This window comes from Vreelandella salicampi (genome assembly GCF_013415105.1).
GTDB classification, from domain to species: domain Bacteria; phylum Pseudomonadota; class Gammaproteobacteria; order Pseudomonadales; family Halomonadaceae; genus Vreelandella; species Vreelandella salicampi.
In genome coordinates this window covers 339,738-395,610 of record NZ_JACCDF010000001.1, presented here as the reverse complement: position 1 = coordinate 395,610, position 55,873 = coordinate 339,738, and the positions used below count along the sequence as shown (strand labels likewise).

Below are 55,873 nucleotides of genomic sequence, written 5' to 3'. Positions count from 1 at the left end.
GGTGCTGATTCGGCGAGCCTATGAAATCGTTAAGGCCGATGATTTGGATAAGATGAAGGATACCGACACGTGAGGCCTGAAGTCGCTCTCCCTATTCTACTTCCTTTGCTTTCCGGGGCCATTTCACTGCTCTTTTGGCGCTCGCGTCCGATGCAGCGTTTTATTGCGGTCAGCGGCAATATCGGGCTGCTCGTGGTGAGTGTGTGGCTATTTATCGCGACGCTCTCAGATGACTACATTACGATGCAGATGGGCGGATGGCCGGCACCGTTTGGGATCACGCTTATCGCCGATATGCTCAGCGCCGTCATGGTACTGATGACGGCGATTATCGGGTTGGCGATTGGTATTTACTCGCTCGCTACGACCGGGCGAGGGCACGAGAAGTTTGGCTACTATCCGCTGATGCACTTGTTGTTGGCCGGTGTGGCTGGTGGCTTTTTGACTGGGGATATTTTTAACCTCTACGTGTGGTTTGAGGTGATGCTGGTCTCTTCATTTGCGCTTTTGATCCTCGGTGGCGAGCGCCCGCAGATGGAAGGGGCGATCAAATACGTCACCCTGAATCTGCTCGCCTCAGTGATTTTCCTCACCGCTATTGGCCTCACGTACGGCACCGTCGGCACGCTGAACATGGCAGATATTGCGCTGCGTTTCGATGAAGTCGAGCATCAGGGCATGCTGGAAGTGCTCGCCGTGATGTACATGATTGCCTTTGGCATCAAGGCGGCCGCGTTCCCGCTGTTTTTCTGGTTACCCGCCTCTTACCACACCCCGCCGGTGGCGGTGTCGGCGCTATTCGCCGGGCTTTTAACCAAAGTGGGTGTCTATGCCTTGTTTCGTGTCTTTACGTTGCTGTTCGATCAGTCCATGGGTTATGTACAAACGATCTTGCTGTGGGGGGCTGGTTTTACCATGGTGACCGGCGTGCTAGGGGCGGCGGCACAGTATGAGTTTCGGCGTATTTTGTCGTTTCATATCGTCAGCCAGATTGGCTACATGATCTTGGGGCTGGCGCTTTATACGCCGCTTGCGATCGCCGGTGGCGTGTTTGCCGTGGTGCACAACATCGTGGTTAAGACTAACCTATTCTTAATTAGCGGTATCACCCATCGGCTGCAAGGTACCTATCAGCTGAAAAAGATGGGCGGGCTTTATCGCGAGCGCCCTTGGCTTGCCGTCGCCTTTTTTATCTCAGCGTTTTCGCTGGCAGGCATTCCACCGCTGTCGGGGTTTTTTGCCAAGTTCGTTATTGTGCGTGCGGGTATCGAAGCCGGCGCCTATGTCATCACGGCCGTTGCTCTGGGGGTCAGCCTGATAACGCTCTACTCGATGGTTAAAATTTGGAACGAAGTCTTTTGGAAATCGTTACCCGATGACAATGAGGTGCCCGAAGAAACCACGCCCGCTGGCGACGACGGTCGCTTGGTTAAGCCAAGCCTATGGATGATGTACCTCCCGGTCGTGATTTTGGCACTGTTTTCGCTTCTCATCGGTGTGTTTGCAGAGCCCGTTATGCAGGTGATGAACCACATTGGTGAGCAGTTATTTCATCCGGCGGGCTACATTGAAGCCGTTTTGGGTGAAGTGGCGCAATCTGCCGCTGGGGAGGCAAGCCCATGACCGGTGCCATCTGGAATTTACTGCTGGGGCTCGCTTGGGTGTTGCTGAGCGGGGACTTTTCTGGCCTGAACCTGCTCGTCGGCATGGTGTTTGGCTATATCACGCTGGTACTGATTGAGCCGCACCTGGATTCGCTTAAAGGCTACCCGGCGCGCGTACCGCGTATGCTGGGGTTTCTTGGCTTCTTCATTAAAGAACTGGCTCAAGCGAACTTACGCGTTGCGTTCGATATTATTACCCCGCCTTGGCATATGCAGCCGGGGGTTATTGCCATGCCGCTGGCCGCGCGAACAGAAATGGAAATTACCCTAGTGGCCAACTTGATCTCGCTGACGCCGGGGACGCTGAGCCTGGATGTTTCTGATGACCGTAAAGTGCTGTATATCCATGCCATGTTTCTCGACGATGAAGAAGAGCTACGGCGCAACCTAAAAGAGATGGAGCACCGGGCCTTGGAGCTATTTCGCTAATGGATCACGTCATACTCATCAGCCAAGTGATCATGAGCTTGGCGCTTATCTTGGTGTTCGTCCGCATTGTGCGCGGCCCAAGTCTCCCTGATCGTGTGGTGGCACTGGAGCTTTTTTCCACCACCATTGTCGGTCTGGTGGCGGTTTATACGATCAAAACAGGTGTGGCGAGCTTTCTTGATGCGGCGATTGTGATTGCCCTGATGGGCTTTCTCGCTTCCATTGGCTTTGCGCGCTTTCTGGAACGAGGAGGGCCGCGGGATGATTGATTTTATCAAGGGTACGTTGATCATCGTTGGCGCGCTATTGATGCTGCTCGCTGCTGTCGGTTTGCTGCGCCTGCCCGATCTGCTCACGCGTATGCACGCGACCACAAAAGCGGCCGCTCTGGGCGTGATTTTGATGATGCTGGCGGTGGCCATGCACTTTGCCGAAGTGAGCGTGGCGGCCCGCGCGTTTGCCATCATCGTCTTCATTATTTTAACCGCGCCGGTTGCCGCGCATGTGATTGGTCGCGCCGGTTACTTTGTGGGCTCTAAACTCTGGAGCGGGACGGTAAAAGATGAGCTGCGCCCCAACTACGACCCACTAACGCACGAGCTTAAAAGCGGTATGGAGACACAGGAAAACGCCAAGCGCCAACCGCGTGATGCGGATCCAGACTAACCGCTCTTATTTGCCAACGCGGGCTTACCAACATGAACGATAAAAAAGCGGGATGCTAAATGCATCCCGCTTTATATTTTTTATGTTTGACTGGCGCGGTTGGTTGACGTGAGCACTAAAGCGATAGGACTTTCTCGATGGCCCGTTCGAGTGCATCTACGCTGCGCTTAGTGTGGTGCAGCTTATCGAGGCCGAAAAGCCCAATGCGGAAGGTTTGAAAATTATCGCCTTCGTCGCACATTAGCGGCACCCCGCCTGCTACTTGAACGCCTGCTTGGGCGAGTTTGCCCACCACGCCGCTGTCGTCGGTGTAGCACACCACCACACCGGGCGCTGCAAAGCCTTCCGCTGCAACGCTTTTAAATCCGTGGCGCTGGAGCATGGCCCTGACGTCATGGCCAATCGCTTTCTGTTCGTCTTTCACCTTGGTAAAACCGTAGTCGCGTGTTTCTTGCATGATATCGCGAAGGCGGCGCAGGCTATCCGTGGGCATGGTGGCGTGGTAAGCGTGACCGCCGTTTTCGTAGGCCTGCATAATGCTGTGCCATTTGCCTAAATCGCAGGCAAAGCTGTTGCTCTGGGTGTCTTTTAGACGCTCGGTGGCACGTTCAGAGAGCATCACCATGGCGCAGCAGGGCGAACCGCTCCAGCCTTTCTGCGGCGCGCTGACAACCACGTCGACGCCAAGCGCCTGCATATCCACCCACAGCGTGCCGGCGGCAATCGCATCAAGCACGAACAGGCCGCCCACGTCACGGGTCGCCTGGGCAACGGTGCGGATATAGTCGTCCGGCAGAAGCAGCCCGGCCGAGGTCTCCACCTGCGGAGCAAACACCACGGCGGGCTTTTCTTTACGAATACGCGCGGCGACATCGTCGGCGGGCACCGGCGCGAAGGGGGAGTGCGGATCGCTGGGGTCGAGTCGCCGTGCCTTTAACACTGTGTGCTGGTCGGTTAAACGGCCCATCTCAATGATTTGCGTCCAGCGGTAGCTAAACCACCCGTTGCGAATCACCAGCGTTTTTTGATCGGTGGCAAACTGGCGCGCGACCGCTTCCATGCCGAAAGTGCCGCTGCCGGGGACAATCACGGCGGAATGGGCGTTGTAGACCTCTTTCAGCGTGGCGGAAATATCTCGCATCACGCCTTGAAACTGCTGCGACATGTGGTTGAGTGAGCGGTCAGTATAAACAACGGAATACTCGAGTAAGCCGTCGGGGTCGACGTTGGGCAGCAGGCCAGCCATGGCGTTCTCCTAATGGGTGGTTAAATGCGCTAGACGCGCGTTTTTATCATAATCAAAAAACGTAACGTAGGAATACGAACAATAGGGCACCAAGGCCAAAGGGGGATAAATATTTCTATTTGCGCCGTGCTGGAACGAAGAACCCCCGAATCAAAGCGTGGCATGATTCGGGGGTGTACTCACCGGAAAACGGTTTAGTTCGTTAGCATTTTGTAGAGTTCGTCTTTTAGCGCAAGACGCTCTTTCTTTTTCTCCTCAAGCGTAGGATCGGAGACAGGCATTTCTTCCTTTTCGAGACGTTCAATGTCCTTAGTGACGGTATCGTAGCGTTCAAACTGTTTATGAAAATGAGCATCCTGAGTTTTCAATACGTGTATCCGTTCTTTCAACTCGGGGAACTCGTGGGCTAGATCGTGGTGCTCGATATTCATGTGCGTGCTCCTGATGTGGCATTAAATTGAGCCTAATAAAGTCTTTATAAAGAAAAGCGTAACCGGCCTGGCAGCCGCTCTGCAACGAAACCAAGCGGCTTTTTGCGTTCAGCGCGGCGGCAATTGCTCGGGTCCGAACGCATCGGGCAGCAGCGTTTCCATGGTGTAGGTTTTCAGCACTTCGCCTTCGCGAGAAAGCACCAGGATCTGCGTATTGGGCGTGGAAAACTCACGAATGCGCTGACGGCAATCGCCGCAAGGCGTGCAGAGGTGATCGCCAGGGCCTATGACGTAGACGGTCGCCAGCTGGCGCTGCCCGGCGGTTACCATGGCGGAAATGGCCGAGGCTTCGGCGCACAGGCCTTTGTAGTGCGCCACTTCCACGTTAGCGCCCGCAAACTGCTGGCCATCTGGGGTCACCATCACTGATGCCACCGGATGGTTCGAGTAGGGCGCATAGGCGTTAGCCCGCGCGCTTAACAGCTTTTGAACGATCTCTTCCGATACCTGATCCATCATTATTCCTTTTGGCAACGTTAACGCCTAGGCGCGGGCAGCGTCGTCGCGTAACACGGTATCCAATGCAATCAGCATCATATCGTCGAAAGTGGTTTGACGATCGGCGCTGGAGAGCGAGTCGCCTTTCAAAATATGATCCGACACGGTGCAGATGGTCATGGCGCGGGCGCCAAACTCAGCGGCGACCCCGTAAAGACCGGCGGCTTCCATCTCAACGCCGACAATGCCGTAGCGCTTGAGCATTTCGGCCATCTCGGTTTGCGGGTTGTAGAACAAGTCGGCTGAGAAGATGTTGCCCGCTTTGACCGGCACGCCCTTGGCCTTGGCGGCAGCCACCGCGTGCTGAGTCAGTTCAAAATCAGCAATCGCGGCGAAGTCGTGGTCGTTAAAGCGCATGCGATTGACCTTGGAGTCGGTGCTGGCGCCCATGCCGATCACCACATCGCGGACATTGACGTCGTCGCGCACCGCACCACAGGAACCTACGCGAATCAGCGACTTAACGCCGTAGTCGGTAATCAGCTCCTTGGCGTAGATAGAAACCGACGGAATGCCCATGCCGTGGCCCATCACGGAAATTTCGCGGCCTTTGTAAGTGCCGGTGTAGCCGAACATGTTGCGCACGTCGTTGACCTGGCGAACGTTTTCCAGGTAAGTGTCGACGATGTACTGGGCGCGCAGCGGGTCGCCGGGCATCAGCACGGTATCGGCAAAGTCGCCTTGGGCAGCGTTAATGTGCGGGGTTGCCATCAAGGGTCTCCTTTAAGAGGCGTTGGGCAAAAAGCTGTCGCCGTCGGCCATGGCCTCGAGCGCGAAAAAGTCTGCAAGCGTCTGGCCGATATCGGCAAAGGTGCCGCGTTCGCCCATGGGGCCTGGGGCAAAGCCAGCGCCGCGCACCATGACCGGCACGTATTCGCGGGTATGCTCGGTGCCTTCCCAACTGGGGTCGCAGCCGTGGTCGGCGGTGAGCAATAGCAGATCGTCGTCGCTGAGCGCGGCGAAAAGCTCGGGCAGGCGGGCGTCAAAATGCTCAAGCGCCGCGGCATAGCCTGGCACGTCGCGGCGGTGACCGTAAACCGAGTCAAAATCGACAAAGTTGGTCATGATCATGGTCGCGCGGTCGCTGGTTTCCCCGGCGGTGCGCTCGACCTCAGAAAGCGTCGCGTCCATTAGCGCATCGTGGCCGCTGGCCTTGACCTTGTGGGTAATCCCGCAGTGGGCGTAGATATCGGCAATTTTGCCGATCGACACCACTTCGCCGCCGGCCTCGGCGAGCTTTTGCAGCACCGTGGGCGTGGGCGGCTCGACGCTGTAGTCGCGACGGTTGCCGGTACGTGCAAAGTCGTCGCGGTCATTGCCGACAAAGGGGCGGGCGATCACCCGGCCAATGTTGTAAGGCTCGAGCAGCCCGCGCACGGTTTCGCACAGTTTATAGAGCCGTTCGAGGCCGAAGTATTCTTCGTGGGCGGCAATCTGGAACACGGAATCCGCCGAGGTGTAGACAATCGGCTTGCCCGTTTCGACGTGCTCTTCGCCCAGGCGGGCGATGATCTCTGTGCCGGAGGCGTGGCAGTTGCCGATCACGCCGGGCAGGTTGGCCGCATCGACAATCTTGTCGAGCAGCTCTGCCGGGAAGCTATCTGTTTTATCGAGAAAATAACCCCAGTCAAAGCGCACCGGCACGCCGGCAATTTCCCAGTGGCCCGACGGCGTATCCTTGCCGCTGGAAATCTCTTTGGCGTGGGCGTAGGCGCCGTTCAGTGTTTGAGGAAGGGTCACGCCTTCGGCCACGCTTCCCGTGGCATCGCGGTGAGCGTGAAACAAGCCCAGCGCGGCCATGTTGGGCAGCCTCAGCGCGCCTGAGCGTTCGGCGTTATCGGCCTCGCCGCGCGCGCAGGCAGCGGCGATGTGGCCCAGGGTGTCAGCCCCCTGGTCGCCGAATTTGTCGGCGTCCGGCGCGCTGCCGATACCGAAGGAATCGAGGACCACGACGATGGCACGGCGCATTAGGCCTCTCCTCGGAAGGTGTCTTGTAGCAGCGTATCGGCGGTGGCGGGCTGTTCACCCAGCGTGACCGCTGCACGGAGCTGATCGGCAGCGCGGGCGGCGGCGTCTTCGCTGCGCGCGTGCACCATGGCCAGTGGGCGCTGGCTATCGACACGCTCACCGATTTCGGCGATGTCGCTAAACCCAACGCTATGGTCGACGCTGGCGTCGTTGCGCAGGCGGCCACCGCCTAGCTCCACGACGCTCATGCCTACGGCGCGGGTATCGATGCGCTGCACGATGCCACTTTGCTCTGGGTAGACCGCTTGGATGACCGGGGCGGTGGCTAAATAGCTATCCGAGCGCTCCATAAAGTCGGCAGGGCCGCCGAGTTCGTGCACCATGCGGGCGAAAACTTCGGCCGCGGCACCCGATGTCATCGCTTTATCCAGTTGGGCAAGGGCGTCTTCGCGAGAACCTGCCAGCTTGCCCGCCATCAGCATTTCCACCGCGAGCTCGCGCGTGACCTGCATAACGCGGCTGTTGGATCGTTCACCGCGTAACAGTGCCAGGGTCTCGACGATCTCCACCGCGTTACCGGCGCAGGGCGCCAGCGGCTGGCTCATATCGGTGAGCAGGGCGGTAGTGGGCGTGCCGGCTTGGGTCGCCACGTTGGCAATACTCTTGGCCAGTTCGCGGGATTTTTCCGGCGTCGGCATGAAAGCACCGCTACCCACTTTGACGTCCATCACCAGGGCGTCCAGGCCGGAGGCCAGCTTTTTACCCAAAATCGAGGCGGTAATCAGCGGAATGGATTCCACCGTGGCGGTGACGTCGCGTACTCCGTAGATGCGCTTATCCGCCGGGGCAAGGTTGCCGGTCTGGCCGATAATCGCCACGCCGGTGGATTTGACGATTTTGCTAAAGCGTTCCGGCGCGGGGTAGGGGTTGTAGCCGGGGATCGACTCGAGTTTATCCAGCGTGCCGCCGGTGTGCCCTAGGCCACGACCGGAAATCATCGGCACGAAGGCGCCGCAGGCGGCGACCCAGGGGCCGAGAACCAGCGAGACAAGATCGCCTACGCCGCCTGTGGAATGCTTGTCGATGATCGGCCCCGGCAGGTTGAGCGAATCCCACTGCATCACATGGCCGGAATCGCGTGTTGCCGTGGTCAGCGCGACGACTTCTTCGCGGCTCATGCCGTTTAAAAACACCGCCATGGTGAAGGCGCCAATTTGCGCATCGCTGATGCGCTCATCGGCAATGCCCTGCACAAACGCCTTGATCTCTTCTAACGGCAGCGGCTCGCCGTCGCGCTTCAGGCGAATCAGCTCCTGGGGGAGCAGGGCATGGTGAGAAGCGTTTGACGCCATTAGTACCCTCCTTGCTCGGCGACGGAGGCGTTGCCGGTCAATGTTGCTATCACATCGGCTAAAAGGCTCGACGCGCCGAAACGGAAGTGCTTAGGCGTAACCCACTGGGCGCCCATGATCTCGGTGGCCAGGGCAAGGTAGCCAGCGGCCTCTTCAACCGTTTTGACGCCGCCAGCGGCTTTAAAGCCGACGTCTTTGCCGCTGTCTTTGATGGCTTTAAGCATAATCTCAGCAGCGTCGAGCGTGGCGTTGACCTCGACCTTGCCCGTGGAGGTTTTGATGAAGTCGGCGCCGCCCTCGATGGCGATTTCGCTGGCGCGTTTGATCAGCGCCGGCTCTTTGAGTTCGCCCGTCTCAAGAATGACTTTTAATAGCGCCTGGCCGCCGCATGCGGCGTGGCACATTTCCACCAGCTCAAGGCCGGTATCTTCGTCGCCCGCCATGAGCGTGCGGTAGGGAAATACCACGTCGACTTCATCGGCTCCTGAGGCGACGGCTTCACGGGTGGCGCGGGCGGCCGCCATGATGTCATCGTCGCCGTCGGGGAAGTTGGTGACGCTGGCGATTTTGACCTCACCGCTAAGCTTGTGGGCGATAAGCGCGCGGCGTGCCGTCACGATAAATTGCGGGTAGATACATACCGCTGCGGGGTGACCGAAGGGCGTTTTGGCCTGTTTGCACAGTGACTCAATGGTAGCGTCGGTATCGTCAGCGTTAAGGCTGGTTAAGTCCATCAGCAAAAGCGCCTGACGCGCGGCTTGGGTGAGGTTAATCGAAGCAGTCATGGGCATCTCTTGGGTTAAAAAATTAATAGTAAACGTTAGCTTGCGTTACACACTGGCACCGCTTAACGCCAGGAAAAAGCCGGCAATGGTCGCTGACATCAAGTTAGACAGCGTCCCGGCGAGCACCGCTTTCATACCGAAGTGGGCAATTTCATGGCGGCGCGAAGGCGCGATACTACCCAACCCCCCGAGCAAAATGGCAATCGAGGATAGGTTGGCAAAACCGCATAGCGCAAAGGACAAAATGGCCATGGTGTGGGGCGTCATGACTTGGCCGGTCGCGGCAACCACTTTCTCGCCATCCAGGTAAGGGGCCAAGTTGATATAGGCGACGAACTCGTTGACGACGAGCTTTTGGCCGATAAACGAACCGGCAAGGTTGGCCTCTTCCCATGGGACACCGAGCAAAAACGCCAGCGGCGAGAAGAGCCAGCCGAGGATCAGCTCCAGGCTTAGTGATTCCATGCCAAACCAGTCGCCAATGCCGCCGAGCATCCCATTGATTAGCGCGATCAGGCCGATGAACGCGAGCAGCATCGCCCCGACGTTGGCGGCCAGTTTCAGCCCGGAGGTGGCGCCTGAGGCCGCCGCGTCGAGAACGTTGCTGGGTTTGTCGTCGTTGTGTTCCTGCTCTTCCTCGATCTTTGAGACGCTATCTTCCGGCTCTTGGGTCTCCGGCATGATCAACTTGGCGAACAAAAGCCCGCCCGGGGCGGCCATAAACGACGCTGCGACCAAATACTCCATGGGAATACCCAGCGCTGCGTACCCGGCCAAAACGGAGCCTGCCACCGAGGCCAAGCCGCCACACATCACCGCGAACAGCTGCGATGGTGTCATGCGGGCGATAAACGGGCGCACCACCAGCGGTGCTTCGGTTTGGCCGACGAAGATATTCGCCGTGGCGGATAGCGACTCGGTACGCGAGGTGCCAAGCGCCTTTTGTAGCGCGCCACCAAGAATCCGGATCACCCATTGCATGATGCCAATGTAGTAAAGCACGGCGATCAGCGAGGAGAAGAAAATAATCACGGGCAGGACTTTGATCGCGAACACAAACCCGACGTTTTCCACATCGGCGAGCCCACCAAACAGGAACTCAATGCCGTCGTTGGCATACAGCACGACTTGGCTCACGCCGCTCGAGATGGTTTGCAGCACGGTTTGCCCAAAGGGCACGTAGAGCACGAAAGCGCCGATACTCGCTTGAATCGCGAAAGCACCGATCACCGTGCGTAGCCGGATGGCTTTACGGTCGTAAGAGAAGAGCAGGGCGATGGCAATCAGCGTCACCATACCGACCAAACTCATTAGCAGTGTCATAGAGGGAACCTTTTGTTCTGTGCGATTGCGTTGTCGTGGGTGTGCTGAAAGCGTAGCAAAAACGCTCAAACGCTAGGCGTTCGTCGTATGTTCGTCAAGCGTAAGCTAGCCGCGTCATCGAGTGGGCTGAGAAGGGAGGGTGGAAAAAGCCGGGACGGCGCCAAGTTTGTCCGTCCCGGTAGGGCATGTTTAAGCGCTCTGTTGCGCTGATTGAATGGCGGTAAGCGCAATGGTGTAGACAATGTCGTCTACCAGCGCGCCACGCGATAAATCGTTCACCGGCTTGTTCAAGCCTTGCAGCATGGGGCCGACGCTGACCACCCGCGCGCTACGCTGCACCGCTTTGTAGGTGGTGTTACCGGTGTTGAGATCGGGAAATACGAACACGGTAGCGCGACCTGCCACCGGCGAATCCGGTGCTTTTTGTTTGCCCACGCTTTCATTCGCGGCGGCGTCGTATTGCAGCGGGCCGTCAATGGCGAGATGTGGCGCGCGCTGTTTGGCGATGCGCGTTGCTTCGCGCACTTTTTCCACGTCGGCACCGCTGCCGGAGTCACCGGTAGAGTAGCTGATCATCGCCACCCGCGGTTCGATGCCAAACGCTTCGGCTGAGTGGGCGCTTTGCAGCGCGATTTCGGCCAGCGTCTCGGCATCCGGGTCGGGGTTGACGGCGCAATCGCCGTACACCACGACCTGCTCGGGCAGCAGCATGAAAAAGATTGACGACACTTGGTTGTATTCAGGCGCGGTCTTGATCAGCTGAAACGCCGGGCGCACAGTATTGGCGGTGGTGTGAACGGCACCGGAGACCAGGCCGTCCACCTCGCCAAGCTGCAGCATCATGGTTCCTAGCACGACATTGTCGTGTAGCTGGGCGTCGGCGGTGATGTCGTTGAGCTTGCCACGGCGCAGCGACACCATCGGTTCGATGTAGTGAGCGCGGGTGCTCTCCGGGTCGACGATGGTGAGCTCATCCGGCAGCGTTAAACCGCGATGACTAGCGACGTTTTCAATTTCTTCACAATTTCCTAGTAGCACGCAGTTAGCGATACCGCGGCGCTGGCAGATAATGGCCGCCTCAATGGTGCGTGGCTCGTTGCCTTCCGGCAGCACAATGCGTTTGTTCGCCTGTTGCGCGAGCTTGACCAGCTGATAGCGAAACGCGGAAGGTGAAAGACGCTTGGTAAAGCCGCGATCAAGGTGGTCTTTGAGGGTATCTTTCAGCCAGTCTAAATCGATGTGGGCGGCGACAAATTGGGCCACTCGCTCGGCGCGCTCAAAATCATCCACGGGGATTTCTGCGCTGAGTTGGCTGAGATTCGTTGCCGTGGTCAAGCTGTTGGTGTCGACGGAAAGCACGGGTAAACCGGTACGCAGGGCCGGGCGGCACATCTCGATCATTTCTGCGTTGGGGGTAAAGCCGTTGGCGAGTAGCACACCGGCCAAGCGTGTACCGTTCATGGTCGCGAGTGCCGCGGCCAGTACCACGTCGTCGCGATCGCCAGAAGTCACGATGAGGCTTCCCGGAGTAAAAATATGCAGCGCGTTGGCGGCGCTTCGGGCGCATAGGCTGGTGGAGAGCACGCGACGCTGGCTGGCTTCACCCTCGTTGAGCAGCGTCGCGTTTAGCGCGCGGGCGACATCCATTGTACGCGGAGCGCTAAGCGTTTTGCTGTAGGGCACCACGCCGATCAGGTGGAAGCGCTCGGTGGCAAGCGCCGGCGAGTGGCGGCGCAGCTCCGTGAGTACCGGCTCTTCAAGCTGCGGTTTAATGGCGCCTGGGGTGGCGGTCAGATCATCCAAGTGGCCGTCATCTTGCGCGTAGGGCAGGTTGCGCATACGCATGAGAATGCAGCCCAGGGTACGCGATGAGCTGATACCGCCAAAGCTTCGGGCGTGCATGTCCAACTCTTCCGCGAGCTGCTGCGGTGCTTCGAGATCGCCGGTACCGACCAAGATAATGCGCGCATTGAGCGCGTGCGCCAGCTGGGTGTTGGTTTGGGTAGCGTAAGTGGTGTGCGTGGTCGGCACGACCCCTTCCACCACGACCAAATCGAGCGCTGAGCCGTCGCGCTCGGCTTGTTGCGTCACTTGGTCATAACGTTCGATGACGCTTTCCATTAAATCGTCAATTTGATTGTCGCGCAGCAAACGTTCTAGGCGTGCTTGGGTGATCGGTGACGGTGGGCGCTGCTGCAGCGTGCGTGAGACCAGCGCGGTCGAGCGGTCAAGCCCGGGGCCGTTGAGCTCGTCCTGCATAAACGGCTTAAGAAAACCGGCCTTAAGGCCAATGGTGTCAAGCGCCTGAATGAGCCCCAGGCAAGCGGACGTTAAGCCCGCCCCTTCGCTAGTGGGTACCAGAAGAATCGTTTGTGGCTCGGTTGGTGTGCTCATGCGTGGGTCTCCAGGCACTGACGGGTTTCGGCGGCAATGCGGCCCTCTTCATCGGTGGGGATGACCCACACCTCGGGGCCGTTGCCAGCATCAATACGGCCTTCACGGCCGCTGCGGGTAGCGGTGTTCTTGTCGTCATCCAGTGCCAAACCAAAGTGGGGCAGTAAATGGATGACGCGTTTGCGCACCTGAAAGGAATTTTCGCCGATGCCGCCGGTAAGCAGCACACCGTCAAACGTGGGCAGTGCGCAGGAGAGCGCGGCAAGCGACTTCGCCACGCGGTAACAAAACACGTCAAAGGCCAAGCGTGCGCCTGCGTGCCCCTCGTCGGCAGCGGCCTCGATTTCACGCATGTCGTTGGTCAGCCCGGAAAGCCCATAAAGGCCACTCTCTTTATTCAACACGCGGTCGATGTCATCCAGCGACCAGCCGAGCTGACGGTGCAGGTGCGCGTGCAGGCCCGGGTCCACGTCGCCGCTGCGCGTCCCCATGGCAACGCCTTCCAACGGCGTTAGCCCCATGCTGGTATCCAGGCTTTGGTTGTGCCACACCGCGCTGGTAGAGCAGCCGTTTCCCAGGTGTGCGACCAGCCAGCCACCGTTGCCACGCTCGCTTATCTCACCGGCGCGCTGGCTAACGAAGGCGTGGCTGGTGCCGTGAAAGCCGTAGCGGCGAATGCCGTGCTGCGTATACAACGCCTCCGGCAGCGCATAGCGGTACGCCTGTGGCGGCAGCGTTTGGTGAAACGCCGTATCGAATACCGCCACTTGCGGCAGATAAGGAAATAGCGCCCGTGTTGCGGCAATGCCCGCTAGGTTCGCCGGGTTATGTAACGGGGCCAGCGCGGCAGTGGTTTCAATCGCGTCGATGACGCTGGCATCGATCAGTGCCGCTTGCGTGAAGTGCTCACCACCGTGTACCACGCGGTGGCCGATTGCCGCCGGGGAGCGCTCTTCTAATCGCGCAAAGATGGCATGCAGCGCTTGAGCGTGGTCGGCGCCGGAAAGCGATTGCTGAAAGCTCTCCCCGCAGCTGTTGCTTCCCTTGAGGTGCGCCTCAGTGCTGCCTAATCGCTCGGCGATTCCGGCAAGGCGTGGCGCGTTAGGGTCGCTATCAATCAGGGCATATTTAATCGAAGAGGAACCGCAATTAATCACGAGGATAGGTGCGTTCATAGAGGCCTTAGCTCAGCGTAACATTAGACCTTAGGTTAGCATGCTGCAGCGCAGAAAAGCAGGGTTAGCCTAAGGCTGCTAGCGCACTTTATTGGTGCAAGTCGACATGGATGGCGCTTGCCTCAAGCGCATCGTGTCAATGCTTCGCTTACCTGTATGCCTATGGGCTTATCGCTTCATTGACCCAGCGATGATTGGCACGACGATAATTGGCACAAACTATGCAAATCATCGTGAATAAGCTAAAAGTGACGAGATACCTAACCTCCACTCAGGTGCTGCCATGCCTTCTATAACCACGCCCGATACGACCTCCCATGCCGCGTCTGATACCCCCTCCATGCCGCGCCTTTTGTTTACCGATTTGGACGGCTCGCTGCTGGATCATCATAACTACGATTGGTCGCCCGCCGTTCCCTGGCTGTCACGGCTCAAAGAGCGTGGCGTGCCGGTGATTCCGGTGACAAGCAAAACCCGCAGCGAAATCTTACCGCTGCGCCGGGCGTTGGGTTGCGAAAACGCGCCTTTTGTTGCGGAAAACGGCGCCGTTGTGGGATTGCCCGCTGACTGGTGCCATGCCCGTCTGGATCGCCATATTGGCCGCGATGGGCTTGCGATTCAAACGCTGGGGGTCGATATCGGCTTTATTCGTCAGCGGCTAAACATCTGGCGCGCGCGCCTAGAGGATATGCCTGGCATGGCTTTCACTACCATGAGCGAAATGACTTTAGAGGCGCTGAGCGATTTCACCGGGCTCCCCGAATCCGAAGCGCGGCTGGCGCGCCTGCGCGAGGGTAGCGAGCCACTGACTTGGGAAGGCGATGAAAGCGGCCTGGAAGCACTGCGCCAAGGGCTGGCCGGCGATGGCTTGCAGCTGGTGCGGGGCGGGCGCTTTTGGCATGCCACCGGCCACTCGCACAAAGGTAACGCGGTAAACTGGCTGATCGAGCGCTTCCAGGCCCTTAAAGGCACCAAGCCGCAAACGCTGGCGCTCGGGGATGGTCCTAACGATATCGCCATGCTGGAAGCGGTGGACCAGGCGGTGGTGATTCGCGGCTGCCACGGGTTAGAGGTGGCGCCACAGCAAGCGGCGCTTTACCGCACCGAAGCCACCGGGCCAACGGGTTGGGCCGAGGGAGTGGCCTACTGGTGGGGGCGAGACGAGCACCGGGTAACACCGGCGGCGTTACAGGCATCTGGCGGGGCGGAGGCGACACGATGAGCGATTTCCATCAAAACGGGATTATCACCGACTTTCATAACCTCACCCGGCGCCCGGTGGCCGCGCTGGAAGAGGAGTTGGTGCGTTTCAGCCATCGACGTCCCATGAGTTTGATTCTGCCCTCGCTCTACTCGGAGCTGGAAGGGCCGGCGCTTGCCCACATCGTCAATGAAATTGCCCAGGTACCTTATCTTTCCGAAGTGGTGATTGGCCTGGACCGTGCCGACCGCGAGCAGTTTTTGCACGCGCGGGATTTTTTCTCGCGCCTGCCGCAGCGCCACCGAATTTTGTGGAACGATGGCCCCCGGCTGCGCGCGCTGGATGACGAGTTGGAAGCCCAAGGACTTTCGCCGCGCGAGCCGGGGAAAGGGCGTAACGTCTGGTTTTGCGCCGGTTTTGTCCAGGCGTCAGGCCGTGGCGAAGTGGTGGGGCTGCATGACTGCGATATTCTCACCTATGATCGTGGTTTGCTGGCGCGGCTGTTCTACCCGGTAGCGCATCCGCACTTTAACTACGAGTTCTGCAAGGGTTACTACCCACGCATTGCCGAGGGCAAGCTCAACGGCCGCGTCTCCCGGCTAATGGTTACGCCGCTTTTGCGCGCGCTGAAAAAGATCTACGGCCCGCTGCCGTATCTTGAATACCTGGATAGCTTTCGCTATGCGCTCTCGGGCGAGTTCTCAATGCGCGCCGAGGTGCTGGACGGCATCCGTATTCCCGCCGATTGGGGGCTGGAAATCGGCGTGCTTTCGGAGGTGCACCGCAATTACTCGACCAAGCGGCTGTGCCAGGTGGATATCGCCGATGCCTACGACCACAAGCATCAGCCGGTGTCGGAGGAAGACGCCACCGCCGGGCTGAACCGTATGAGTTTGGATATTGCCAAGGCGCTCTACCGTAAGCTGGCGACCCAGGGCGTGACGTTCAGCGCGGAGGGGTTTCGCACCCTAAAAGCGACCTACTACCGGCTGGCGCTGGATTTGATCGAAGCCTACGATCACGATGCAGTAATGAACGGGCTAAGCCTTGACCGCCACGCCGAGGAGCGCGCCGTGGAGCTTTTCGCTGCCAACTTGCTAGAGGCGGGCAACACCTTCCTGGAGAACCCCGGCGAGCGGCCTTTTATACCCAGCTGGAACCGCGTGCGGGCGGCGATTCCCGACCTGCCCGAGCGCATGCACGCCGCGGTGGAAGCGGACAATCAAGGCGATGTCTAAACGCGAGCGTAGGCCTTTTATTCGTCGCTAACCAGCCACAGCACCCCATAAGGCGGCAGGGAATCTGCCGCCGCCCAGGTTTTGCGCGTCACAATATCCGGCCAAGACACATCGCCCAGCGCACTGGCAAGCGCAGCCAGCGGCTGTGGGGTATCCGTGACGTTGTGAATCGCTATCAGACGGCGACCGTCACGCAGCGGGCCGCGCTCAAAGGCCAACATCTCGGTCGGCGTTTCTAACACGCGCTGAGCCGCGTCGGGGTGAAAACACGGTTCCTGCCGACGAATGTCCAGCAGCGTTTTGAGCGCAAAAAAGACGTCGTGGGTGGTGGTGCTGGCGGTTTCCAATAAGCGCTCAAGCTCGTCACGTTGCCAGCGGCGGCGGTTGATGGAACGTAGCCGTCCACTGCGCTCCACGCCTTCTAAGTCGTTCAACGTGCCGGTCAGGGTATGCACGTAAACAGCGGGGATGCCTTGCAGGCCCAACATCAGCTGCTGGCCGCAGAGAAAGCGCGGCACCTGCCAGTGATCGACACCGCGTCGCGTGCCTTTCATGGCGTCAAACCAGGTGATGTTGATTTCATACGGTGAATCGCTGCCATCTGGTTGACGGCGCATGCTGACAAAGCCGCCAAAACGGTGCATCAACTCCGTCAATGCCTCTACATCGTGCGCCGCCAGCCAGCCTTCCAACGGTCGTACGCCAATGCCGTCGTGGCTAGCGGTAAAGTTGAGAAAGCGACACCCCGGTGAAAGCTCGGGCAAGCTCGTCAGCCAAGCGGCCAGAGTACCCGCCTCGCCGCTGGTCAGCGTATGCAGCAGAAGCGGCGGCAGCGGGAATTGATACACCATGTGGGCTTTGTCAGCGCCGAAGTAGCTGATGTTTTCTTCATGCGGCACGTTGGTTTCGGTGAGCAGTAGCGTCCCTGGGGCGATGTGGTCTACCACCGCGCGCAAAAGGCGCACGATTTCGTGGGTTTCCGGCAGGTGAATGCTCGGTGTGCCGACTTTTTTCCACAGATAGGCAATCGCATCGAGGCGAATTACCCGCGCCCCCTGCTGCAGATAAAACAGCAGAATGCCGACAAATTCCAGCAGCACATCCGGGTTGGCAAAGTTGAGATCGATCTGGTCTTCGGAAAACGTCGCCCATAGATAGCGCGTGCCGCGCCGCGTCGATATAGGCACCAATAGCGGTGAGCTTCGCGGACGAACCACGGCAGAGAGATCGGTTTCTGGGTCCATTTCGATAAAGTAATCGCGCCCCGGTTGGCTGCCAGAAAGGTAATCCACAAACCAAAGCGACTCACGCGATACGTGGTTGAGCACGAGATCCACCGCCAAGTCGCCGTATTGACAAAGCGCACGAACCTGCGGCCAATCCCCAAGGGCTGGGTCCACCTCGAGGTAATGAATTACCGAAAAGCCGTCATCGCTGCTCCAAGGGAAAAACGGTAGCAGGTGCACGCCGCTGAAAGTGTCCGTTAAGTGTTTAGCCAAAAAATCCGTGAGTACGCTAAGCGGTGGCGCATCACCGTCAACAAGGCTGTTGCCGTAGGTAATCAGCCACTGGTCGCATTCGTTCCAAAGCGGTATATCGGAGGCATTTTGCGACGGTGGCGCATGATACGGGCCCTGGTGCGCGAGAAGTGTTAACAGTCGGCGCATCACTTCGTCGGCGCGCTCACCGTAGAGACAGCTCAAGTGCCGATGCGCGCGGGCTTGGAAGGCATCAGCGTCAAGCGGGGTAGTGTAAGACGGGGTAAACGGCAGTGGCGTTGGCATGGGCATAAAGGCTCCGGTAACACGCGGCTTTGCTGGCATACTTTATGAAGAGTGTATGAAGCGTATATGGAGAGATATTGAGCGTATGTGAAGAGTAATGCAGAGAGCGTGCCAATCGGTCTAAACGCGGGGGCTACGATAAAGCCACCACACATCTACACCGAAGGAGTAAAACAGTGTGATGAGCGCGCTGAGGGCGAGTAACGCAGATACCCCGCTTGGGGTGAGCGGGGCTAACGCTAGCAGCAACGCACTTACCTGCCAGACACATACCGCTTTGCGTCGCCAGCTGGCGAAAAGCGGCGCTTTCAGCCACGGATAAACACCGCTGGCAAGCACAAAGCCGTAGCGCATCGCCCCGATCAACAATACCCAGGGGCCGAGCTCGGCGGTTGTGAGAAGCGCAAGGCAAAGCAGCAGAATCAGCAGGGCATCCAGCTCCATATCAAAGCGTGCGCCGAAGTCGGATTGGCAGTGGGCTCTACGCGCGACAAAGCCATCGACACCATCGAGCAGCAGGGCAGTGGCGGCGATGCCTAACCATTGCCATTGGCCAACGGTTGAGACATTGGTGATAAGCCCACCGGCGATAAGGGCTACCAGCGCACTGCGCACCAGCGTGACGCGGTTGGCCCATCCTAACGCGCCGTGCGGCCAGAAGCGCACAATACACGCCCCGATCAAGAGATAAACCAGAAGCGCCACAAGCCACTCTCCAGCGCCTTGTATAAGACGGGGAAACCCATGGCCCATCATCACCAGCGCAAGGCCGACGAGCACCACTTCCACCGTCGTATACAGGCGCTTAGACAGCGCTAAAGTGGCGTTGGCATTGCGATACAGGAACATCGCTTCGCTCCCGAAGGTCGATAGAGATAAACTGTTGCAAAGCTGCTTCTTTGTACCATTTTTGTAGAAGAAGGTGGCATTGTCGAGCAAAGTCGCTTACGTTGGAATAATACCTAAACACGCTGATGAAGAAAGGATGATGCATGGCAAATCAAAGTGCCACGGCGTTCTGGCTTAGCGTTCCCGGCAAAGGGGAGCTGCGCCAAACACCGCTGCAATTATCAGATATCGAAGCGCCGGTGGAAGTGAAAGCGCACTTCAGCGGGATTAGTCGCGGGTCTGAATCGCTGGTCTTTAATGGACGCGTACCCACCTCAGAGCATGGGCGTATGCGCGCCCCTTTTCAGGAGGGCGACTTCCCCGCGCCAGTTAAATATGGTTACAGCAGCGTCGGTGAGGTGGTGGCCGGCCCTGCGGCGCTTAAAGGAAAGACGGTCTTTTGTCTTTATCCGCACCAGGACCGCTACGTCGTTCCCGCCAGCGCGGTGCACGTATTGCCTGAAGGTACCCCGGTTGAGCGCGCTATCCTCGCAGCCAACATGGAGACCGCTGTGAACGGCGTATGGGATGCAAGCCCACTGCCGGGTGAGCGTATCACGGTTATCGGCGCCGGGGTGGTCGGAGCGTTGGTGGCGTACCTTTGCCAGCGCGTCATCGGCACCGACGTGCAGTTGGTGGATACCAACCCACAACGCCAAACACTGGCCGAGGCGTTAAACGTTTCATTTGCCTTACCCGACAACGCCCAGCCAGATCAGGACCTTGTGATTCATGCCAGCGGCCACAGCGATGGGCTGAATACAGCGTTTTCGCTTGCTGGCATGGAAGGCCGCATCATCGAAATGAGCTGGTATGGCGAGGGCAGCGTTCCGGTGTCGCTCGGCGGCGCGTTTCATTCGCAGCGGCTGACCCTGCGCGCCAGCCAAGTCGGCCGGCTGCCACCGCAGCAACAGCCACGTTGGGATTTTAAGCGGCGCCTTCGTTTGGCGCTGCGTCTGCTGAGTGACCCCGCCTTGGATGTGCTGATTAGCGGTGAATCCGCTTTTGCTGATTTGCCCCACGTGGCGGCCGATATTTTTGCCCCAGACAGCGGCGTGCTCTGCCACCGGATACGGTATTAAACGAAATACGTGATTGAGCGACACGTAACTGATTGAAAAAGGAGCTTTTATGTACCGTCTTTGCGTTCGTGATCATTTAATGATCGCTCATAGCTTCAACGGCGAGGTGTTCGGCCCCGCGCAGCAAATGCACGGCGCTACGTACGTGGTGGACGTTGCCTTTCAGCGCCCCGAGCTCGATAGCGATGGCCTGGTGATCGATATCGGCCTGGCGAGCGAATCCCTCAAAGCGATGTTGGCCGACTACAACTACCGCAACCTAGACGAAGTGGAGTCGCTTAACGGGCACAACACCACGACCGAGTTCATGGCCAAGGTGATTTTTGACCGTATTGCCGTGGCAATTCAGCAAGGCGAGCTAGGCGAAACGGCAAAGGGCATCGAGCGAGTGGAAGTTAAACTCCACGAGTCGCACATCGCTTGGGCAAGCTATGAGGGCGCGCTGTGAACCAGCGCTTGACCTTGCTTGTCGCTGGTGATCCGGGCCAGCGCACCGGCGGCTATCTGTACGATGCCCACATTGCCCATGCGCTGCGCAAGGTCGGATGGCAGATAGACGTGGTGGGGCTTGAAGGTCGTTTTCCTGACGCGGACGGAAAGGCAAAACGCGCGTTAGACGCTGCCTTAGCGGCTCAGCCCGATGGTAGCCGAGTGATTCTCGACGGCCTTGCTATGGGCGCACTGCCCGGGGTGGTGGCACGCCATCACGTGCGGCTCGATATCACCGCATTGGTCCATCATCCGCTGGGCGATGAGCAGGCGCTTACAGCGGCCCAACAAGCGCAGTTCCACCAAAAGGAAATGGCCGCGCTGGCGGCGGTGGCGCGCCTTATAGTAACCAGCCGCTTTACTCGGCGCCGCCTAGAGATACTGGCCGTCGAGATGGGGGTTAAACTGGCGCCCATTAACGTAGTGGAACCCGGCGTCGCGCTGGCGCCGTTAAGTGAGCCCACGCGCGACGGGCCTTTGAACCTACTTTGCGTTGCCACCGTCACGCCGCGTAAAGGCCAGGATATCTTGGCCAAAGCGCTTGGGCCGCTGTCGCACCTTGACTGGCAGTGCGACTGCTACGGCAGTGACGCGCGCGACCCAGAATTTGCAAAGCGCGTGGTGACGCTAATCGGTGAGCATGAGCTTACCGCCTCGCTACGCTTACATGGCGAATGCGATAGCGCCGAGCTTGAGGCCGCTTACCAGCGAGCCGACGTCCTGGTGTTGCCGTCCTGGTATGAAGGCTATGGCATGGTGGTGACAGAAGCACTGGCGCGAGGCTTACCGGTGATCACGACAACGGGGGGCGCGCTAAATGACACCTTACCGGATGCGGCCGGGCTGAAAGTGCCCCCCGGGGATAGCGAGGCGTTAACCGCTGCGCTGACACGCTTTATGACCGAACCTATGCTGCGCGAGCGCCTTCGCCAAGGAGCTAGGCAGGCACGCGAGCAGCTAAACGATTGGCAAGCGGCGGGTGAGCAGTTTGCCCGAATTTTGCAACCTTCGCCGCCGGGCAGCCATTTCGCCGCCGATTGGCTCGCTCTGCGCGAGCCAGTGGATGCCGAGGCTCGCAGCCAGCACTTGGTCGACCTGGCGGCTAGATGGTTGATGACAGAGCGGCCGGCGGCGCGCCGTTACCCCATGGAGCTCGTTGATCTTGGCTGTGGGCGAGGCAGCAACGTGTGTTTTCTTGCGCATCACTGGCATGGCCCACAGTACTGGCAATTGATGGACCATGACCCGGCGCTGTTGCAACAGGCAGGTCAGCGATGCAATACCTTACGCGATAAAGACGACCAGGCGGTGACGCTGACATTACGGTCATGCTCGCTCACCGAGCTCCCTTCACGCTGGCCAGCACAGGCGGATTTGATCAGCGCCTCGGCGCTTTTGGATCTTGTCTCCGCCGAGTGGCTCGACATTTTGGTCGAGCGCTGCGCTGAGCATCGCCAGGCGCTGTTGATCACGCTTAGCGTTACCGGTGAATGGCACCTCACCGATACCCGCGATGCGCCACTTCATGACCCCGACGACGCGTATATTCATGCGTTGTTTAATGCCCATCAGCTGCGCGATAAAGGCTTCGGTGCCGCACTCGGCGGGCGTGCCCATTTTGAGCTGGTAACGCGCCTCAACGCTGCTGGTTTTGACGTAGAAGAAGCTGAATCGCCCTGGCGGCTTACAGCGGGCCAAGCCGAACACACCGCCCTGCTTCACCCGCTAATCGAGGGCTGGGCGCAAGCGGCAATAGAACAGGCCCCAGAGGCGCATGAGCGGATTGACGCCTGGCGCACCCAGCGTTTGGCGCAGGTGAACGCCGGTGAGCTTGGCGCTGTTGTCGTTCATCGGGATATGTGGGCGAGGCCTGCCCATGGGTAGTCGCGCGATCCAAACGGCAGTTGTGAAGCGACTAGCGATCAGCGCCGCCGTTTTGTTGGCCGTGGCGATTTTGCTCGACCCGCGCGCGATTATTCGTGAGGTACAGGCGTTTTCGCTGCCCTGGCTTGTGCTGGGGTTGGCGATTAGCGTCTTGCAGGTGCTGCTGTGTGCTTGGCGCTGGCGCCTAACGGCGGGGTTGGTCGGCGTGCCGCTGCGCTACCGCTACGCGGTGGCGGAATATTACCTGTCACTTTTCATCAATCAGGTGTTGCCTGGCGGCGTGCTGGGGGATGCCGGGCGCGCGTTGCGCCACGCGCAGCAGACCTCAAAGCGTGGGAGCGCTTGGCGAGCGGTGATTGTCGAGCGCGCCTCAGGGCAGCTGGCCGTGGGGCTATTAACGGCGCTGGCGCTGGTAAGTGCGCCCTTATGGCACGCGGTGCTGGGAAAAAACGGCTATCTCTGGCTGGCGGCAGGCGCGGTTAGTCTGGCGCTTTGCGTTGTGTTCATCGCGGCGGTCATGCCGCAGCGGGTACACCTGCCAGATTGGGCGAGCGCTTTGTGGGCAGATATTCAGCGTGGACTCTGGCATGGCGGGGTATGGGCTTGGCAGCTAGCGTCGTCGTTAATGATCGTGTTCAGCTACGCCCTGGTGATGGTGTGTGCGGCGCGGGCAATCGGTGTGGAACTGCCGGCCAGCGTGCTCTTGGCGCTGGCGCCGCCGCTGTTACTTTCGATGTTGATTCCGCTTTCCGTGGCGGGCTGGGGGCTGCGCGAAGGCACTGCAGCCAGCGTCTGGGCGTGGGTGGGGTTAGCGCCCAGCCAAGGCGTGGCGGTGTCGCTGGCTTACGGAGTTATCGTGCTGATCGCCGCATTACCGGGGCTTTGGGTCGCGCTAACTCGGCGTCGTCGTGCTTCGCCTGCCGGGTCAGGCTTCGTCAGTCCCACGGTTGCGCAGGCAGAGGTCAAACAGGGTGTCATCCCCACAGCTGAATCGCCTCGCACTCGGGCGCAGGGCCGTGGCCAAGGTGTCGATTGGCGTCATGGCAAGCCCGGGGCGCCCCGATCCAATCAGCAGCGGCGCGACGAGCAGGTGCAATCGCTCAACCACGCCGGCTTCGACGAACTGCGATACGGTTATCCCGCCACCTTCGACCAATATTCGCGCGTATCCCAGCGTCTTCAGGTGGGTGATGACCGCTGCGGGCGAAAATTGCCCGTTAGGCATCAGTGGCAACGGTTGCCGCCGAACATGCGGGGCCGGGGCGGGCAGCGATACCTCAGGCCCGACCAAATGCAGCGTGGGGGCCGCGTCGTCTTGAAAGAGCGTCAGTGTCGACGTTACGCGACCACGGGGGTCGAGCACCACCCGCGCAGGGTTGTCCCCATTGACATGGCGCACGGTCAGCTGCGGGTTATCGGCGCTGGCCGTGCCCGCACCCACGATCACCGCATCGCACAGCGCCCGCAACCGGTGCAGATGCACCAAACTCTCGTGGCCGTTGATGTAGTGCGAGTGGCCGCTTTCGGTGGCGATGCGCCCGTCAAGGCTCTGCCCCAGCTGAGCGATCACCCACTCCCGATGCGACACCAACGGGGTCAAGCAGTCGAGAAGATCGGTGGCGGCGGGCGTAGCATCGTTGTTGGGCATAGCGTCTCCGTACGGTGCAAGTTGAATTTATCATGCTCGGGTGTCAGCGGCCGTGCAAGCACGCAATTTTTTTGAGTAAAGGCGAGCCCGAATAAAAAGCGAGGAAGCTTCTATGTACCACGTTGAACGCGCCATTTTCGATATTCGTCGTGGGCTACCGGTGGTGATCCACACCGGTTCGCGCCCGCTGCTGGTGCAAGCCCTGGAAGGCAGTGATTCGGTGGAAGCGCTAGCTGCACTGTCAGGCTCGCGCCCGGCGCTGGTATTAACGCGTCACCGGTTAGCGGCCATGGGGCACTCAATCAGTGCCGAGGCGGCGAGGCTTCCGTTAGCGGCTGAGATGGACACGGCCACTCTGCATGACCTGGCAGTGGCAAAACCGCACGGGGAGAAACAACGATTGAGCGGGCTTTCCCCGGCGGGGCCGGGCGAGCGCGGCGCCCTGGCATTGATGCGTCGCGCGCTGTTATTGCCAGCGGCGCTGTGTGCCGATGTGGATGAAGCGCAGCAGGCCGCTATCGAGGCTAAGATTTCGTATGGTGAGCTTTTACGTTTGGATGCCGGCGACGCTTTGAAGGCCCTTCATGGAGCGCCGGGGATGCTCAAGCGCGTTAGCGAAGCGGATATTCCGCTGGAGAGTGCCCAAGCGTCGCGGTTTGTGCTGTTTCGTGAGCCCGATGGCCTGCGCGAGCACGTGGCGGTAGTGATCGGGGCGGCGGAGAATGCGGCAGGTCCAGTGCCGATTCGCCTGCACTCCGCCTGCTTGACCGGGGATCTGTTCGGTAGCCTGCGCTGCGACTGCGGCGATCAACTACGCAACGCCGTGGCAGAAATCAGTGCCCTGGGCGGCGGTGTGTTGCTCTATCTGGCGCAAGAAGGCCGCGGCATCGGGCTTGCTAATAAGCTTCGGGCGTATACGCTGCAAGACGCTGGGTTGGATACCGTCGATGCCGATCAGGTGCTCGGGTTTGGCGATGATGAGCGTCGCTACGGCGTCGCAGTGGATATGCTCAATGCGCTGGGGATTACTCAGGTGCAGCTTTTGACCAATAACCCGTTGAAAATGGCGGCACTACGCGACGGCGGTATTGAGGTGGTCTCTCGGCAAGCGCTTTATGGCAGCGTGACCGACCAAAACCAGCGCTATCTCACCGCCAAGGCGAATCGCTCGGGCCATTACCTCCACGATGCCCTGCGCGACGCACTCAATGATGCACAGCCCAATGGTTAGGCCGAGCTTGTCATTGGTGCAGCGACGGTAGCTGCGCTGTCTCTTCCACCACCTGAGCGAGCAGGCGCCCGTAATGATGGACTAAGCGCTCGCCGATCTCTGCCGTAGCCTGAGTGGCGTTACCTGCAATGCCATCGGGCGATAAATCTTCCGCCAACCAGGCAAATGGCGCTGCGCCTTCAGGGCCTACCAGCGCGCTAGGAGACGGCACCGGTGTCAAGGCGTTCGTTGCACGCTGCATGTTGACCCGCTTTGGTGCCAAGTACAGCATCATCGCGGTTTCTAGTGCGCCGCCGTGCAAGCCACGGTGAAGTTCATCGGCATCAAGGGCGGCTTCCAGCGGCGGCAAGCGCGTATAAGTGGCTTTGACCACGCGCATGCCATGGCGACGGCGTAGCGTTAGTGCAGCGAGATCCATTACCGCCTTGTTGCCGCCATGGCTGTTGAGCAGCACCAGCCGCTTGATGCCTGCTTGGGCAATGCTGTCGCCATAGGCCTCAAGCGTTTCGATGGCAAGTCGGGCTGGCAGGCTCAAGGTGCCGGGGAAGCTTGCATGCTCGTCGCTTGCGCCAATCGTCATGGGGGGCAGGCATAGCGCTATCACGTCATCAGATAGCGCATCGCACGTGGCCTGCTGTAGGCCGAGGCCGATGGTGGTGTCCGTGCTTAACGGCAGATGCGCGCCGTGCTGCTCGGTGGCGCCCAATACTAGCACCGCCACCGGGTCGCGGCCGGCGATGGCGTTAAGTTCACAGGCGGTTAGGTGCTGCCACTCCAGCTGCATATAGAGCCTTAACGGTTTAAACGGGTTAATTGAATAACGTGTGGTCGGCGCGGCAAGCGTAAATATCGCCAGACGCCAGCCCATCTGCGTCCGCTGCGAGCCACGCGTGTACCTCAGCGTCACTTTTCCAGCTTGCCCAGCGAAAAGTGCGCTGCTCGCCGGCGACGATATTGTAACGGTAGTCGCCCAGGGCGCTTAGACACTCGATACAGGCGTGGCTGACCGCCAAAGCGCCGCTAACAAACTCAACGGATAAGGCCGCGACCGGTCGGCTAAGCCCGGCTAAAACGTCGGCTTCAAAGCCTTCCACGTCGATTTTGATAAACGCAGGCTCGCCGTATTCGTCAATTAGCGTATCAAGTGTTGTGACTTCCACGCGCATACGCTCGGCCCAGTGGAGGTGGGCAAACCCCGGGTTGCGCTGGCCGATCTGTTCGCGCCACTGATCTGCTAGCGTCGAAACGGTTAAGTTGGCCGGGCTAATGGCGAGCTCAGCGTAGCCGGGTGTGGCGCCTGCTGCTAAAGGTAGCAGTGTGATGTCGCCGCCGACCATGCGGTGACACCAGCGTGCTAACAGCGGTTGCGGCTCCAGTGCCACTACGCGGGCACCAAGGGCGCGGAACGCTGCGCTGCGATCACCTAAGTGGGCACCCACATCAAAGGCTAGCGCACCGGGCGACAAAAAAGGCCGATACAGGTTTTTAAGTCCGCGTTGACGGCCTGGGCGCCAGTAAATCAGAAGCGAGCGCGCAATGCCAAAAGTGCTTAACCAGCGCGCTTTGATGGCGGCGGTATCGCGCATTAATAAGGCTCCTTAAACGCTGAGGCCAGCACACGACGGTTGGCCGGTGTGAAGCAGGAAAACGACTGTATGGGCATCTCGCCGTGTTGCTCCGGCGGGGGTGGCAGAGGGGGATCGGCAGTCGGCTGCGGGTAGGCATGTGCGACTTTCAAGCGCCGCGCGTAGGCACTGAGTACCGGCACGCCGTGTTGATAAGGGGTATCGAGTAGCTGCCAGCGCGCGAGGTGCCCGCCGATGCGGATGCTGCTGGTTATCTTGACCAGCATGGGCGAAGCCATAAGGCCGAGCCAGACGGGTGCCAGCCAGCCAAGCGCCGCTGGCGAGAGCCAACCTAAGGCGATAAACCAAGCGCCCCCAGCCAAGGTAAATCCGCGTGTATGCCGCCACGCCTCAAGCCACGTTAGCGAACGTTCACTTCTGGGTTGGGTATGCCATTCGATAGCCCGCCCGCATAAGATATTGAAGATAAACACGCTGTGCCACGCCATCATCAGCGGGGCAAGCAACGCCGCAAAGCCGATTTCCAGTAACGTGCTTGCTGTTAGCCTCAGGCGGCCGCCAAAATCCTTGGGGGCTTGGCACAGAGTTAAGGCTAGCCCCATGAGTTTGGGAGCAATCAGCAGTAAAAGTGTCGTGGCCAGCAGCCCCCATGAAAGCGGTGTGGCATAAAGCGTCGGCGTTTGGGTTAACGTTGTGTAGCCGATTAGCGCACTCGTACATAAGAGCAGGGCGAGCCACACCGGGGATGAGAGATAAGCAAAAGCGCCGAAAAAGAAGTGCCAGCGACTCAACGGGTGAAGCCCAACGCCGTTGAGGAGCCGCAGGTGCTGTAGATTGCCTTGCAGCCAGCGCCGGTCGCGCTTGGCGAAGTCGAGTAAATTGCTCGGCATGGCTTCAAAGCTTTGGGCTCTCCTTGAGGGTAGCGTCGTATTCAGCTGAACCTTCCAGCCCTGGCGGCGCAGCAACGCCGCCTCAACAAAGTCGTGGCTCAACAGCTCGCCGCCCAGTGGCGGCTTTCCCGGCAATGTGGGTAGGCCGCTGCTCGCCATAAAGGCACGGGTACGCACGATAGCGTTGTGACCCCAATAGTTGGCCGTGTCGCCCTGCCAAAAACTCTGCCCGGTGGCGAGCATCGGGCTGTAAAGGGCGGCGGCAAATTGCACCAAACGGCCGAACAGGGTGACTTGCCCGACCGGTATTGGCACGCTTTGGATAAGCCCTACATCGGGTTGCTGCTGCATTTGCCGGACTAACCGCAAAAGGGTGGCGCCGCCCATAATGCTATCGGCGTCGAGCACAATAAAAAAGTCGTAGCACGAGCCCCAACGACGACAGAATTCGGCGATATTGCCTGCCTTGCGGCCATGGTTATTTGACCGGCGACGGTAGTGAAGCGCTAGCTGGCCTTTTAGGCGACGCTGAAGGGCGGCCACGTGTGCGGCTTCGCTGGCGGCGGCTTGCGGGTCTTGCGTATCGCTTAACACAAAGACCTCGAAACGCGTGTGGATGGGGGGAGCTGACTCGGCAGGCTGAGCTAAAAGAGAGCGGCAGCTGGCTTCGAGCCCGGCCAGTGTGGCCTCGGGAGGTTCTTGGAAAATTGGCATGATCAAAGCCGTGCGGCTGGTATCTCCCGGTACGGGCGTTTCGGGGATATCCGCAATACGTGTCAGCGTAAGCGGGTCGCGGCGCAAAAAACACACAATGAAACCGCACAGCGCACTCCAAAAGGCGAGCGAAATCCAGGTGAAGGTCAGGGCAAATAAGGTGAACAACACGGCTTGCAAGACCCAAGGCAACCCACCGGTGACGCGCAGCATCGCCGTGCATCCTGCGATGCTGGTTGCTAGCACCAACACAACAAGCCCCCAGCGGCGTAGGCGCAACCACGGTATAAAAGGGCTAACTGGCGCGTTAGGCATCCTCATCTCCACGCTTGGGGAGTGGGTCAATCACGTAGCTCCAGGTTTCGCTAATCGTCTCCCCATGCAGCGTAAGCGCTAGGCGCACATCCACCGGTGATACCGTGGGTTTAACGCGAAAGGTGGCACGCCAAGTGTTATCGGGCAAAGCTTTCACCTGGGGCAGCGTTACCGCATTGTCGGGCGCATCAAGACGAAGCCTTACCGGTTGATCGGCGGATAAACGTGCTAATTCACCCCCGGCAAAATCGACCACCCATTGGCGTTGACCAGCACTTTGGGAATCGGCCTCGCCAGGCACCGCCGCGTTGCCTTGGCGGGTGCGAATCACTTGGGCAAGTAAGGGGGCAGTCGGTGCTTGATGGCGTGTTTGGATTTGGTAGCGAAGGGGTAAGGATTCACCTGCTCGTAGCGGTGTCTCACTGACCCAGTATGCGACGATGTTATCATGAGTTTCATCCGGAGAGGGCAGCTCGACAAGCTCTACATGCCCTTTGCCCCAATCGCCTTGCGGTGTGACCCATTGGCTGGGGCGACGGTGATACTGGGCTTCTGTATCCAGGTAGCGGTCAAACGAGCGCTCGCGCTGCATGAGCCCGAACCCTTGCGGGTTGGCATCCAAAAACGCCGATACGCGAACACGGCGCGGGTTATTTAGCGGTCGCCAGATCCATTCTCCCCGGCTGGTTTTCAGCAAAAGCCCGTTGGAATCGTGCACGCGGGGGCGCATATCGTCGGGGCGGTTATGGCTAATATCGCCGTAGGCAAACATGCTGGTCAGTGGCGCGATGCCAAGTTTTGTCACGTCATCGCGCGCATAAAGCGTGGCGTCTACGTCAACCTGGGTTTGGTGACCCGGCTCAAGGCGAAAATGGTAAGCGCCGCTCAGCGAGGGGCTATCCAACAGCGCCATCACGTGCACGGCGGTGTCGTCGGCCTCCGGCGTGAATAGCCAGAACTCGCGAAACGCTGGGAACTCCTCGCCGCTGGCTAAGGCGGTGTCGATGGCTAACCCGCGGGTGGATAGGCCATAGACCTGATCGCGCCCTATCAGGCGAAAATAGCTCGCGCCCAGAAACACCGCGAATTCGTCGTGATACTCAGACGTGTTGAGCGGGTAGTGAAGGCGAAAGCCTGCGTGAGCTGCGCCTTGTAGGTCGGACGTTTCAAGTTCTGCCGCCTTACCTTCGTAGATAAAATCGTCAGGATTGAAGGTAAGCGACGTGGCCTTGTCGCCCTCGACGAGGTTCAGTTCGACCGGGTGCGGAAACAGAAAACCGCTATGAAACAATTGCAGAGAGAAGCGGCTATCGTCGCCCCAATAGGCGCGCGTTGGGTCAAAACGAATCTGCCGATAGGTATCGTAGTCGAGTGATTGCAGCGCCTGGGGAAGCGTGTGGTTTGGCGGGGAATAGGGTGCTTCAGCCAGCGTCTGAGCGTGCTTGCGAATCGTATCTTGCCATTCGCCTAGCTCGGCGTCGCTGGGCTCGGCTATCGCGGTGGTGCTGAATATCAGCCATCCTAACGTCAGTAAGCGTTTCAGCACATCGCGCTCCTTGAGATGAAAATAGTAAATTAAACAATACTTGTACGCGTATTTATTACAGTACACGATAGACGTGTTTTCCAGTGCGGTTTTTAGTACCCGACAGGAACTTTTTATGCCTGCTTACGTTTCATCAGCGTTAGAAACACCATGCTGCGACTCTTTATAACCGCAGCAGCGCTTAACGTGCTGCTGGTGGCGCCGCTTTGGTGGCGATTTAATGACATCGGCGCCCGGCTGATTGCCTGGGAGCCTTGGCTTGCCGTGCCGCTTTTGCTGTTGTTGCCATTAGGCGTTTGGCGCCGCTGGCTTATCAGCCTTTGGCTATTGTGGCTGGCGCTGGTAAGCGTGGCGAACATCGGTGACGGCGCGACCTACGAAGCCTTTGGTCGGTCATTCAACCTCTATCTCGACCTGCCGCTGATGCGCTCAGTATTCCACCTACTAGAAGGTAATGTAGGCCAACTGGTTGCGTTCGGCCTCATGGGCGTGGCAATTGCGCTGCTTGTCGGGGTGTTGGTGGTGGTAGGGCGGCTGCTTCTGCCGTCGCGCCCTTATTCGCTGCGCGAACCCCGAGGCAAAGTGGCGCTAGGGTGTGCGGGGCTCAGCGTCTTACTGATGACGCTGGAGCTCAACGGGCAGCGTCTTGTGCCGTTTGCGCGGGTGCCGATGATTAACACGACGATGTTTCAGTGGGAGCAGGTGACGCAGACTCACGCCGCTCGTCAGGATTTCGCCCAGACGCTTGAGCAATCGCCCCTGCCCGTTCAGGCGCTTCCAGGTCTTGCGAGGCGCAGTGTGTTGCTCACTTTTGTCGAGTCTTACGGTGTGGCGGCAATCGAGAACCCGCGCTATCGCGATGTGCTGCGCCCTACACTGACCGACATGCAGACGCGGCTTGCAGCGCGGGGCATCCATGTAGTGTCGGGGCTTCTGGCGTCGCCTATCCGCGGCGGCCAGTCGTGGCTTGCTCATGCCACGGCGCTTAGCGGGCGGGAAGTGGAAAATCAGATGTGGTATCGCCTGCTGCTGGAAAGCAACCACGGCACCCTGGTGGATGACTTCAACGCCACTGGGCATCGTACGTTTAGCGTGATGCCCGCGATCACCCGCGCCTGGCCGGAGGGGCAAGCCTATGGTTTTGATGAGATTTATGCGGCGGATGATCTGCCCTACGCCGGGCCGCCTTTACACTGGGTGACGATGCCGGATCAATACACGCTTGATTATACCGCGCGCCATTTGCTGGATGACGGCCCGCTATTTGCACAGATTGCGCTGATTTCAAGCCACGCCCCCTGGACGCCGATCCTTCCCGTGCTCGATGACTGGTCGCTGATTGACGACGGCACTATCTTTGCCCCTTGGGAAAATGCAGGCGATTCGCCCGATGAGCTATGGCAAGACCTGGAGCGCATCCGCGATCACTATGCCTGGTCGGTCGACTACGCGGTCAAGGTGGCTGGGCGCTTTGCCGAGCGCGTGGCCGATGAGCAAATGCTGCTGATTATCATGGGCGACCATCAGGCCGCGCCCTTAATCACCGGCGAAAATGCCAGTGCTGCCGTGCCGGTGCATGTCATCAGCGCTGACCCCGCGCTGTTAGCGCCCTTCACCGCCCATGGGTTTGTGCCGGGCACACAGCCGCCGGTGGGTGTTCAGGAGGATATAGCCGGAATGCAACAACTTCGCCGCTGGCTGCACGCCGATTTTGGCGCCCAAACGCGAGAGAGTTCACCATGATTCAGCCCGTCATTCTAAGCGGGGGCAGCGGCACTCGCCTGTGGCCGCTTTCGCGCGAGCAGATGCCCAAACAGTTCTTATCGCTGCTGGGAAGCGACAGCCTGTTGCAACAAACGCTGCAACGGCTCGATGGATTAAGCGCGTCGGCGCCGATGATCATTGGCAGCCACACGCAGCGCTTTTTGCTGGCCGAGCAGGTACGCGAGCATAACGTGACGCTGGTACTCGAGCCGGAAGGGCGCAACACCGCACCGGCGATTGCCTGTGCGGCGCTATTGGCGCAACAAAACGGCGAGGATCCATTGCTTTTAGTTTTGCCAGCTGACCATGCCATTGACGACGTGGCAGCGTTTCAACAAAGCGTGACGAATGCCGAAACGCTTGCCAAGGCCGGTTATTTGGTGACCTTTGGCGTTGTGCCCACCCACCCGGAAACAGGCTACGGCTATATTGTTTGTGACAAACTGGACGGCGGTGAGTCGCTAACTGCGGGGTATCGGGTCCACCGCTTTATCGAAAAGCCTGACGCTGAGCGAGCCAAAGCGCTTATCGCGCAAGGCGATACGCTGTGGAATAGCGGCATGTTTTTGTTCAAGGCTTCGGCTTACCTTAATGAGCTTGCCGCCCACGAGCCGCAAATGATGTCTACCTGCGAAGCGGCGGTGGCAAGTGCGCACCGCGACCTGGATTTTCTGCGTTTGGGCAAAGCAGCATTCGAGGCAATCCCCGCGGAGTCTATCGACGTTGCCGTGATGGAGCGCTCTCGCCGTGCGGCGGTGGTGCCACTAAACGCGGGCTGGTGCGATATCGGTAGCTTTGATGCTTTATGGGCCGCAAGCCCGCAAGACGCGGCGGGCAATGTGGCAAAAGGCGATGCGTGGCTATGCGATACGCGTCGCTCTCTGGTAATGGCCGATCAGCGTTTGGTGGTCACGTTAGGCGTGGAAGACATGGTGGTGGTGGAAGCCAACGACGCCGTGTTGGTGGCGCATAGAACGCGTGCCCAAGAGGTGAAAGCTTTAGTGGCATCGCTTGCGCAGGCCAGGCGGCCCGAAGCGCAGCAGTCCGCGCAGGTACATCGCCCGTGGGGTAGCTTTCAAACGATGGAGCGGGGCGCGCGCTATCAAGTGAAGCATATTAGCGTGAAGCCCGGCGGCAAGTTGTCATTGCAGCGCCACCAACACCGCGCCGAACATTGGGTGGTGGTCAGTGGTACGGCCTTGGTGACGCTTGGCGACCAGGCGTTTTGGGTCAGTGAGAACCAGTCGACGTACATACCTATCGGCGCCGTTCACCGGCTGGAGAACCCGGGTAAGATCCCGCTGGTGTTGATCGAGGTGCAATCCGGGGCTTACTTGGGCGAAGACGACATCGAACGCTTGGATGATGTCTACTCCCGCCATAACGAAGCCCCTTAGCGCGGCACTACCACAGCCAGCTGCTGGGGCGAGCGGGTGGCTCGCCTTTGCGCAGGGCCAGCCAGCCAGTCACGCAGCGCACACCAAACCAAACCGCCAGCAACAACCCGAGCAGCGACCCCACCATTGTCAGTACGCTCAAGGTGAACACAATGCAGAAGTAAAGCAGCCCGATCCAAAAGGTACGGATCAGGTAGCGATAGTGCGCCTTCAGCCAAGGCGCGGCATCTTTGCGGTAAACGTAGGCGAACACCAAGCCGATTAGGGTGGTCAAGTTAGCCGTGACCAGTCCCGCTAGATATAACGCATAGAGAATCTGCGGCATGCGGGTTTCATTCCGCGATACATCGCTATCTGACGTATGGGTATTTGACATCGTGAGCTCGTAGGTGAAGTGTAAAGTAGGTGAAGCGTAAAATGGAAAGCGCGCCTTAATAAAGGCGAAAATCGTGATAATTGGGTAGTTTTTGCTGCTCTTGCACGACTTTGCGGTAGCGCTTGTACTCCCATTGGTACTGCGCAGGGTCAAGGGCAATCGCCGCTTCCACGCAGGCGTTAACGCCAGTGGCAGATGTCGCGTCCTCATTGCTATATACGCGCTCGTCGGCGTCGAGAAAGTGAATCTCAAAGCCTTGGCCCGGCACGCGCTTGGCGACGCCCGTCACCACGCGCGCTTGGGTGCGGGCGACCAGTTTGGGCAGTAGGGTGCCGGTGTAGGCGTCACGATGGAAAAACGGTGCAAACACACCGCTTCCCCAGTTTGGCTCTTGGTCGGGTAGAATCCCAATCGCCTCAGAGCGTTTGAGCGCTTTTAACAGAGCCGCCACGCCGCGAGAGTTGGTCGGCACTAACGTCGCCCCCATGCGCTCGCGGCCTTGGCGAATCACCGGATCAAGTGCGGCAATTTTGGGCGGCTCGTACATCGCCGTAAACGGAAAATGGTTCGATAGCCAGAAGTTGAGCACTTCCCAGTTGCCAAAGTGGGGCGCGAGCACAATCACGCCACGGCCCTCGGCGCGGGCACCATCGAGTTTGTTGCGGCCGTGAACGCGGATAATGCTGGCGTCAACGCGCTCAGGCGATGCCATCCAGGCGTGCCCCAACTCCAGCATGGTAGCAGTGGAGTGCCGTAAGCTCTCGCGAGCAAGGTGTTGACGCTCGCAAGCGTTAAGCGCCGGATAAACGGTGTTGAGGTTAATTTCCGTCACCGAGCGCTCGCGTTGGCTGAAGCGATGTACCAGCGGCCCCAGCCGACTCGCCAGCCACCAAAGCCGGGTTAGTGGCCAGCGGGAGAGCCGCCGCCATAGCCAAGCGATTGCGCCGGCGCGGGAAAATAGCGGAGGCGTGTTGTTGGGAGCGTCGCTAGATAAAGCCATAGATCAGATAAGCCAGGTATCCACATTGCTCGGTGCGCGCTTCTCCTGCAGACCCTTGAAGCCTTTAACGCAGCGTATAATCAGCCACACTGCTAGGGCGACTAACAGCGGGAAGCCGATCAACACAAAGGTGAGCAGTGAAAAGAGCGTGGCGTAGAGAAGGCCAATCCAGAATGTACGGATTTGATAGCGGAAATGCTCATCTAGCCAGTGAGGGCCTTTGCCGCGGTAAACGTAGGCGATGACCACCCCTATTAGCGAGGTAAAACCTACCACGAAGCTGGCAAGGTAAAGCGCATAGACCACCATGGCCATAGTGGTGTCCGGCCCTTTGCCCGATTCGTTGACGATGTTGCCCTCAGTGGGCGTTTCATTCTCTTCACCCTCACGCATACGGTTTCGTCCCTAGTAACGTTCTCATTGATGTCATATGGCGCGCTATGATAACGCGTCGTGCAACGCTTGGCATTAGCGGGCCGGTCGGGAAATTTCCAGCAGATTGCCATCTGGGTCGCGCAGGTAAATCGACTCAATCGGCCCATTGGCGCCTTGGCGTGCGACCGGCCCAAGCTCGATCTCGACGCCCAGTACGTCAAGGTGCTGCTTGAACTCGGATAGCGGCAGCTGGCAGCGCAGGCATAAATCTAAGCTGCCTGGTGTTGGCGTGGCGGAAACGGGGGCAATGTCGGTATCGGTTTGATGTAGCCGCAGTGCGGTATCACCGAGCATCAAGTCGACCCGCTGGGCGTCGCGGTAGCGCACATCAAGCCCTAACACACGCGAATAAAAGTCCACCGCGCGCGCCATATCGGTCACAGTAACGACAAGATGATCCAGACCTGAGAGCATGCCACAATCCTTAACGTATGAGATTTGCCGAGAGAATACGATGATGTGGCGCTGTCCGCTATGCCTTGACTCAAGAAGCGAGCTTTATCACCGCGATCAGCGCCGTGAGTATCATCAGTGTGCCACGTGCGCGCTGATTTTTGTGCCCAAGCCATGGCATTTATCTGCCGCTGAGGAGAAGGCGGAATACGACCGCCACCAAAACTCCCCCTTTGATGCGGGTTATCGCCGGTTTCTAAACCGCTTGTTCACACCGCTTAGCGAAAAACTGGCTCCTGGCACTGAAGGGTTAGATTTTGGCTCAGGTCCAGGGCCTACGCTTTCGGTAATGTTCGAAGAAGCGGGCCATCCGATGGCGAATTATGATCTTTTCTATGCCCCAAAGGCGTCGGTGTTAGAAGGCCGCTACGATTTTATTACCGCCACCGAGGTAGTGGAGCATTTGTCCGCACCCGGTGAGGTGTTGGCGGGACTGGTTTCTTGCCTGCGCCCTGGTGGCTATTTAGGGTTTATGACCAAGCGGGTGAAAGATCGCGCAGCCTTTACCCGTTGGCACTATATTCAAGACCCGACCCACGTGGCGTTTTTCAGTGAGTCGACGTTTCATTGGTGGGCGCGAGCGTCCGGGTTTTCGGTGGAGTTTCCCGGTGCTGACACGGTGATCATGCAAAAGCATTGACTTTCTCACCGTGCTGGCAATAATTGCGCGCCGCTCTCGCTCGGAAGCGCCTATCCACGTGTTGAAATGAGGTCGCGATGTCTCGCCAAATGCTCGCCATAGCGCTGGCTCCCTTGCTGGGGCTATTTATTCTCGGGATAGGCAATGGCTTTCTGTCCACGCTGATCACCGTGCGCTTGGATTCGGCGGGGGAGTCGGCGACGATGATCGGTATCGTCTCGTCGGCCTATTTCATCGGCCTGGCGTTGGGCGCCATGTTCAACGACCGTCTGCTGATGCGCATCGGCCACATTCGTGCCTATGGCAGTTTTGCCTCCTTGGTAGCTGTGACCGTGCTGATGCAAGGGCTCGTCAGCGACCCATGGGCCTGGTTTACGCTGCGCTTGATCGGCGGTTGGGCGACAGTCGGGGTGTATCTCGTCATCGAAAGCTGGCTGTTGACCTCGGGTGAGTCTAAATCGCGCGGCCGACTTCTCGCACTCTACATGATCTCGCTTTACGCCGCTGGCGTGGTTGGGCAGCTTTTACTTGGCGTGGTCAACGACATGGGCGAAACGGCGCCCTTTATGGTGATCGGTATGCTGGCCTCGCTCTCGGTGCTGCCGATGGCGATGATTCCACGTGTGTCACCGCTGATCGAGCATGCCGAGCCGCTGCCGCCATACCGCTTGATTATGTTGACGCCCACCGGGGTGGTGGGCAGCCTTGGCTCGGGGATGGTGGTGGCCGCCGCGTATAGTTTGCTGCCGCTCTACCTGCAGCGCATCGGCATGAGCGTGGCGCAAGTGGGCCAGATGATGGCCGTGGTGATTCTCGGTGCCATGTTGCTGCAGTATCCGATTGGCCGCTGGTCAGACCGTCACGACCGCCAGATGGTGTTGATCGCCATTAGTGCGTTCTGCGTGCTGATTTCTGCTGCCATGTTGTGGTTGCCGCTTTCCACGGCGCTTTTGGTAGTGCTGCTTTTTTTGCTCGGCGGTGGGGTGTTTGCCCTTTACCCGGTGGCGGTGAGCCACGCCGCTGACCGTGCCCCTTCAGGGGCGCTGGTGCGCATGAGCCAGGGGCTTCTGCTCATTAATGCCATTGGCTCGACGATAAGCCCCCTGATGATTTCACCGGTAATGTCGGCAGTCGGTGACGATGGACTTTTTTGGGCGTTCGGCGGCTTGAGTCTGCTCTTCTTGCTGTTTTTCGCTTGGCGGCGCGGCGTGCGTCCGGCGCCGGTTCCGGTGGCGCCTTTTACTGCGACAACGCCAATGTCGGCGGCCGGTGCCGAGCTTGTGGTCACCGAGGCGCTGGTGCAGGGGGCGCTCGAGCATGAGTACTTGGAAGATCTTTCTGATGCCGTGCCGGATGTATCGGTGGTCGAGCCAATGGTTGGTCCTCCGGCAGAAGATGAGAGCCATGTAGCGTATTTCGAGGATGCCCAGAAGAAGACGTAAGCCCTCTGCACTAATCCCAAGCGGTAAGCCGCTGGCGACACCAGGATTAGACGTTAGGTGAATGGTGTGCGAAATATAGGGAAACTACTATCATGAATAGATAATTCCCTAATTTCACAATGATTTCCACCATCATTCTCCCAATATAGAGGCCTTGCATGAACTACTACGCCGCCCCCGTGCGCGATCTGCGCTTTGTTTTAGAAGAACAGCTAGAACACCGCTCGCTTAAACTTCCGGTCTTTGAAGACGCGTCACCTGATTTGATCGAAGCCGTACTGGAAGAAGCCGCTAAACTGGCCAACGATGTTTGGGCGCCGCTCAACGATGTGGGCGACAAAAAGGGCACGACGCGCAATAGCGACGGCAGCATTACGACGGCGACTGGCTTTGCCGAGGCCTACCAAGCCTACGCCGAAGGCGGTTGGAATGGCATTGGTGTTTCTGAGGCGCTTGGCGGGCAAAACCTGCCGGAAGTCGTGGCAAGTTCGGTGCAAGAGATGCTCCACGGCGCCAACATGGCACTGGGTCTTTGCCCGATGTTGACCGCCGGTGCTATTGAGGCGCTGGCCCACCACGGCAGCGAGGCACAAAAAGATCGCTATTTGCCCAAGCTGGTCGAAGGCACTTGGACGGGCACCATGAACCTCACCGAATCCCAGGCGGGTTCGGACCTGTCGAAAGTTCGCACTAAAGCGACCCCCGAAGGCGACCATTACCGCATTAGCGGACAGAAAGTGTATATCACCTGGGGCGAACACGACGCCGCGGAAAATATTATTCACCTGGTACTGGCACGTAAACCCGATGCGCCGGAAGGCAACCGCGGTATCTCGTTGTTTTTGGTGCCTAAGTTCTTGGTCAACGACGATGGTTCCTTGGGGGAGCGTAACGATGTGACGTGCGCCTCCATCGAGCACAAGCTGGGCATCCACGGCTCTCCCACCTGCACCTTGAGCTTCGGCGAGAATGCGGGCGCGATTGGCTATCTCGTCGGCGAAGAAGGGCGCGGGCTCAACCACATGTTCACCATGATGAACGAAGCCCGCCACAAGGTTGGTGTGCAGGGCATCGGCGTGGCTGAGCGCGCTTGCCAGCACGCGTTCGCCTATGCGTTAGATCGTATCCAGGGTCGTAGCCCGCGCTCGGGGAAAGCCGATTGCACGATTAGCGACCACTTGGATGTGCGCCGGATGCTGCTTTCTATGCGCGCGCGTACCGACTCGCTGCGCGCACTAGCGCTAACGTGTGCAGCTGAGATGGATACTGCCCGCCACGGCGAATCAGACGAAGCGCGCGATCAGGCACAGGCGCGCGTCGATCTGTTGATTCCCGTCATCAAAAGCTTCTCCACCGACCAGGCAGTCGAGATTGCCTCACTGGGGATTCAGGTCCACGGCGGTATGGGTTACGTGGAAGAGGGTGGCGCCGCGCAGCTATTGCGCGATGCCCGTATCGCCCCGATCTACGAAGGCACCAACGGCATTCAGGCGCTGGATCTTGCCGGTCGCAAGCTACAACGTGATGGCGGCGACGCCATGACAGCGCTCATTGACGACGTTAATGCCACTGCCGATAGGCTTAAAGCCCACCCGCGTTTTGCCAGCCTAGGGGAAGCGCTTGCCGCCGGCAGCGACGACCTGCGCGCCGCGATGGCCGTGGTGCTGGCGCAAGGCCAAGAGCTTGGCCAGGATGCCGTTCAGGCCTACGCCACGCCGTTTTTGAACCTGGCCGGGCACGTGCTCTGCGCCTGGCAAATGGGTGAAGCCGCGCTAAAAGCGCAGGTGGCAATCGACAACGGCGCGAGCGATCCTTTTTATACCCAAAAGCTCGTCAGCGCCGATTACGTCCTCAAGCAGTGGTTGCCCGTCGGACGCGCCCAGCGCGCTGTGATTGATGCCGGCATGCAGTGCTTAAGCGATTTTACCGTTAGTTCGTAACACAGTTCGGCTCCCGGATACGGTTCTCAGGAAAACGACAAATGAGGTCATAATGACGTCAATCTTCGAACAGGATCTGCCCAAAACGCAGGCCAATCACGTACCGTTGTCGCCACTGACGTTTATCGAACGCTCGGCATCGGTGTATCCAGATTACCCAGCGATTATTCACGGCAGTACGCGCCGCACTTGGTCGGAAACCTGGACGCGCTGTCGGCAGCTTGCTTCTGCGCTGCAAAAACGCGGGCTTAACACGGGCGATACGGTAGCCGCGATGCTGCCCAACGTGCCAGCGATGTTTGAAGCGCATTTTGGCGTGCCGCTGGCGGGCTGCGTGCTCAACACATTGAACATTCGACTCGACGCTGACGCGATCAGTTACATGCTGGAGCACGGTGAAGCCAAAGCCGTGCTGGTCGATCCGGAATTTGCCGATGTCATTCAGGAAGCCGTTGCCAAACTGAACACCAAGCCGCTAGTGATTGATGTCGCCGATGTGGAATTTGTCGGCGAGACTCAAGGTATTGGTGAGGTGGAGTACGAGGCGCTTCTCGCCGAGGGCGATGCGGACCACCCCTACCAGTTGCCCGAGGACGAATGGCAGGCGATTTCGCTCAACTACACGTCAGGGACGACCGGAAAGCCCAAGGGCGTGGTCTATCATCATCGTGGCGCTTACTTGAACGCGGTGAGCAATATTCTTGAGTGGGCGATGCCGCACCACCCCGTATACCTGTGGACGCTGCCGATGTTCCACTGTAATGGCTGGTGTTTTCCGTGGACCATCGCCGCCAATGCCGGGGTAAGTGTTTGCTTGCGCAAGGTCGACCCCAAGAAAATCATGCAGCTGATTGCCGACGAGTCGGTCACGCATTTCAGCGGTGCGCCGATTATCCTCAATGGCTTGGTTAACCTGCCTGACGAAGATAAGCGCGACTTCGATCACGCAGTAAAAGTGACCACTGCCGGTGCCGCGCCACCCGCCTCGGTGATCTCTGGGGTGGAAAAACTCGGTATCGAAGTGACCCACGTATACGGCCTGACCGAAGTATATGGCCCGGTAACCGTTTGCGCCTGGCATGAAGCGTGGGACGAGTTGCCCATTGATGAGCGCGCCAAGCTCAAAGCCCGCCAGGGCGTTCGCTACCATATGCTTGAAGCGCTGTGTGTCGCCGATCCCAACACGTTAGAGCCGGTACCCAAAGACGGCGAAACCATCGGTGAAATCCTGATGCGCGGCAATAACGTGATGAAAGGGTACCTGAAAAACCCGGCCGCTACGGAGCAGTCGTTGGAGGGCGGTTGGTACCACACCGGCGATTTGGCCGTGTGGCACAAAGATGGCTATATCGAAATCAAAGACCGCTCTAAAGACATCATTATTTCCGGCGGTGAAAACATTTCCACCATCGAAGTAGAAGATGCCATCTACTCGCACCCGTCCGTGGAAGAGGCCGCCGTGGTCGCCAAGCCCGACGAGAAATGGGGCGAGACGCCGTGCGCGTTCATCAAATTGAAAGTGGGATATGGCGAGGTTACCGAAGAGGACATTATTGCCCACTGTCGCGAGAAGCTAGCGGGCTACAAAGTGCCTAAGACCATCGTGTTCAGTGAGTTGCCAAAAACCTCCACGGGTAAAATCCAAAAATTTGTGCTGCGCGAAGAAGCGCGCAACCAGTCATAGGGAGCAATAATGAGCGAAACGATTATTGGCGTTGTGGGCGCCGGCACCATGGGGCAGGGCATTGCCCAGGTCGTGGTCGCGAGTGGCTTTACGGCGAGGCTTTACGATGTCGCCGATGAGCAGCTTTCTCGCGCTCAGGGCAAGATCGACAAAGGCCTTAGCAAGCTCGTCGCCAAGGAGAAAATGAGTGAAGCGGATAAAAACGCCGCTCTTGAGCGACTTAACACCTCTACCGCGTTAGAGGCGTTGTCGGACTGCGATATTATCCTTGAGGCAGCGCCCGAGCAGCCTGGCCTCAAAGAGAAGCTGTTTCGCGATTTGAGCCATTTAAGCAGTGACGCCATACTCGCCTCCAACACTTCGTCGCTGTCGCTCACGCGCTTAGCGGCGGTCTGTGAACGGCCCGAGCGCGTGGTTGGCATGCACTTTTTCAACCCGGTGCCGGTGTTGAAATTGGTCGAAGTCATTCGCGCCGAGCAAACCAGTGACGACACCGTTAAGCGGATCGAGCAACTTGCTCACGATTTGGGCAAAACCGCCGTGCCGGTAGGCGATTCCCCTGGGTTTGCCGTCAATCGCCTGCTGGTGCCGATGATCAACGAGGCGGCCTTCCTGGTTCAAGAAGGGGCTGCCACACCAGACGCGGTGGACGAGGCCATGAAGCTGGGGGCTGCCCACCCAATGGGGCCGCTGGCGCTTGGGGATTTGATTGGCTTGGACGTCTGCCTTGCAATCATGGAAGTGCTGCAGGAAGGCTTTGGCGATCCGAAATATCGCCCTTGCCCGCTGCTTAAGCGCATGGTCGACGCCGGCTATCTGGGCCGCAAGTCCGGGCGCGGCTTCCACATTTACGACTAGCGTTGCGCTTTTGTTAGAAAGCGTCGGGTGTAAGAGTTACTCGACAAAAGAAGTGATTGCCACCCAACCAAGCGTTCGCTAGGGTTGGGTGGTGGTTTTGATAACGGTTTTTTACAACGGTCTTTTAACAACAGCTAACAACCGCATGTTTTAGAACAATAGGGAGCCCCCATGAGCGAAGCCGTGATTGATAAAGTCGATAACGATGGCGTGGTGCGTCTAACGATTAACCGTCCCCAGGCGCTAAATGCACTTAATAGCCAAGTGCTGACCGCGCTGGAAAAAGAACTCACCGAGCTGGAAGCGCATCCGAGCCTGCGTGCGGTGCTGATTACCGGTGCCGGCGAGAAATCTTTCGTCGCTGGGGCGGATATCACCGAAATGCGCGAAAAAACGCCGGAAGAGGCTCGTGCCTTTGCGGGGCAAGCGCTACGCACGATCAAACGTCTTGAAACGCTACCCGTGCCGGTGGTCGCGCTGGTTAACGGGTTTTGCCTTGGCGGCGGCTGCGAACTGGCGCTGGCCTGCGACTGGGCCGTCGCAAGCGACAATGCCATCTTCGGCCAGCCGGAAGTCCTTCTCGGCGTAATCCCTGGTTTTGGCGGCACCCAGCGGTTGCCGCGTCGCGTGGGACCGGCGATGGCGCTGGATCTTTGTGCCACCGGGCGTAAGATCGACGCCACCGAGGCGCTACGTATTGGCCTGGTCAACCGTGTTATGCCGCAGGCCGAGCTTGAAGCTTACGCCGATGAACTGACCAAACAGCTAATGGGCAACGGTCCGCGAGCGGTGCGCGGCGCCAAGCAAGCGATTCACGACGGCATGGATCAAGACCTCGACAGCGCCTTGTCATTAGAGACCTCGCTATTTGCGCTCTGTTTTGCCAGCGAAGAGCAAACCGAAGGCATGAGTGCTTTCGTAGAGAAGCGCAAACCTAGCTTCTAACCTACTATTTCATTCCAGTTTTACTTATTTAGGGGGTGGCGCTTGCGTCACCCCCGTTTTATTCTCGAAAGCTAACCATTAATTTCAATGGAATCGCTACGATGCAATGGGCTGCTTTTATCCTCGCCGCGCTTGGCTTTGCCTATCTACCCGGGCCTGCCATGCTGTATACCGCCGCGCAAACCCTGGGTCGGGGGCGACGGGCAGGGTGGCTAGCGGTGATTGGCGTGCATATGGGCTGCTACATCCACGTTATCGCCGCGGCGTTAGGCTTGGCGCTGCTATTTGCGGCCATTCCACCGGCCTACATTGCCATGAAAATCATCGGTGGTCTTTACCTGCTTTGGATGGGGCTACGGCTATGGCAGCAGGGCATTCGCGCCCATGGCGATGAGGTGCCGCTGGCAACCACGAAACGCGTGCTGCGCGACAGTTTCCTGGTAGAAGTGCTTAACCCTAAAACCGCACTTTTCTTTGTCGCGTTTTTGCCTCAGTTTGTGCAGCCCGAAAGCGCTATGCCGGTCGCATGGCAGCTGCTCTGGCTAGGTATCGCCACCAATGCGCTGTTCTCCTCTGCGGATGTCGTAGTGGTGCTACTGGCCAGCCCACTGCGCGAGTGGTTACAAAAATCCCACGGCTCCTCCCGGCTGATTCAGCGCATGGGGGGTGGCGTATTGATGGGGTTAGGCGGTAATACGCTGGCTCAAGCCGCGCGTTAACGAGCGCTGTCTGTCATGCACGAAGCTGAAACGCCCAAATGCGGCACCCTAAAAGCCGATTACCGCACGTCCACGCCCACCTAGCCGTCGCATCGGGTACAATGGCGCAAAATTTTGCTTGGAAACGTCGATGGCTCTTAGTGCAACGCCCTATAAAGTGGATATTAACCTGACCGATCTGGATCGCGGGGTGTACGAGACGCTGCGCTTTACCGTGGCGCGCCACCCGTCGGAAACCGAGGAGCGCATGACCGCCCGGTTAGTGGCCCATGTGTTGTGGTACAGCGATGCAATCAGTTTCGGTCGAGGCCTCTCCGATGTGGACGAGCCGGCCCTGTGGGAAAAGAGCCTGGATGGGCGGATACTGCACTGGATTGAGGTTGGCCAGCCCGATGCCGAGCGCCTGACCTGGTGTTCGCGCCGCGCCGAGCGTGTCTCGCTACTTGCCTACGGGCGCGTGGACATCTGGGAGCAAAAGGTGTTGCCAGCGGTTGCCACGCTCAAGAACCTGAACATCGCGGCGCTTCCCCAGGAGCCGTTGGCGGTAATCGCCACTGGTTTGCCTCGTGCCATTGGTTGGGCAGTAATGATCAGTGAAGGCACACTGTTCATCACCGATGAGCGCGGCCAGCATGAGCTGGCACCGCGCTGGTTAGTGGGTGATCGCTGATATTTGCGTCATCCGGGCTCGACGGCTCGCTCTCGGCCCGGGAACGGGACACTATCTTGCTTAGAGCTTGTCTTGCGTTTTGTACTCGAAGTCGCTGGCGTCGTGGCGTTCGTGCAGCTGCTCCTCAGGTTCCCCCCAAGTGCGGTTGACCATGCGGCCACGCTGAACCGCCGGGCGAGCATCGATCTCGTCTGACCAGCGCCGCACGTGGGTATAGGTGTTTGCTGCCAGGAACTCGGCTGCATCGTAAAGACGATTTTTAACTAACGCGCCATACCATGGGTAAATCGCCATATCGGCAATGCTGTATTCATCGCCGGCCATAAAGCGGTTTTCCGCCAAGTGGCGGTTTAGCACGTCGAGTTGGCGTTTGACCTCCATGGTGAAGCGGTCAATGGGATATTCAAGCGGCTCTGGGGCGTAGGCGTAAAAGTGGCCGAAACCGCCACCAAGCAGCGGCGCACTACCCATTTGCCAGAATAGCCAGGAGAGGCACTCGGTGCGTTTGGCTGGGTCTTCGGGTAAAAAAGCGCCAAACTTTTCGGCCAAGTACAGCAGAATGGCGCCGGATTCAAACACGCGTTGTGCCGGGATCGTGCTGTTGTCGAGCAGCGCAGGGATTTTGGAGTTGGGGTTCACCGCGACAAAGCCGCTACTGAACTGCTCGCCTTCGGTAATGCGAATCAGATGAGCGTCGTACTCAGCATCGCTTATGCCGCGTTCAAGCAGCTCTTCCAGCATCACGGTGACTTTGACGCCGTTGGGTGTGGCCAATGAGTAGAGCTGTAGTGGGTGCTTACCCTCAGGCAGCGCTTCATCGTAAGTTGGCCCAGCTTCTGGGCGGTTAATGTTGGCAAACTTGCCACCATTACCGGGTTCCCATTTCCATACACGGGGTGGCGTATAGCGCTCTTGGCTCATATTGGTGCTCCTTTTGTAAGTGCCCTAAGCCTAGCACGACAACGTAGGGCGTCTAACGTTGAGAGTGCTGTAAACGTGGCCAGCTATTATGGCTTCTGCCACCATAGCTGGCCAATCAGTACACGCTTTTCTAAATGAAGAGGCCATTTGATGCTTTGGGATGTTGTTTACATTATTGGGCTAACCACTCTCGCGGGAGCCTGTATTCCGCTGGGAGGGTTGCTTGCCAGTTTCGAGCGGATAAGGCCCAATTGGCTGGAAGAGGAATTCCGCCATTTCGTGATTGCCCTGGGCGGTGGGATTCTCCTTGGCGCGGTGTCTGTGGTTTTGATTCCAAAAGGGCAAGCGAGCATGGAAGATTCTCTTTGGGCGATACCTGTTATTTTCGCCGGAGGGGTACTGTTTTTCGTAGTGGAGCACATCCTGGGCCTGAAAAACCGTGAATCACCTCAGCTTATGGGCGTGTTGCTGGATTTTATTCCGGAGGCGATCGCGCTGGGCGGGCTTGCCGTGGTGAGTCCGAACACCGCCGTATTGATGGCGGTGCTGATTGCGATGCAGAATCTTCCGGAAGGGTTCAATGGGTATCGGGAGTTATCTAGTCAGCCAGGTTACACGTCCCGTAAGACGTTGATTTTTATGAGCTGCTTGGTGGTCGCCGGCCCACTTGCTGGTTTGTTGGGTTACTTTTTTTTGTCGGATCGGCCTCTGATACTTGGTGGCGTGATGCTGATGGCTTCCGGCGGTATTCTCTACCTTATTTTTCAGGACATTGCACCGCAATCGCGGTTGACGCGCCACTGGGCTCCGCCCCTGGGGGCGGTGGTTGGATTCTGCCTTGCATTGTTCAGTCATGATTTGGTGGGTCATATTTAAGTGGGATCTATCTCTTTCACTAGCAGAACGTTATCTTTGAACGCTTTGGCCCGCATTGGTAAAGCGCGTCATCGCCAACCTAGGAAAAACGATGCGTATTGATCAGCTGTACTGTTATCCGGTGAAGTCGCTAAAAGGAATGGCACTAAGCCAAGCGCAGGTTTTCGCACATGGTTTGGCGTGGGATCGGCGCTGGATGTGGGTGGATAAGCATCAGCGTTTTGTGACCCAGCGCCAGTTGCCGATGCTGGCAACCGTCGACGTAGCGCTGACCGATGAAGCCCTTGTGCTTTCGCACCCTAACGTCGCGCCGTGCTATGTGCCATTAGCGCCGCCAACCGGCAATTTACGCGTGGTCAGGGTGTGGAGTGATGACTGTAAGGCCTTGCCCGAAAGTAATGACGTGGGGCGTTGGCTGGAGGCGGCATTAGGCGAGGCAGCCGCAGGGCTTACACTTATGCGCTTTGCTACTGAGTTTACCCGCCCGGTTGAAGAGGGGGCCGCGCATACCTACTTTGCCGATGGCTATCCGTTTTTAATCACTAATACGGCGTCGTTGGACGCGCTCAATGAAGCGCTGATTGCTAACGGTGAGGCGCCTGTGCCCATGAACCGTTTTCGCCCCAATATCGTCGTGCACCATACCGCAGCGTGGGAGGAAGACCGTTGGCAGCGCATGACGGCCGGCGAGGTGGAATTCACGCTACGAAAACCGTGCCAGCGCTGCAAAATCACCACTATTGACCAACATACTGCTGAAATTGTCGAAGCCAAACAGCCACTTAAGACACTACTTGAATTGAATACGCAGCCGCATCTTAAGGGGGCGCACTTCGGCCAAAATGCCACGCTTAACGCTGGAGAGGGAAAAATACTGCGGGTCGGTGATTCGTTGCAAGCGGTGCTCGCAACAACGCATGAGCGCTAGCCGCCAATCGAACTAAGCTTTTCGTCTCGTTTTACCCGTCAAAGAGCCTTATGGATATGCTAGCCAAGCGGTCATTTAGGCCTAGTGCTTTTGCCTTACGAGCGTTGACGTGCACTACGCTTCGCTCTATGGTCTGCTACCAACGATCTGTTTCAGACGATTACATTTTTCAGGAGTTGCCGTGGATCTCGCCACACTAATAGGACTATTGGGGGCTGCCGTGCTGGTGGGCATGGCGGTGATTTTAGGGACGTCCCCTGAAGTGTTTATGAACCCCACGGGGCTTTTGTTGGTCGTTGGCGGCAGCTTATTCGTGGTGATGGCCAAGTTCACCCTTACCCAATTTAAATTCGCGTTTAAAGCGGCAGCGCGCGCGTTTAAATTTCAGCTCCCCAACACCCAGGAAAGCATCGATGAGCTGGTTGAGCTTTCCAAGCTTTCCCGTAAGCAGGGCCTTTTGGTGCTGGAGGGGCAGGATGTCAACTCTCCCTTTCTCGCTAAAGGGCTGCAGATGCTAGCCGATGGCTTTAGCGCGGAAATGATTCAGGACATGATGGGCAAGGAGCGCCTGTTAACGCTGGAACGCAACGAAGCAGGTGGCCGTGTGTTTTCCGCTCTGGGCGAGGTCGCGCCTTCCATGGGGATGATTGGTACGTTGGTTGGCCTGGTGCAAATGCTCGCCAATATGGAAGATCCGTCCATGATCGGCCCAGCAATGGCCGTCGCTCTTCTCACGACGCTGTATGGGGCCATGATCGCCAATATGTTTGCCAACCCCATCGCCGACAAGCTGTGGCTACGGATGAACCAAGAAGCCAAGATGCAGCAGCTTTGGATCGATGCGCTGTTGGCGATTAAGGGCGATAAAAACCCACGCGTACTGGAGCAGATGCTGACGATTTATTTGCCGCCAGAGCGTCGCAATCGCGCTGAGGATGAAGTGGACAGCGCGCGTGCGCCGGGTGAGTCAACCTAAGTTATGAGTGATAATAAGTCGAATGTTCCGCAGTGGATGGTCACCTATGCTGACTTGATGACACTTCTGCTGTGCTTTTTTGTTCTGCTGCTGTCGTTTGCCGAAGTGGATGCAGAAAAATTTCGCCGTATTGCCGGGGAGCTTTCTAAGGCCTTTGGGGTGCAGCGCGATATTGAAGCCATGCAAATCCCTAAGGGCACCAGTGCAGCTCTGGATCAGTTTTCCCCTGCTGTGCCAGACCGCACGCTATTGGATCAAATTCGTCAGCAAACCATGGAAGAGCAGCCGCATTTGGAGTCCATGCGACAGATCCTCGAAGCACAACGACGCCAGCAAACGCTAGAGGTGGCGGAAGAAATTCGCACTTTGTTAGAAGATACCGGCAATAGCGAGGTCACAAGCGTTGAAGTAGACGGCTTTCGGGTCGTCATTCGTATTCAAGAGCGTGGCAGCTTTATGTCGGGCTCGGACAACGTAACGTCTTCGTTTGCTGAGTTACTCGTGGATATGTCGGATATCTTTGCCGGGTTACCCGGCACCGTGGCGATTGAAGGGCATACCGATAACGTGCCGATACGCACGGCGCGCTTTGATAGCAACTGGGATTTGTCCGCGATGCGGGCGGCGTCGGTAGCCAATATTTTGCTCCTCAACGATGAACTTGCCGCCGAGCGCCTGGTGGTACAAGGCTTTGCCGATACCGAACCGCGAGCGGCGAATGACACAGCGCAAGGGCGCGCGCAGAATCGCCGCGTTGAGATAAATATCGATTTGAGCGAAGCCACCGAAGAGCGGGGCGAGCGGCGTATTGACGAACTCGCAGCCAATGAGCCACAGGATCCGCTGCTCAATGTGGCGCCACCGGAGGATGGCGGTGAGGCACTTGATGACTTAACGTCGCAAGACGCCACCCAAGAGCAAATCGAAAATGCCGTCCAAGAGACCATCGAAGGGCTGAATCCCTTCTTTCCTTCACAGTAGCCTCGCCTCTGTCTCGACGACCCCGAGTGCCACGGCGCAGCGCACCAGCGCGGCGGCATTGGTGACGCCGAGCATCTTCATTGCACGCTGGCGGTAGACTTCCACCGTTTTGCTGCTTAACGTCATTTGGTTGGCAATTTCCCGGCTCGTCATCCCCTCGGCCACGTATTTTATGATGAGTTGCTCTTTGGGGCGCAGCGCGTTGAAGTGTTCACGCAGTGTCGACAGCGACTGTTCTTGCTGGCGCTGCTGTTGAGCGAGGCTGAGCGCTTGCTGCACGCTATCGATCAGCTGCTGGTGGTTGAAGGGTTTCTCAATAAAATCGAACGCGCCGTTTTTCAGCGCCGTGACCGCCATGGGCACATCGCCGTGGCCCGTCATCATAATAACCGGTGCGGTTCTGCCTTGGTCGGCGAGTTGCTGTTGAACTTGCAGCCCGCTGAGCCCTGGCATACGTACGTCGAGCAACACGACCTGCCATGTGGCCGGCGCGGCTAAAAACGGCTCGCCATCGGCAAACGTTTGTGCTTCCAAACCCACGGAGGCAAGTAACCAAGCCAGCGAGTCACGAAGCGCTTGATCGTCATCGACAATGGCAATCGTGGCGGTAGTGGTGGGGGGCACAATGCGTTCTCCCGTTTATTCGTCTGCCTGCGAGTTAAGGCGCTACGCTACGCAGTGTAGCGGTAAAGCGCGCGCCGCAAAACAAAGGGCTTTCGCTCACGCTAAGCTGCCCACCCATTGCCTCCATTAGCGAGCGACTAATCGCCAGGCCCATGCCTAACCCCTCGGCTCGGGTCGAGTGGAAAGCGGTAAAGATGTGCGCTTGCTGCGCCTTGGGAACGCCAGGCCCTTGGTCGTCGATATGCAGCGCTACCTGATTACCCTCTTGAAGCTCCGCACTCAACTGTACGATGTTCGCGTCGTGTTGGCGGCGGCTTGCCTCTAGCGCATTCAGCATTAGATTGACGATGACTTGCTCTAGCGCCACCGGGTCGGCGTTGACCGGTGTCAGCGTGGCCGGCAGTACCAGGTCCAAATGCACTCGGGCTTGTTGGTACTGCCATTGGCATAGCGACCCAGCAGCTTCCGCTACTTCGGCAAGCGCGACAGGACGAGACTGGGTGCCGCCTTTGCGCACAAAGGTGCGAATATGCCTTAGGCGCTTCGCAAGTCGCTGAATCTGCTGGTCGACCTGCTCTAGTGGGTAGGCTAGGTAGCGGGCAGGCTGTTCGGGTTTCGCTTGCACTTGTAGCAACGCGCCGCTGGCGTAGTTGGCAATGGCGCCGAGGGGCTGATTGAGCTCATGGGCGATATTAGAGGTCAGCACCCCCATTGTCGCTAAGCGGTTCGCGTGGGCGATTTGCTCCTGATGGCGCCGTGCCTGCGCTTCGGCTTCTTTGCGCAGGCGAATATCGTGATTGAGCAGTGACAAATGTCCCAGTTCGGCGCCGCGCCCGCGGTGCGCTTGAACCACGCTGAGTACCGGTAGATGGTCCTTGCGGCCGAGCATTTCCAGCTCACCGCTCCAGGACCCATAACGTGCGACGGCGGGCAGCACGATTTGCTCCAACACGTCCAGCGAAGCGGGGGTGTAGACTCTGGCAAGCGGGGCGTGTGGGTTTTCACGCGGCAGCGAAAATTGCCGCCTGGCTGCTTCGTTGGCGCTAAAAATATGCTGGTCCGCCCCCACGAACAGGACGTAATCTGAGGTGGATTCCACCACCTGAGCTAGGCGCTCGCGGTGGGCCTCGGCGCGCACGCGCCGTCCAACGTCGCGGGAAACGCACAGAATATCGATTAGCTCTCCGGTTGTGGGGTCGCGCCGGGTGCGGCTGGTGGTTTCAAACCACACGTAACGGCCGCTTTTGGCGCGAAAGCGATACGTCTGCTGATAAAAGCCGTTGTGGTAATACACCTGGGGCGATTTGTTGAGCAAATCGCTTAAGTCGGCGGGGTGAAAGAGTTGATAAGCCGATATGCCAATCAGCTCCTCAGGCTCGAAGCCGAGAAGCTCACGGGCGGCGTTGGAGGCGTAAAGGAAGGTGCCATCGCGGGCGTGACGTGAAATTAAGTCGGTCGTGCTCTCTGCGAGCCACTGGTAGTGGCACTTTTCGGCTTCAAGTGTCGCATTGCGTGCTTCTAACGCGGCGACACGGGCCAGAAGTGCGTCGTGTGTATCCTTCATTTATCTAGCGCGCCGGGTCGAGAATGCCACCGAGCGACGCGTTACGGCGAAACCAGCCGGCGATGCTGGCGCGCGCCACGCGGGTAGGGAGCACTTCGTGGGGAACGGTGGCGGAAAGAAAACAGGCAAAGGTGCCGGCTTCAGGGGTGACGCGGGCGGCTTCCTGCTCAGAATTCTCCGGGTGATAAATCACCATCTCGCCGCCGCCATCGGCTGGCCAGCTGGGGGTCAGGTAACCTACCGTTGAGACCACCCGGTTGGCACGCCCGCGAAAACTGTCAACATGGCGCTGGTAAAACGCCCCAGGCGGATAATGGGCAAAGTGGGCTTCATACTCGAATAAGCCTAAAAACAGCGCCTGGTTCAGCGTCTGCTGGAGCTCCGCCATACCCGCGAGGTACTGGCGTTGGGCGGCGCTTTCACGGTTTAGCCAGCGAATGGCATCGCCCCGAATATCCTTGCGCAGGTGGTGCTCGCTGCCACGCCCGATGCCCGCCTCGCTTAGGCCGTTATGATGCGCCAGGTGCGAAAGCTCGTGATGCAAGGTGTGGCACAGTTCGGCATCGATGACGTTTTGGCCTACGTACCAGCCTTGTTCGACCAGCGCGTCGGCAAGCGCATTGAGTGTCGCGGGGCTAAGAAGCGTCGGTGAAGTCAGTGTAGTCGGCGTCATGATGGGCGTTTTCTCTTCGCTGCAGAACGCCATGTGGACGACGTACGTTCAGGATAGTGATGCAAGGCTCCGGGCGGTTTCTGATACAGGTCAAGCGGCATGCCGAACCCTTCGGCAAGAAGCTCCACCAACATCATGGCGGAAAGGCCCCAGATCACATAGCCATCGACGTGGTAACTAGGCACATAGTGCGCTACGCCGTCGACGGTAATAACGTCGGTATGGGTGCGGCGGTCGTCAAGAAAGTGGGACAGCGGGACTTCGAAAATCGCATCCAGTTCATTGGGATCGGCTTTCAGCGGCAGGTCAGGTGGAATCAGCCCGACCCACGGCGTTACGCGAATCCCGTGCAGCGAAATGACGTCCGACAAACGGCCGAGAGATTGCACCAAGGGTGGCGAGAGCGCAATCTCTTCTTGCGCCTCACGCAGAGCCGTGGCGTAAAGGTCAGTGTCTTCGGGTTCGCGCATACCGCCGGGAAACGCCACCTGGCCGCTGTGCGTACTTAAGTGACTGGCCCGGCGGGTAAACAACAAAGTGGGCACTTCGCGGGTGATAATCGGCAGCAGCACCGCAGCTTCCGGTAACGGTACGTGATTCAAGCGTTGGGGCGCATGGTGTTGCAGCCGTTCACGCAGTTTCTCTAACATGGGCGTTCCATTGGGTTTCTTTCTTTTTAATCAGCAGCGGGCGTTGGCGTCAAGCGTTGGCTTTCGTTGTGACCAGCCGAGAGGGCGCGATGAACTTTTGCAGTGAGTGTGGTGAGAAAGTCCGTTTTGCCGTCCCACAAGGAGACGATCGTCCGCGCTATCTCTGCGATGCCTGCGGCGTCGTGCACTACCAAAATCCGCGTATCGTGGCTGGCACCTTGCCGGTGAGTGGCAGCAAAGTGCTGCTTTGCCGGCGGGCCATTGCACCGCGCAAAGGCTACTGGACATTGCCGGCGGGTTATATGGAAAACGCCGAAACCACTCAGCAGGCCGCTGCGCGCGAAACGCGGGAAGAAGCATGTGCCGAGGTGGCGCTAGCAAACCTTTATACGTTGATCGATTTGCCCCATATTAACCAGGTCTACATGATCTTCCGTGCTGATTTGATCGGGAGCTTTGACGCTGGCGCCGAGAGTGAAGAAGTTGTTCTCTTCGAGGAGCACGAGATCCCCTGGGATACGTTGGCGTTTCCAACAATCGAAGAGACGTTGCGACACTACTATGCTGATCGATGTAATGGCCTGTTTCCACTTCATATCGGCACGATTACCCCAGAAGACCGTGAGCGTTATTTCGGCAGTGCTTAACGACCATGCGCTTGTTTAGAGATCCGCAAGCAGCCAAGCCTCATAAGCGGGTTCTTCGTAAGGGTGGGCCGCTTTTAATGCCGTGATAGCGGCGTGAATAAGCGCATCCTGACAAACTAGCTCCACTTTGAGCTCTTCGGCGGTTTCAAGCTCATCGATCTGACCGATATGCGGGTTGGCACCGGCCAGTGGGCGAAACTGCCCGGTGCCTGGGGTTTGAAAGCAGCACGCTTCATAGTCGCCGATGCGCCCCGCGCCGGTGGTGAAGACGGCCTCTTTCACGCGTTCGGCATCTTCGGTGGGAACAAAAAAAGCCAGTTTATACATAGGAGCCTCCTACGCTATGTCTACTTCTCCAACGTTTCCCTCTAGGTTACAGGCCCTGCTGGAAGAAAAGAAGTTGACACCTGTGGGTGATCTTCAGCCGCTAAGCGGTGGCGATATTGCGGCAGTCTATTGGCTCGAAACGCGTCAGGGTGCGGTGGTGGTCAAACACGACGATGCCACAAGTTTGCAGGGGGAGGCTGAGGGCTTGCGCGCATTGAAGGCAGCCCAGACGCCGTTGGTGATTCCCGAAGTACTTGGCCAAGCCGGTGAATGGCTGGTAATAGAGGCGCTAGCAGCGCAAGGGCGGGGCAATGCAGCCGCGCTAGGCGAAGGGTTGCGCGCCTTGCACGCACAACACAGTGAGCAGCACGGCTGGCATTGGGATAACGCCTGCGGAAGTACGCCGCAACCGAACGCCCCTTTGGCTGATGGGCGCGCGTTTCAGCGCGAGCGGCGTCTACTACCCCTCAGCGCAGCGTGCTACGAGCGGGGCCTATTGGACCATGCGCTGCGCACACGCATTGAGAACATCGCCGACACCCTGGAGGCGTGGTTGCCGGATGCGCCGCCGAGCCTGGTGCATGGCGATCTGTGGTCGGGTAACGTGCTGCACACCCCGGATGGCCCGGCATTGATCGACCCGGCGGTTTATTATCATTTTCCCGAGGTGGATCTTGCCATGTTGACGCTTTTTGGCGCGCCGGGGGAGGCGTTTTTCGAGGCCTACTGGGGTACTCACGCCCCGGCCGATTGGCCAAGGCGTGAAGCACTCTTTCAGCTCTATCCGCTGCTTAATCATTTGCTGTTGTTCGGTGCTGGCTACCGCGGTGCGGTCGAGCGTTGTGTGGCCAGACTTTCGGGTTAATTGTGGCGCTTCACACGCTCTACCAACTGCTGCCATACGTTGGGTTTTGCGTTGGGATTGTGGCGTTCGAGAAAGTGGCGCAACGGCGTCACTTGGCTTTCCACATTGAGCATAGGGGCATGGCCGCAGCCGGAGGCTTCTAGCGTTTTCAACTCAGGCTGGGTTTGGCGCATTTTGTCTATACTGTCTGCTCGTAGAAGCGGTGAGTGCTCGCCGTGAATCAGCATCATGGGGCAGTGAATTTGTGCCCAACCCGCCCACATGTCGCGGGGGGTGTCATGGATGAATTGCTCAGCGATGCGCGGGTCATAATGAAATGACCATGCGCCATCGGGAAGGCGCCGCGCACTACTGACCGCCATCGCATCCCACTCGCTTTCATGCTGAATACCAAAGCCCTGATAGTTCGCCTTGAGCGCTTCTTGGAGTTCATTAAAGGTACCAAAACGCTTAAAGATGCCGAAGGAGGTAGCCATCTGAGTTAATGCTTGCGGGTCAAGCTCCGGGCCGACATCGTTGAGGACAAGGCATTGAAGTCGCGGCGCGGCCTCGCTGTCCGCCGCGAGTAGCATGCCTAAAAGCCCGCCCATCGAGGTGCCGATCCAGGGCACGCTATCGAGCTGAAAGTGATCCAGCACGGCAAGTGCTACTTTCATATAGTGAGCGTATAGATACTCTTGAGTGGGGTAGAAAGACCAGCTGGAGAGCCCGCGCCCCGGGGTGTCGGGGGCTAGCACGCGCCATTTGGGGCCGAGTAGGCGGGCAAGTTGTTCAAAATCGCTGCCGTGCCGCGCTAAACCATGCCAGGCGATGACCGTATGAGGCGCATTGGGGTGCCATATGCGCACGACGATTTCTAACGAACCTACGGGGACGATGGTAACGGCATCCATAAAGGCGCTCCTGATTTAACAGTGACAATGCGATACTATGTGTAGTATTGCGTTGCAGCATAGCGTAGTTCAGCTTCGTGCGTTTTGTGGCAAACAAGGCAGTCAAACAAGAAAGCGAATACGGCAAAAACGTGCAAA

At 58.5% G+C, this 55,873-nt stretch carries 55 protein-coding genes and 1 pseudogene (1 of these 56 running past the window's edge); 28 read left to right on the top strand and 28 right to left on the bottom strand.

The annotated features are described in order from the left end of the window. The 5 genes in view from HZS81_RS01900 to mnhG are tightly spaced (each overlapping or abutting the next) and all read left to right on the top strand, a layout consistent with a single transcriptional unit that may run on beyond the window. On the top strand, positions 1-73 hold the end of the coding sequence (locus tag HZS81_RS01900; RefSeq protein WP_179928845.1) for a Na+/H+ antiporter subunit C. The gene continues 275 nt to the left of window position 1, outside the view; 73 of the gene's 348 nt are visible here — the last part of the coding sequence; the start codon falls outside the window, past its left edge; it ends in the stop codon at positions 71-73. Next, the gene (locus tag HZS81_RS01895) at positions 70-1,623 is read left to right on the top strand and encodes a Na+/H+ antiporter subunit D (protein WP_179928844.1); all 1,554 of its coding nucleotides are present in this window, start codon (positions 70-72) and stop codon (positions 1,621-1,623) included. The genes HZS81_RS01900 and HZS81_RS01895 overlap by 4 nt, the downstream gene beginning before the upstream one ends. Further along, entirely contained in the window at positions 1,620-2,093 is a 474-nt protein-coding gene (locus tag HZS81_RS01890; RefSeq protein WP_179928843.1) for a Na+/H+ antiporter subunit E, read from the top strand. The genes HZS81_RS01895 and HZS81_RS01890 overlap by 4 nt, the downstream gene beginning before the upstream one ends. Continuing rightward, complete coding sequence (locus tag HZS81_RS01885) at positions 2,093-2,362, top strand: MrpF/PhaF family protein (protein WP_179928842.1); 270 nt, start codon at positions 2,093-2,095, stop codon at positions 2,360-2,362. Before HZS81_RS01890 ends, HZS81_RS01885 begins: the two co-directional genes overlap by 1 nt. Beyond that, entirely contained in the window at positions 2,355-2,759 is a 405-nt protein-coding gene (gene mnhG, locus HZS81_RS01880; protein WP_179928841.1) for a monovalent cation/H(+) antiporter subunit G, read from the top strand. Before HZS81_RS01885 ends, mnhG begins: the two co-directional genes overlap by 8 nt. Before the next feature lie 115 nt (positions 2,760-2,874). Here mnhG and HZS81_RS01875 read toward each other — a convergent pair whose 3' ends face one another. From HZS81_RS01875 to HZS81_RS01830, 10 genes are all read right to left on the bottom strand, one after another. Continuing rightward, entirely contained in the window at positions 2,875-4,005 is a 1,131-nt protein-coding gene (locus tag HZS81_RS01875) for an aminotransferase class V-fold PLP-dependent enzyme (RefSeq protein WP_179928840.1), read from the bottom strand. A gap of 194 nt (positions 4,006-4,199) precedes the next feature. Next, the gene (locus HZS81_RS01870; protein ID WP_179928839.1) at positions 4,200-4,436 is read right to left on the bottom strand and encodes an HP1242/YdcH family protein; all 237 of its coding nucleotides are present in this window, start codon (positions 4,434-4,436) and stop codon (positions 4,200-4,202) included. A gap of 108 nt (positions 4,437-4,544) precedes the next feature. Further along, positions 4,545-4,952 carry a cytidine deaminase gene (gene cdd / locus HZS81_RS01865; protein WP_179929028.1) on the bottom strand — a complete coding sequence of 136 codons (408 nt, stop codon included), beginning with the start codon at positions 4,950-4,952 and terminating at the stop codon, positions 4,545-4,547. Positions 4,953-4,979: 27 nt separating this feature from the next. After that, entirely contained in the window at positions 4,980-5,705 is a 726-nt protein-coding gene (gene deoD / locus HZS81_RS01860; RefSeq protein WP_179928838.1) for a purine-nucleoside phosphorylase, read from the bottom strand. A 12-nt stretch (positions 5,706-5,717) separates the two neighbouring features. After that, a complete protein-coding gene (locus HZS81_RS01855) occupies positions 5,718-6,962 on the bottom strand; it encodes a phosphopentomutase (RefSeq protein ID WP_179928837.1) in 1,245 nt (414 codons plus the stop codon). Continuing rightward, a complete protein-coding gene (gene deoA, locus HZS81_RS01850) occupies positions 6,962-8,314 on the bottom strand; it encodes a thymidine phosphorylase (protein WP_179928836.1) in 1,353 nt (450 codons plus the stop codon). The genes HZS81_RS01855 and deoA overlap by 1 nt, the downstream gene beginning before the upstream one ends. Further along, positions 8,314-9,105: a deoxyribose-phosphate aldolase gene (gene deoC / locus HZS81_RS01845; RefSeq protein ID WP_179928835.1), complete on the bottom strand. Its 792-nt coding sequence runs from the start codon at positions 9,103-9,105 to the stop codon at positions 8,314-8,316. The genes deoA and deoC overlap by 1 nt, the downstream gene beginning before the upstream one ends. Before the next feature lie 39 nt (positions 9,106-9,144). Beyond that, complete coding sequence (locus tag HZS81_RS01840; RefSeq protein ID WP_179928834.1) at positions 9,145-10,422, bottom strand: NupC/NupG family nucleoside CNT transporter; 1,278 nt, start codon at positions 10,420-10,422, stop codon at positions 9,145-9,147. Positions 10,423-10,611: 189 nt separating this feature from the next. Beyond that, positions 10,612-12,816, bottom strand: a complete 2,205-nt coding sequence (gene pta, locus HZS81_RS01835) for a phosphate acetyltransferase (RefSeq protein WP_179928833.1) — start codon at positions 12,814-12,816, stop codon at positions 10,612-10,614. Next, the gene (locus HZS81_RS01830) at positions 12,813-13,991 is read right to left on the bottom strand and encodes an acetate/propionate family kinase (protein ID WP_179928832.1); all 1,179 of its coding nucleotides are present in this window, start codon (positions 13,989-13,991) and stop codon (positions 12,813-12,815) included. Before HZS81_RS01830 ends, pta begins: the two co-directional genes overlap by 4 nt. Positions 13,992-14,274: 283 nt before the next feature. Between HZS81_RS01830 and HZS81_RS01825 the strand changes: the two genes are divergently transcribed. Both HZS81_RS01825 and HZS81_RS01820 read left to right on the top strand, forming a co-directional pair. Further along, positions 14,275-15,213: an HAD-IIB family hydrolase gene (locus HZS81_RS01825; protein WP_179928831.1), complete on the top strand. Its 939-nt coding sequence runs from the start codon at positions 14,275-14,277 to the stop codon at positions 15,211-15,213. Beyond that, complete coding sequence (locus HZS81_RS01820) at positions 15,210-16,430, top strand: glycosyltransferase family protein (protein WP_179928830.1); 1,221 nt, start codon at positions 15,210-15,212, stop codon at positions 16,428-16,430. The genes HZS81_RS01825 and HZS81_RS01820 overlap by 4 nt, the downstream gene beginning before the upstream one ends. Positions 16,431-16,447: 17 nt before the next feature. On the opposite strand, the gene HZS81_RS01815 is transcribed toward HZS81_RS01820, so the two are convergent. Together HZS81_RS01815 and HZS81_RS01810 are read right to left on the bottom strand one after the other, a co-directional pair. Continuing rightward, a complete protein-coding gene (locus tag HZS81_RS01815) occupies positions 16,448-18,214 on the bottom strand; it encodes a sugar phosphorylase (RefSeq protein WP_179929027.1) in 1,767 nt (588 codons plus the stop codon). Positions 18,215-18,334: 120 nt separating this feature from the next. After that, on the bottom strand, positions 18,335-19,063 hold the full coding sequence (locus HZS81_RS01810; protein ID WP_179928829.1) for a CDP-alcohol phosphatidyltransferase family protein: 729 nt from the start codon (positions 19,061-19,063) through the stop codon (positions 18,335-18,337). Between the two features lie 143 nt (positions 19,064-19,206). On the opposite strand from HZS81_RS01810, the gene HZS81_RS01805 reads away from it, so the two are divergent. From HZS81_RS01805 to HZS81_RS17990, 4 genes and pseudogenes are all read left to right on the top strand, one after another. Further along, positions 19,207-20,184 (top strand): zinc-dependent alcohol dehydrogenase, encoded by a 978-nt coding sequence (locus HZS81_RS01805; protein WP_179928828.1) that lies wholly within the window; start codon positions 19,207-19,209, stop codon positions 20,182-20,184. 49 nt (positions 20,185-20,233) lie between these two features. Continuing rightward, a complete protein-coding gene (locus HZS81_RS01800; RefSeq protein WP_179928827.1) occupies positions 20,234-20,632 on the top strand; it encodes a 6-pyruvoyl trahydropterin synthase family protein in 399 nt (132 codons plus the stop codon). Further along, positions 20,629-22,557, top strand: coding sequence for a glycosyltransferase (locus tag HZS81_RS01795; RefSeq protein WP_179928826.1), 1,929 nt, complete (start codon positions 20,629-20,631; stop codon positions 22,555-22,557). Before HZS81_RS01800 ends, HZS81_RS01795 begins: the two co-directional genes overlap by 4 nt. Then, a pseudogene (locus HZS81_RS17990) lies at positions 22,550-23,413 on the top strand (lysylphosphatidylglycerol synthase transmembrane domain-containing protein); the annotation flags it as partial. The gene HZS81_RS01795 and the pseudogene HZS81_RS17990, both read left to right, overlap by 8 nt. Before the next feature lie 69 nt (positions 23,414-23,482). Here the strand turns inward: HZS81_RS17990 and HZS81_RS01790 are convergent. Next, positions 23,483-24,205 (bottom strand): RibD family protein, encoded by a 723-nt coding sequence (locus HZS81_RS01790; protein WP_179929026.1) that lies wholly within the window; start codon positions 24,203-24,205, stop codon positions 23,483-23,485. Between the two features lie 112 nt (positions 24,206-24,317). On the opposite strand from HZS81_RS01790, the gene HZS81_RS01785 reads away from it, so the two are divergent. After that, entirely contained in the window at positions 24,318-25,436 is a 1,119-nt protein-coding gene (locus HZS81_RS01785; RefSeq protein WP_179928825.1) for a GTP cyclohydrolase II, read from the top strand. 10 nt (positions 25,437-25,446) lie between these two features. On the opposite strand, the gene HZS81_RS01780 is transcribed toward HZS81_RS01785, so the two are convergent. Genes HZS81_RS01780 through HZS81_RS01765 form a run of 4 tightly spaced genes read right to left on the bottom strand, consistent with a single transcriptional unit; the run spans position 25,447 to position 30,487 of the window. Next, positions 25,447-26,220 carry a creatininase family protein gene (locus HZS81_RS01780; RefSeq protein WP_179929025.1) on the bottom strand — a complete coding sequence of 258 codons (774 nt, stop codon included), beginning with the start codon at positions 26,218-26,220 and terminating at the stop codon, positions 25,447-25,449. Between the two features lie 25 nt (positions 26,221-26,245). After that, positions 26,246-27,022 carry an FkbM family methyltransferase gene (locus HZS81_RS01775; RefSeq protein ID WP_179928824.1) on the bottom strand — a complete coding sequence of 259 codons (777 nt, stop codon included), beginning with the start codon at positions 27,020-27,022 and terminating at the stop codon, positions 26,246-26,248. Beyond that, on the bottom strand, positions 27,022-28,941 hold the full coding sequence (gene mdoH / locus HZS81_RS01770; RefSeq protein WP_179928823.1) for a glucans biosynthesis glucosyltransferase MdoH: 1,920 nt from the start codon (positions 28,939-28,941) through the stop codon (positions 27,022-27,024). Before mdoH ends, HZS81_RS01775 begins: the two co-directional genes overlap by 1 nt. Continuing rightward, positions 28,934-30,487, bottom strand: coding sequence for an OpgD/OpgG family glucan biosynthesis protein (locus tag HZS81_RS01765; protein ID WP_338401803.1), 1,554 nt, complete (start codon positions 30,485-30,487; stop codon positions 28,934-28,936). The genes mdoH and HZS81_RS01765 overlap by 8 nt, the downstream gene beginning before the upstream one ends. Before the next feature lie 150 nt (positions 30,488-30,637). Between HZS81_RS01765 and HZS81_RS01760 the strand changes: the two genes are divergently transcribed. After that, positions 30,638-32,230, top strand: a complete 1,593-nt coding sequence (locus HZS81_RS01760) for an alkaline phosphatase family protein (protein WP_179928822.1) — start codon at positions 30,638-30,640, stop codon at positions 32,228-32,230. Then, positions 32,227-33,648, top strand: coding sequence for a mannose-1-phosphate guanylyltransferase/mannose-6-phosphate isomerase (locus tag HZS81_RS01755; protein WP_179928821.1), 1,422 nt, complete (start codon positions 32,227-32,229; stop codon positions 33,646-33,648). The genes HZS81_RS01760 and HZS81_RS01755 overlap by 4 nt, the downstream gene beginning before the upstream one ends. Positions 33,649-33,655: 7 nt before the next feature. Here HZS81_RS01755 and HZS81_RS01750 read toward each other — a convergent pair whose 3' ends face one another. The 4 genes from HZS81_RS01750 to HZS81_RS01735 all read right to left on the bottom strand — a co-directional run bounded on the left by HZS81_RS01750 (position 33,656) and on the right by HZS81_RS01735 (position 35,873). Next, on the bottom strand, positions 33,656-34,024 hold the full coding sequence (locus HZS81_RS01750; protein ID WP_179928820.1) for a DUF4870 family protein: 369 nt from the start codon (positions 34,022-34,024) through the stop codon (positions 33,656-33,658). 55 nt (positions 34,025-34,079) lie between these two features. Then, entirely contained in the window at positions 34,080-35,024 is a 945-nt protein-coding gene (locus HZS81_RS01745) for a lysophospholipid acyltransferase family protein (protein ID WP_179928819.1), read from the bottom strand. A gap of 3 nt (positions 35,025-35,027) precedes the next feature. Continuing rightward, positions 35,028-35,417 (bottom strand): DUF4870 family protein, encoded by a 390-nt coding sequence (locus tag HZS81_RS01740; RefSeq protein ID WP_179928818.1) that lies wholly within the window; start codon positions 35,415-35,417, stop codon positions 35,028-35,030. Between the two features lie 75 nt (positions 35,418-35,492). After that, entirely contained in the window at positions 35,493-35,873 is a 381-nt protein-coding gene (locus tag HZS81_RS01735; RefSeq protein ID WP_179928817.1) for a VOC family protein, read from the bottom strand. Between the two features lie 40 nt (positions 35,874-35,913). Here HZS81_RS01735 and HZS81_RS01730 point away from each other — a divergent pair, with 40 nt between their 5' ends. The 8 genes from HZS81_RS01730 (at position 35,914) to HZS81_RS01695 (ending at position 44,810) form a co-directional block, all read left to right on the top strand. Then, positions 35,914-36,552, top strand: coding sequence for a class I SAM-dependent methyltransferase (locus tag HZS81_RS01730; protein WP_179928816.1), 639 nt, complete (start codon positions 35,914-35,916; stop codon positions 36,550-36,552). A 77-nt stretch (positions 36,553-36,629) separates the two neighbouring features. After that, positions 36,630-37,994, top strand: a complete 1,365-nt coding sequence (locus HZS81_RS01725; RefSeq protein ID WP_179928815.1) for an MFS transporter — start codon at positions 36,630-36,632, stop codon at positions 37,992-37,994. Positions 37,995-38,152: 158 nt separating this feature from the next. Continuing rightward, complete coding sequence (locus tag HZS81_RS01720; RefSeq protein ID WP_179928814.1) at positions 38,153-39,934, top strand: acyl-CoA dehydrogenase; 1,782 nt, start codon at positions 38,153-38,155, stop codon at positions 39,932-39,934. Positions 39,935-39,986: 52 nt separating this feature from the next. Then, positions 39,987-41,618: an acyl-CoA synthetase gene (locus tag HZS81_RS01715; protein WP_179928813.1), complete on the top strand. Its 1,632-nt coding sequence runs from the start codon at positions 39,987-39,989 to the stop codon at positions 41,616-41,618. 9 nt (positions 41,619-41,627) lie between these two features. Continuing rightward, the gene (locus tag HZS81_RS01710; protein ID WP_179928812.1) at positions 41,628-42,476 is read left to right on the top strand and encodes a 3-hydroxyacyl-CoA dehydrogenase NAD-binding domain-containing protein; all 849 of its coding nucleotides are present in this window, start codon (positions 41,628-41,630) and stop codon (positions 42,474-42,476) included. Between the two features lie 171 nt (positions 42,477-42,647). Further along, on the top strand, positions 42,648-43,421 hold the full coding sequence (locus HZS81_RS01705) for an enoyl-CoA hydratase/isomerase family protein (RefSeq protein ID WP_179928811.1): 774 nt from the start codon (positions 42,648-42,650) through the stop codon (positions 43,419-43,421). 101 nt (positions 43,422-43,522) lie between these two features. Next, a complete protein-coding gene (locus HZS81_RS01700) occupies positions 43,523-44,140 on the top strand; it encodes a LysE family translocator (RefSeq protein WP_179928810.1) in 618 nt (205 codons plus the stop codon). A gap of 130 nt (positions 44,141-44,270) precedes the next feature. Then, positions 44,271-44,810 (top strand): YaeQ family protein, encoded by a 540-nt coding sequence (locus HZS81_RS01695; protein ID WP_179928809.1) that lies wholly within the window; start codon positions 44,271-44,273, stop codon positions 44,808-44,810. Positions 44,811-44,870: 60 nt separating this feature from the next. Here the strand turns inward: HZS81_RS01695 and yghU are convergent, their stop codons facing one another. Then, positions 44,871-45,731: a glutathione-dependent disulfide-bond oxidoreductase gene (gene yghU / locus HZS81_RS01690; protein ID WP_179928808.1), complete on the bottom strand. Its 861-nt coding sequence runs from the start codon at positions 45,729-45,731 to the stop codon at positions 44,871-44,873. A 150-nt stretch (positions 45,732-45,881) separates the two neighbouring features. Between yghU and HZS81_RS01685 the strand changes: the two genes are divergently transcribed. The 4 genes from HZS81_RS01685 (at position 45,882) to HZS81_RS01670 (ending at position 49,492) form a co-directional block, all read left to right on the top strand. Continuing rightward, positions 45,882-46,607, top strand: coding sequence for a ZIP family metal transporter (locus tag HZS81_RS01685; RefSeq protein ID WP_179928807.1), 726 nt, complete (start codon positions 45,882-45,884; stop codon positions 46,605-46,607). 91 nt (positions 46,608-46,698) lie between these two features. Further along, a complete protein-coding gene (locus tag HZS81_RS01680; protein WP_179928806.1) occupies positions 46,699-47,535 on the top strand; it encodes an MOSC domain-containing protein in 837 nt (278 codons plus the stop codon). 181 nt (positions 47,536-47,716) lie between these two features. After that, the gene (locus HZS81_RS01675) at positions 47,717-48,511 is read left to right on the top strand and encodes a MotA/TolQ/ExbB proton channel family protein (protein ID WP_179928805.1); all 795 of its coding nucleotides are present in this window, start codon (positions 47,717-47,719) and stop codon (positions 48,509-48,511) included. A gap of 3 nt (positions 48,512-48,514) precedes the next feature. Beyond that, on the top strand, positions 48,515-49,492 hold the full coding sequence (locus tag HZS81_RS01670; RefSeq protein WP_179928804.1) for a flagellar motor protein MotB: 978 nt from the start codon (positions 48,515-48,517) through the stop codon (positions 49,490-49,492). On the opposite strand, the gene HZS81_RS18205 is transcribed toward HZS81_RS01670, so the two are convergent. From HZS81_RS18205 to HZS81_RS01650, 4 genes are read right to left on the bottom strand one after another with little or no spacing between them, the layout of a single operon-like run. Then, a complete protein-coding gene (locus HZS81_RS18205; RefSeq protein WP_179928803.1) occupies positions 49,484-50,116 on the bottom strand; it encodes a response regulator in 633 nt (210 codons plus the stop codon). The two genes, HZS81_RS01670 and HZS81_RS18205, sit on opposite strands and share 9 nt — an antisense overlap. A gap of 34 nt (positions 50,117-50,150) precedes the next feature. Continuing rightward, positions 50,151-51,680: an ATP-binding protein gene (locus tag HZS81_RS01660; protein WP_179928802.1), complete on the bottom strand. Its 1,530-nt coding sequence runs from the start codon at positions 51,678-51,680 to the stop codon at positions 50,151-50,153. A gap of 4 nt (positions 51,681-51,684) precedes the next feature. Continuing rightward, positions 51,685-52,353 (bottom strand): 2OG-Fe(II) oxygenase, encoded by a 669-nt coding sequence (locus HZS81_RS01655; RefSeq protein WP_179928801.1) that lies wholly within the window; start codon positions 52,351-52,353, stop codon positions 51,685-51,687. After that, positions 52,350-53,003, bottom strand: a complete 654-nt coding sequence (locus HZS81_RS01650; RefSeq protein WP_179928800.1) for a CoA pyrophosphatase — start codon at positions 53,001-53,003, stop codon at positions 52,350-52,352. The genes HZS81_RS01655 and HZS81_RS01650 overlap by 4 nt, the downstream gene beginning before the upstream one ends. 89 nt (positions 53,004-53,092) lie before the next feature. Here HZS81_RS01650 and HZS81_RS01645 point away from each other — a divergent pair, with 89 nt between their 5' ends. Continuing rightward, positions 53,093-53,650, top strand: a complete 558-nt coding sequence (locus HZS81_RS01645; protein WP_179928799.1) for an NUDIX hydrolase — start codon at positions 53,093-53,095, stop codon at positions 53,648-53,650. Positions 53,651-53,665: 15 nt separating this feature from the next. Here HZS81_RS01645 and HZS81_RS01640 read toward each other — a convergent pair whose 3' ends face one another. Further along, positions 53,666-53,977: a YqfO family protein gene (locus tag HZS81_RS01640; protein ID WP_179928798.1), complete on the bottom strand. Its 312-nt coding sequence runs from the start codon at positions 53,975-53,977 to the stop codon at positions 53,666-53,668. Between the two features lie 16 nt (positions 53,978-53,993). Between HZS81_RS01640 and HZS81_RS01635 the strand changes: the two genes are divergently transcribed. Then, positions 53,994-54,842 carry a fructosamine kinase family protein gene (locus tag HZS81_RS01635; protein WP_179928797.1) on the top strand — a complete coding sequence of 283 codons (849 nt, stop codon included), beginning with the start codon at positions 53,994-53,996 and terminating at the stop codon, positions 54,840-54,842. On the opposite strand, the gene HZS81_RS01630 is transcribed toward HZS81_RS01635, so the two are convergent. Then, entirely contained in the window at positions 54,839-55,735 is an 897-nt protein-coding gene (locus HZS81_RS01630) for an alpha/beta fold hydrolase (protein WP_179928796.1), read from the bottom strand. The two genes, HZS81_RS01635 and HZS81_RS01630, sit on opposite strands and share 4 nt — an antisense overlap. Positions 55,736-55,873: the final 138 nt, after the last annotated feature.

Coding starts and splice junctions, on each gene's coding strand:
- HZS81_RS01635 (WP_179928797.1), top strand. CDS start 53,994: ATGTCTACTTCTCCAACGTTTCCCTCTAGGTTACAGGCCCTGCTGGAA.
- HZS81_RS01855 (WP_179928837.1), bottom strand. CDS start 6,962: ATGCGCCGTGCCATCGTCGTGGTCCTCGATTCCTTCGGTATCGGCAGC.
- HZS81_RS01790 (WP_179929026.1), bottom strand. CDS start 24,205: ATGCCCAACAACGATGCTACGCCCGCCGCCACCGATCTTCTCGACTGC.
- HZS81_RS01890 (WP_179928843.1), top strand. CDS start 1,620: ATGACCGGTGCCATCTGGAATTTACTGCTGGGGCTCGCTTGGGTGTTG.
- HZS81_RS01885 (WP_179928842.1), top strand. CDS start 2,093: ATGGATCACGTCATACTCATCAGCCAAGTGATCATGAGCTTGGCGCTT.
- HZS81_RS01640 (WP_179928798.1), bottom strand. CDS start 53,977: ATGTATAAACTGGCTTTTTTTGTTCCCACCGAAGATGCCGAACGCGTG.
- HZS81_RS01715 (WP_179928813.1), top strand. CDS start 39,987: ATGACGTCAATCTTCGAACAGGATCTGCCCAAAACGCAGGCCAATCAC.
- HZS81_RS01630 (WP_179928796.1), bottom strand. CDS start 55,735: ATGGATGCCGTTACCATCGTCCCCGTAGGTTCGTTAGAAATCGTCGTG.
- HZS81_RS01840 (WP_179928834.1), bottom strand. CDS start 10,422: ATGACACTGCTAATGAGTTTGGTCGGTATGGTGACGCTGATTGCCATC.
- HZS81_RS01875 (WP_179928840.1), bottom strand. CDS start 4,005: ATGGCTGGCCTGCTGCCCAACGTCGACCCCGACGGCTTACTCGAGTAT.
- HZS81_RS01810 (WP_179928829.1), bottom strand. CDS start 19,063: ATGTTCCTGTATCGCAATGCCAACGCCACTTTAGCGCTGTCTAAGCGC.
- HZS81_RS01650 (WP_179928800.1), bottom strand. CDS start 53,003: ATGTTAGAGAAACTGCGTGAACGGCTGCAACACCATGCGCCCCAACGC.
- HZS81_RS01780 (WP_179929025.1), bottom strand. CDS start 26,220: ATGCAGCTGGAGTGGCAGCACCTAACCGCCTGTGAACTTAACGCCATC.
- yghU (WP_179928808.1), bottom strand. CDS start 45,731: ATGAGCCAAGAGCGCTATACGCCACCCCGTGTATGGAAATGGGAACCC.
- HZS81_RS01735 (WP_179928817.1), bottom strand. CDS start 35,873: ATGCTCTCAGGTCTGGATCATCTTGTCGTTACTGTGACCGATATGGCG.
- cdd (WP_179929028.1), bottom strand. CDS start 4,952: ATGGATCAGGTATCGGAAGAGATCGTTCAAAAGCTGTTAAGCGCGCGG.
- HZS81_RS01800 (WP_179928827.1), top strand. CDS start 20,234: ATGTACCGTCTTTGCGTTCGTGATCATTTAATGATCGCTCATAGCTTC.
- deoD (WP_179928838.1), bottom strand. CDS start 5,705: ATGGCAACCCCGCACATTAACGCTGCCCAAGGCGACTTTGCCGATACC.
- HZS81_RS01655 (WP_179928801.1), bottom strand. CDS start 52,353: ATGACGCCGACTACACTGACTTCACCGACGCTTCTTAGCCCCGCGACA.
- HZS81_RS01815 (WP_179929027.1), bottom strand. CDS start 18,214: ATGCCAACGCCACTGCCGTTTACCCCGTCTTACACTACCCCGCTTGAC.
- HZS81_RS01820 (WP_179928830.1), top strand. CDS start 15,210: ATGAGCGATTTCCATCAAAACGGGATTATCACCGACTTTCATAACCTC.
- HZS81_RS01755 (WP_179928821.1), top strand. CDS start 32,227: ATGATTCAGCCCGTCATTCTAAGCGGGGGCAGCGGCACTCGCCTGTGG.
- HZS81_RS01830 (WP_179928832.1), bottom strand. CDS start 13,991: ATGAACGCACCTATCCTCGTGATTAATTGCGGTTCCTCTTCGATTAAA.
- deoC (WP_179928835.1), bottom strand. CDS start 9,105: ATGCCCATGACTGCTTCGATTAACCTCACCCAAGCCGCGCGTCAGGCG.
- HZS81_RS01670 (WP_179928804.1), top strand. CDS start 48,515: ATGAGTGATAATAAGTCGAATGTTCCGCAGTGGATGGTCACCTATGCT.
- HZS81_RS01730 (WP_179928816.1), top strand. CDS start 35,914: ATGATGTGGCGCTGTCCGCTATGCCTTGACTCAAGAAGCGAGCTTTAT.
- HZS81_RS01750 (WP_179928820.1), bottom strand. CDS start 34,024: ATGTCAAATACCCATACGTCAGATAGCGATGTATCGCGGAATGAAACC.
- HZS81_RS01660 (WP_179928802.1), bottom strand. CDS start 51,680: ATGAAGGATACACACGACGCACTTCTGGCCCGTGTCGCCGCGTTAGAA.
- mnhG (WP_179928841.1), top strand. CDS start 2,355: ATGATTGATTTTATCAAGGGTACGTTGATCATCGTTGGCGCGCTATTG.
- pta (WP_179928833.1), bottom strand. CDS start 12,816: ATGAGCACACCAACCGAGCCACAAACGATTCTTCTGGTACCCACTAGC.
- HZS81_RS01695 (WP_179928809.1), top strand. CDS start 44,271: ATGGCTCTTAGTGCAACGCCCTATAAAGTGGATATTAACCTGACCGAT.
- HZS81_RS01710 (WP_179928812.1), top strand. CDS start 41,628: ATGAGCGAAACGATTATTGGCGTTGTGGGCGCCGGCACCATGGGGCAG.
- HZS81_RS01725 (WP_179928815.1), top strand. CDS start 36,630: ATGTCTCGCCAAATGCTCGCCATAGCGCTGGCTCCCTTGCTGGGGCTA.
- HZS81_RS01720 (WP_179928814.1), top strand. CDS start 38,153: ATGAACTACTACGCCGCCCCCGTGCGCGATCTGCGCTTTGTTTTAGAA.
- HZS81_RS01785 (WP_179928825.1), top strand. CDS start 24,318: ATGTACCACGTTGAACGCGCCATTTTCGATATTCGTCGTGGGCTACCG.
- HZS81_RS01705 (WP_179928811.1), top strand. CDS start 42,648: ATGAGCGAAGCCGTGATTGATAAAGTCGATAACGATGGCGTGGTGCGT.
- HZS81_RS01745 (WP_179928819.1), bottom strand. CDS start 35,024: ATGGCTTTATCTAGCGACGCTCCCAACAACACGCCTCCGCTATTTTCC.
- HZS81_RS01685 (WP_179928807.1), top strand. CDS start 45,882: ATGCTTTGGGATGTTGTTTACATTATTGGGCTAACCACTCTCGCGGGA.
- HZS81_RS01645 (WP_179928799.1), top strand. CDS start 53,093: ATGAACTTTTGCAGTGAGTGTGGTGAGAAAGTCCGTTTTGCCGTCCCA.
- mdoH (WP_179928823.1), bottom strand. CDS start 28,941: ATGCCTAACGCGCCAGTTAGCCCTTTTATACCGTGGTTGCGCCTACGC.
- HZS81_RS01680 (WP_179928806.1), top strand. CDS start 46,699: ATGCGTATTGATCAGCTGTACTGTTATCCGGTGAAGTCGCTAAAAGGA.
- HZS81_RS01825 (WP_179928831.1), top strand. CDS start 14,275: ATGCCTTCTATAACCACGCCCGATACGACCTCCCATGCCGCGTCTGAT.
- deoA (WP_179928836.1), bottom strand. CDS start 8,314: ATGGCGTCAAACGCTTCTCACCATGCCCTGCTCCCCCAGGAGCTGATT.
- HZS81_RS01775 (WP_179928824.1), bottom strand. CDS start 27,022: ATGCGCGATACCGCCGCCATCAAAGCGCGCTGGTTAAGCACTTTTGGC.
- HZS81_RS01700 (WP_179928810.1), top strand. CDS start 43,523: ATGCAATGGGCTGCTTTTATCCTCGCCGCGCTTGGCTTTGCCTATCTA.
- HZS81_RS01740 (WP_179928818.1), bottom strand. CDS start 35,417: ATGCGTGAGGGTGAAGAGAATGAAACGCCCACTGAGGGCAACATCGTC.
- HZS81_RS01805 (WP_179928828.1), top strand. CDS start 19,207: ATGGCAAATCAAAGTGCCACGGCGTTCTGGCTTAGCGTTCCCGGCAAA.
- HZS81_RS01870 (WP_179928839.1), bottom strand. CDS start 4,436: ATGAATATCGAGCACCACGATCTAGCCCACGAGTTCCCCGAGTTGAAA.
- HZS81_RS01760 (WP_179928822.1), top strand. CDS start 30,638: ATGCTGCGACTCTTTATAACCGCAGCAGCGCTTAACGTGCTGCTGGTG.